Annotated in this window: 50 protein-coding genes (1 of these 50 running past the window's edge); 23 read left to right on the top strand and 27 right to left on the bottom strand. The window is 70.2% G+C overall.

All coding sequences use genetic code 11. The annotated features are described in order from the left end of the window. On the bottom strand, positions 1–515 hold the 5' portion of the coding sequence (locus FVE89_RS17980; RefSeq protein ID WP_160535324.1) for an acyltransferase. 604 nt of this gene lie to the left of the window's left edge; the window shows 515 of its 1119 coding nt (coding positions 1–515); its start codon is at positions 513–515; the stop codon falls past the left edge of the window. A gap of 223 nt (positions 516–738) precedes the next feature. On the opposite strand from FVE89_RS17980, the gene FVE89_RS17975 reads away from it, so the two are divergent. Together FVE89_RS17975 and FVE89_RS17970 are read left to right on the top strand one after the other, a co-directional pair. Beyond that, positions 739–2436, top strand: a complete 1698-nt coding sequence (locus FVE89_RS17975) for a L,D-transpeptidase family protein (protein WP_160535323.1) — start codon at positions 739–741, stop codon at positions 2434–2436. Positions 2437–2520: 84 nt separating this feature from the next. Beyond that, positions 2521–2841 carry a cupin domain-containing protein gene (locus tag FVE89_RS17970; protein ID WP_160535322.1) on the top strand — a complete coding sequence of 107 codons (321 nt, stop codon included), beginning with the start codon at positions 2521–2523 and terminating at the stop codon, positions 2839–2841. Positions 2842–2893: 52 nt separating this feature from the next. Here the strand turns inward: FVE89_RS17970 and FVE89_RS17965 are convergent, their stop codons facing one another. After that, entirely contained in the window at positions 2894–3559 is a 666-nt protein-coding gene (locus FVE89_RS17965; RefSeq protein WP_160535321.1) for a L,D-transpeptidase, read from the bottom strand. 211 nt (positions 3560–3770) lie between these two features. Continuing rightward, positions 3771–5801, bottom strand: coding sequence for a glucans biosynthesis glucosyltransferase MdoH (gene mdoH / locus FVE89_RS17960; RefSeq protein ID WP_160535320.1), 2031 nt, complete (start codon positions 5799–5801; stop codon positions 3771–3773). A gap of 295 nt (positions 5802–6096) precedes the next feature. Between mdoH and FVE89_RS17955 the strand changes: the two genes are divergently transcribed. Continuing rightward, complete coding sequence (locus FVE89_RS17955) at positions 6097–7611, top strand: glucan biosynthesis protein (RefSeq protein ID WP_160535319.1); 1515 nt, start codon at positions 6097–6099, stop codon at positions 7609–7611. Positions 7612–7737: 126 nt separating this feature from the next. On the opposite strand, the gene FVE89_RS17950 is transcribed toward FVE89_RS17955, so the two are convergent. From FVE89_RS17950 to moaA, 3 genes are all read right to left on the bottom strand, one after another. Beyond that, complete coding sequence (locus FVE89_RS17950) at positions 7738–7938, bottom strand: hypothetical protein (protein WP_160535318.1); 201 nt, start codon at positions 7936–7938, stop codon at positions 7738–7740. A 122-nt stretch (positions 7939–8060) separates the two neighbouring features. Further along, the gene (zwf, locus tag FVE89_RS17945; protein WP_160535317.1) at positions 8061–9533 is read right to left on the bottom strand and encodes a glucose-6-phosphate dehydrogenase; all 1473 of its coding nucleotides are present in this window, start codon (positions 9531–9533) and stop codon (positions 8061–8063) included. Between the two features lie 132 nt (positions 9534–9665). After that, complete coding sequence (moaA, locus tag FVE89_RS17940) at positions 9666–10718, bottom strand: GTP 3',8-cyclase MoaA (protein ID WP_160535316.1); 1053 nt, start codon at positions 10716–10718, stop codon at positions 9666–9668. Between the two features lie 81 nt (positions 10719–10799). On the opposite strand from moaA, the gene FVE89_RS17935 reads away from it, so the two are divergent. Further along, complete coding sequence (locus FVE89_RS17935) at positions 10800–11228, top strand: DUF971 domain-containing protein (RefSeq protein ID WP_160535315.1); 429 nt, start codon at positions 10800–10802, stop codon at positions 11226–11228. A gap of 84 nt (positions 11229–11312) precedes the next feature. Here the strand turns inward: FVE89_RS17935 and radA are convergent, their stop codons facing one another. After that, complete coding sequence (radA, locus tag FVE89_RS17930) at positions 11313–12749, bottom strand: DNA repair protein RadA (protein WP_160535314.1); 1437 nt, start codon at positions 12747–12749, stop codon at positions 11313–11315. A 45-nt stretch (positions 12750–12794) separates the two neighbouring features. Further along, positions 12795–13862 carry an alanine racemase gene (gene alr, locus FVE89_RS17925; protein WP_160535437.1) on the bottom strand — a complete coding sequence of 356 codons (1068 nt, stop codon included), beginning with the start codon at positions 13860–13862 and terminating at the stop codon, positions 12795–12797. A 304-nt stretch (positions 13863–14166) separates the two neighbouring features. On the opposite strand from alr, the gene FVE89_RS17920 reads away from it, so the two are divergent. The 5 genes from FVE89_RS17920 to FVE89_RS17900 all read left to right on the top strand — a co-directional run bounded on the left by FVE89_RS17920 (position 14167) and on the right by FVE89_RS17900 (position 18981). Further along, entirely contained in the window at positions 14167–14775 is a 609-nt protein-coding gene (locus FVE89_RS17920) for a CvpA family protein (RefSeq protein ID WP_160535313.1), read from the top strand. A gap of 131 nt (positions 14776–14906) precedes the next feature. Beyond that, the gene (gene purF / locus FVE89_RS17915) at positions 14907–16376 is read left to right on the top strand and encodes an amidophosphoribosyltransferase (protein ID WP_160535312.1); all 1470 of its coding nucleotides are present in this window, start codon (positions 14907–14909) and stop codon (positions 16374–16376) included. A gap of 153 nt (positions 16377–16529) precedes the next feature. Then, positions 16530–17279, top strand: coding sequence for an SDR family NAD(P)-dependent oxidoreductase (locus FVE89_RS17910; RefSeq protein WP_160535311.1), 750 nt, complete (start codon positions 16530–16532; stop codon positions 17277–17279). 115 nt (positions 17280–17394) lie between these two features. Beyond that, complete coding sequence (locus FVE89_RS17905) at positions 17395–17805, top strand: dihydrofolate reductase (protein WP_160535310.1); 411 nt, start codon at positions 17395–17397, stop codon at positions 17803–17805. A gap of 57 nt (positions 17806–17862) precedes the next feature. After that, entirely contained in the window at positions 17863–18981 is a 1119-nt protein-coding gene (locus tag FVE89_RS17900) for a carboxylate-amine ligase (RefSeq protein ID WP_160535309.1), read from the top strand. A gap of 16 nt (positions 18982–18997) precedes the next feature. Here the strand turns inward: FVE89_RS17900 and FVE89_RS17895 are convergent, their stop codons facing one another. From FVE89_RS17895 to FVE89_RS17880, 4 genes are all read right to left on the bottom strand, one after another. Further along, positions 18998–21232 (bottom strand): TonB-dependent siderophore receptor, encoded by a 2235-nt coding sequence (locus FVE89_RS17895; protein WP_246730972.1) that lies wholly within the window; start codon positions 21230–21232, stop codon positions 18998–19000. A 437-nt stretch (positions 21233–21669) separates the two neighbouring features. Next, complete coding sequence (gene der, locus FVE89_RS17890; protein WP_160535307.1) at positions 21670–23022, bottom strand: ribosome biogenesis GTPase Der; 1353 nt, start codon at positions 23020–23022, stop codon at positions 21670–21672. 29 nt (positions 23023–23051) lie between these two features. After that, entirely contained in the window at positions 23052–23762 is a 711-nt protein-coding gene (locus tag FVE89_RS17885) for a tetratricopeptide repeat protein (protein WP_160535306.1), read from the bottom strand. Positions 23763–23848: 86 nt separating this feature from the next. After that, entirely contained in the window at positions 23849–24457 is a 609-nt protein-coding gene (locus FVE89_RS17880) for an NnrU family protein (protein WP_160535305.1), read from the bottom strand. 422 nt (positions 24458–24879) lie between these two features. Between FVE89_RS17880 and FVE89_RS17875 the strand changes: the two genes are divergently transcribed. Both FVE89_RS17875 and FVE89_RS17870 read left to right on the top strand, forming a co-directional pair. After that, positions 24880–26037 carry a hypothetical protein gene (locus FVE89_RS17875; protein WP_160535304.1) on the top strand — a complete coding sequence of 386 codons (1158 nt, stop codon included), beginning with the start codon at positions 24880–24882 and terminating at the stop codon, positions 26035–26037. Between the two features lie 50 nt (positions 26038–26087). Continuing rightward, positions 26088–26720 carry a pyridoxamine 5'-phosphate oxidase family protein gene (locus FVE89_RS17870; RefSeq protein ID WP_160535303.1) on the top strand — a complete coding sequence of 211 codons (633 nt, stop codon included), beginning with the start codon at positions 26088–26090 and terminating at the stop codon, positions 26718–26720. Here the strand turns inward: FVE89_RS17870 and FVE89_RS30575 are convergent. Then, the gene (locus FVE89_RS30575; RefSeq protein WP_202130903.1) at positions 26714–26875 is read right to left on the bottom strand and encodes a hypothetical protein; all 162 of its coding nucleotides are present in this window, start codon (positions 26873–26875) and stop codon (positions 26714–26716) included. The genes FVE89_RS17870 and FVE89_RS30575 overlap by 7 nt on opposite strands. 124 nt (positions 26876–26999) lie before the next feature. Between FVE89_RS30575 and FVE89_RS31235 the strand changes: the two genes are divergently transcribed. Both FVE89_RS31235 and FVE89_RS17860 read left to right on the top strand, forming a co-directional pair. After that, positions 27000–27311 carry a hypothetical protein gene (locus FVE89_RS31235; protein WP_246730970.1) on the top strand — a complete coding sequence of 104 codons (312 nt, stop codon included), beginning with the start codon at positions 27000–27002 and terminating at the stop codon, positions 27309–27311. Next, positions 27311–27571, top strand: coding sequence for a hypothetical protein (locus FVE89_RS17860; protein ID WP_160535302.1), 261 nt, complete (start codon positions 27311–27313; stop codon positions 27569–27571). Before FVE89_RS31235 ends, FVE89_RS17860 begins: the two co-directional genes overlap by 1 nt. Positions 27572–27584: 13 nt before the next feature. Here FVE89_RS17860 and FVE89_RS17855 read toward each other — a convergent pair whose 3' ends face one another. From FVE89_RS17855 to FVE89_RS17845, 3 genes are all read right to left on the bottom strand, one after another. Further along, the gene (locus FVE89_RS17855; RefSeq protein WP_160535301.1) at positions 27585–28256 is read right to left on the bottom strand and encodes an SOS response-associated peptidase; all 672 of its coding nucleotides are present in this window, start codon (positions 28254–28256) and stop codon (positions 27585–27587) included. 97 nt (positions 28257–28353) lie between these two features. Further along, the gene (locus tag FVE89_RS17850) at positions 28354–29808 is read right to left on the bottom strand and encodes a PAS domain-containing methyl-accepting chemotaxis protein (protein WP_246730968.1); all 1455 of its coding nucleotides are present in this window, start codon (positions 29806–29808) and stop codon (positions 28354–28356) included. Between the two features lie 577 nt (positions 29809–30385). Next, positions 30386–31558 carry a zinc-dependent alcohol dehydrogenase gene (locus FVE89_RS17845; protein WP_160535299.1) on the bottom strand — a complete coding sequence of 391 codons (1173 nt, stop codon included), beginning with the start codon at positions 31556–31558 and terminating at the stop codon, positions 30386–30388. Between the two features lie 291 nt (positions 31559–31849). On the opposite strand from FVE89_RS17845, the gene FVE89_RS17840 reads away from it, so the two are divergent. Beyond that, positions 31850–32959 (top strand): alkene reductase, encoded by a 1110-nt coding sequence (locus FVE89_RS17840; RefSeq protein WP_160535298.1) that lies wholly within the window; start codon positions 31850–31852, stop codon positions 32957–32959. A gap of 289 nt (positions 32960–33248) precedes the next feature. Here FVE89_RS17840 and FVE89_RS17835 read toward each other — a convergent pair whose 3' ends face one another. From FVE89_RS17835 to FVE89_RS17825, 3 genes are all read right to left on the bottom strand, one after another. After that, a complete protein-coding gene (locus FVE89_RS17835; RefSeq protein WP_160535297.1) occupies positions 33249–33548 on the bottom strand; it encodes a hypothetical protein in 300 nt (99 codons plus the stop codon). Then, on the bottom strand, positions 33545–33856 hold the full coding sequence (locus FVE89_RS17830) for an EthD family reductase (RefSeq protein ID WP_160535296.1): 312 nt from the start codon (positions 33854–33856) through the stop codon (positions 33545–33547). Before FVE89_RS17830 ends, FVE89_RS17835 begins: the two co-directional genes overlap by 4 nt. Before the next feature lie 306 nt (positions 33857–34162). Then, positions 34163–35287, bottom strand: coding sequence for a hypothetical protein (locus FVE89_RS17825; RefSeq protein ID WP_246730966.1), 1125 nt, complete (start codon positions 35285–35287; stop codon positions 34163–34165). 571 nt (positions 35288–35858) lie between these two features. Here FVE89_RS17825 and FVE89_RS17820 point away from each other — a divergent pair. From FVE89_RS17820 to FVE89_RS17800, 5 genes are all read left to right on the top strand, one after another. Further along, complete coding sequence (locus FVE89_RS17820) at positions 35859–37247, top strand: deoxyribodipyrimidine photo-lyase (protein ID WP_160535295.1); 1389 nt, start codon at positions 35859–35861, stop codon at positions 37245–37247. 383 nt (positions 37248–37630) lie between these two features. Beyond that, complete coding sequence (locus FVE89_RS17815) at positions 37631–39307, top strand: cache domain-containing protein (protein WP_160535294.1); 1677 nt, start codon at positions 37631–37633, stop codon at positions 39305–39307. Between the two features lie 145 nt (positions 39308–39452). Continuing rightward, a complete protein-coding gene (locus FVE89_RS17810) occupies positions 39453–40802 on the top strand; it encodes a chloride channel protein (RefSeq protein WP_160535293.1) in 1350 nt (449 codons plus the stop codon). A 112-nt stretch (positions 40803–40914) separates the two neighbouring features. After that, positions 40915–41094, top strand: a complete 180-nt coding sequence (locus FVE89_RS17805) for a DUF1328 domain-containing protein (protein WP_160535292.1) — start codon at positions 40915–40917, stop codon at positions 41092–41094. Between the two features lie 23 nt (positions 41095–41117). Further along, a complete protein-coding gene (locus FVE89_RS17800) occupies positions 41118–41972 on the top strand; it encodes an SDR family oxidoreductase (RefSeq protein ID WP_160535291.1) in 855 nt (284 codons plus the stop codon). Positions 41973–42257: 285 nt separating this feature from the next. On the opposite strand, the gene FVE89_RS17795 is transcribed toward FVE89_RS17800, so the two are convergent. The 3 genes from FVE89_RS17795 to FVE89_RS17785 form a co-directional block, all read right to left on the bottom strand. Next, the gene (locus FVE89_RS17795) at positions 42258–43454 is read right to left on the bottom strand and encodes an acyl-CoA dehydrogenase family protein (protein WP_160535290.1); all 1197 of its coding nucleotides are present in this window, start codon (positions 43452–43454) and stop codon (positions 42258–42260) included. A gap of 47 nt (positions 43455–43501) precedes the next feature. Then, positions 43502–44392: a transporter gene (locus tag FVE89_RS17790; RefSeq protein ID WP_160535289.1), complete on the bottom strand. Its 891-nt coding sequence runs from the start codon at positions 44390–44392 to the stop codon at positions 43502–43504. Positions 44393–44937: 545 nt separating this feature from the next. After that, the gene (locus FVE89_RS17785) at positions 44938–45897 is read right to left on the bottom strand and encodes a cation diffusion facilitator family transporter (RefSeq protein ID WP_160535288.1); all 960 of its coding nucleotides are present in this window, start codon (positions 45895–45897) and stop codon (positions 44938–44940) included. Positions 45898–46027: 130 nt separating this feature from the next. Between FVE89_RS17785 and FVE89_RS17780 the strand changes: the two genes are divergently transcribed. After that, complete coding sequence (locus FVE89_RS17780; protein WP_160535287.1) at positions 46028–46465, top strand: HIT family protein; 438 nt, start codon at positions 46028–46030, stop codon at positions 46463–46465. Positions 46466–46469: 4 nt separating this feature from the next. On the opposite strand, the gene FVE89_RS17775 is transcribed toward FVE89_RS17780, so the two are convergent. From FVE89_RS17775 to FVE89_RS17760, 4 genes are all read right to left on the bottom strand, one after another. Beyond that, on the bottom strand, positions 46470–46874 hold the full coding sequence (locus FVE89_RS17775) for a PilZ domain-containing protein (RefSeq protein ID WP_160535286.1): 405 nt from the start codon (positions 46872–46874) through the stop codon (positions 46470–46472). Between the two features lie 256 nt (positions 46875–47130). Then, positions 47131–47361, bottom strand: coding sequence for a hypothetical protein (locus FVE89_RS17770; protein ID WP_160535285.1), 231 nt, complete (start codon positions 47359–47361; stop codon positions 47131–47133). A 115-nt stretch (positions 47362–47476) separates the two neighbouring features. Further along, complete coding sequence (locus FVE89_RS17765; RefSeq protein WP_160535284.1) at positions 47477–49576, bottom strand: NAD(+) synthase; 2100 nt, start codon at positions 49574–49576, stop codon at positions 47477–47479. 146 nt (positions 49577–49722) lie between these two features. Next, complete coding sequence (locus FVE89_RS17760) at positions 49723–49980, bottom strand: hypothetical protein (RefSeq protein WP_210254062.1); 258 nt, start codon at positions 49978–49980, stop codon at positions 49723–49725. Between the two features lie 410 nt (positions 49981–50390). On the opposite strand from FVE89_RS17760, the gene FVE89_RS17755 reads away from it, so the two are divergent. Continuing rightward, positions 50391–53705, top strand: coding sequence for a DNA translocase FtsK (locus tag FVE89_RS17755; protein ID WP_246730977.1), 3315 nt, complete (start codon positions 50391–50393; stop codon positions 53703–53705). A 211-nt stretch (positions 53706–53916) separates the two neighbouring features. Beyond that, positions 53917–54831 carry an outer-membrane lipoprotein carrier protein LolA gene (locus FVE89_RS17750; protein ID WP_160535281.1) on the top strand — a complete coding sequence of 305 codons (915 nt, stop codon included), beginning with the start codon at positions 53917–53919 and terminating at the stop codon, positions 54829–54831. A gap of 9 nt (positions 54832–54840) precedes the next feature. On the opposite strand, the gene FVE89_RS17745 is transcribed toward FVE89_RS17750, so the two are convergent. Continuing rightward, positions 54841–55572 carry a lysophospholipid acyltransferase family protein gene (locus FVE89_RS17745; protein WP_160535280.1) on the bottom strand — a complete coding sequence of 244 codons (732 nt, stop codon included), beginning with the start codon at positions 55570–55572 and terminating at the stop codon, positions 54841–54843. A 160-nt stretch (positions 55573–55732) separates the two neighbouring features. Here FVE89_RS17745 and xth point away from each other — a divergent pair, with 160 nt between their 5' ends. Further along, positions 55733–56542 (top strand): exodeoxyribonuclease III, encoded by an 810-nt coding sequence (xth, locus tag FVE89_RS17740; RefSeq protein ID WP_160535279.1) that lies wholly within the window; start codon positions 55733–55735, stop codon positions 56540–56542. Positions 56543–56855: the final 313 nt, after the last annotated feature.

Here is a 56855-nt window from a genome sequence, read left to right as displayed (position 1 = left end):
AGGCAGGCAAGTGCGGCCCGACGCGGTCGCAGGCGGCCCAGCCACAGGCTGAAGGCCAGGGGGAAGATCAGATAAAAATGCTCCTCGATGGCGAGGCTCCAGAGGGGCACGGGCAGCACCGCCTCGGTACCGAACAGGCCGGGATAGTTCGTCAGGAACGTCGCCTGCCCGAGGATCGCCGCCGGCTCGACCGGCATCCAGTCGAGCAGCCCCAGCGCGTAGAACCCGCCCGCGGCGAGCAGGGTCAGGTACATCGGCGGCAGGATGCGCAAGCTCCGCCGCAGGTAAAAGGCCGGGAGCGAAACCGCGCCGGTCCGCGCCCGCTCGATCCGCAGCAGGGTGGTGATCAGGTAGCCGCTCAGGAAGAAGAAGACCGTGACCCCGAAGCCCCCGGGGACGACGTGGCTGTAGCCGCAATGGGCCGCGAACACGATCAGGATGGCGAGCGCCCGCACCCCGTCGAGCTGCGGCAGGTAAGGCATCACCGCGGGGACCTGCTTCCCGGGATCCGGCATGACGAGGCCGCTTCTCCTGTCCGGCAGGGATGACCCTGAGCCGAGCACTAAGCGATATTTCCGGCGCCGCCGACATCCGTAGACGCCGCGGTGCTTGGAAGGACATCGCAGGATGGTGAATCTGCTCTTCGGGGCGCTCTCCGGACGGGAGGAGATTGGTAACCACGCCGGCCCATCATGCCGCCGATCCGCGCCGAGTCGGGCGCCGTCGGGAGTGTTGCGTATGGGCCCGGTCCGTTCCCGCCGTCATGCTCGCCCGGGGGCCGCGCTCGGCGCGGGCCTGTCGCTGCTGACGCTGCTCGGCGCCCCCGTCGATGCCCGGGCGCAGGGTGTCCCCGCGCCGGCCAGCCCGGCACCCGTTCCGCCAGCCGCTTCCCCGGCCATCGCGTTCCCGGTCGCACCGGACGGCGCGGCTGCGAAGGGGCAGGAGGTCAAGGCTTCGGAGCCCAAGTCAGCGGAGAAGTCAGCGGAGCCGAAGGCAGCCGACGCGAAGGCCGTCGAGCCCAAGCCCACTGCATCCGGATCCGACGATCCGAAACCCGTCGAGGCTGCGGCACCGGACATCAAGCCGGCTCCGGGCAAGCCGCAGGAGGCCGCCAAGCGGTCGCGCGAGCCGGCCCCCCTGGTCTACGCCAAGGTCTCGGCCGATCCGAGCCCGACGCTGACCCCACGCACCTTCCTCGATACGCTGCGGGCCGCCGAGCGCTACGCGGCCTTTGCGGAGGCCGGTGGCTGGGAGCGGCTGCCCGACGACCTCGCGCGCCTGAAGCCCGGCGAGCGCAGCCCCGCGATCCCGGCTCTGCGCCACCACCTGACCCTCACCGGCGACCTGCCGGCGGATGCGCCCCCGAGCGACCGCCTCGACCCGCCGCTGGTCGCGGCGATCGCGGCCTTCCAGGGCCGCCACGGCCTGCCCGACAGCGGCATCCTGGGCCGGCTCACCCTCAACGCGCTCAACGTCCCGGCGACCGTGCGCCAGAAGCAGCTCTCGGCTTCGGCGGCCCGGCTGATGGGCTCGAAATTCCCGTTCGGCGAGCGCTACGTCGTGGTCAACATCCCCTCGGCCGCCGTCGAGGCAGTGGAGAACGGCACGGTGGTGCGCCGCTACGTCGCCGTCGTCGGCTCGCCCGACAAGGCGACGCCCCCGGTGGAGACCCGGATCACCGACATCAACTTCAACCCGACCTGGACGGTGCCGGCCTCGGTGGTGAAGAACGAGATCATCCCGCAGATGCGCAGGAACCCGGGTTATCTCGCCAAGAACCACATCCGTATCCTGGGTCCGACCGGCGAGGTCGACCCGACCAAGATCGACTGGGCGGGCGAGAAGGCGGTCAACTACACGCTGCGCCAGGATTCCGGCTTCGACAATTCGCTCGGCCAGGTGCGGATCGACATGCCGAACCGCTTTGCCGTCTACATGCACGATACGCCGGCCAAATCGCTGTTCGCCGCGAGCGTGCGCTTCCACAGCCATGGCTGTGTCCGGGTCGGTCAGGTGAAGGAGCTGGTCGGCTGGCTGCTGCAGGGCACGGAGGGTCCGAACGGGCCGGGCAGCAGCTGGGGTCCGATCGAGATCGAGACCGGCATCGCCGACGGCGAGCGCCGGGACATCAAGCTGCCGAAGCCCGTGCCGGTGACCTTCGTGTACCTCACGGGCTACGCCACCCCGGACGGGAAGGCGCATTTCCGGGACGATATCTACAAGCTCGACACGCCGGCGCCCGAGCCCGCCGCCACGGGGGCGATCCCGCCGGCCGGCGCCGCGGCCACGCCGCCCGCGGTGAAGCCGGCGGCCGCCAATCCCCCCGCCCGGAAGGCCGCCGCGCCCGCCCTGGCGAAGCCGGTCCCGGCGGGCGAGCCTCAGCCGATCAGGAAGGTGGAGCGTCGGCCGCCGGAACAAGCGGCCCGCGTGGACTGACCCGGTCTCCGTCAGGCGGGCGGCCGAAGGCTTGCATCGCGGCGGCGCGGGCGTCATCCGCTTGCCCGTCATCCCGGAGCCGCCATGGCCTTTGCCTGCACCATCCCCGCCACGCCCACACTCCAGCAGGACGACGCCACCGTGCGCATCACCCGCTGGGACTTCCCCCCGGGTGCGGTGACCGGCTGGCACGAGCACGGCTGGCCGTATTTCGTGGTCATGCTGGTGGACGGGGTGCTCCGCGTCCACGACGGCGCGGCGGTCAGCGAGACGGCGCTCGCGGCGGGCCAATCCTACATGCGCCCGGCCGGCATCCGGCACGACGTGATGAACGGGTCCGAGCACCCGATCGCCTTCATCGAGATCGAGGTGAAGCGCCCGGACGCGCTGGTGACCCTGCCCTGAAACGCGAAAGGGCCGACCAGACGGCCGGCCCTCACGCGAAAGTCCGAAAACATCAGCGCTGGACGACGACCTTCGTGCCGACCTTGGCGCGGGTGTAGAGGTCCATCACGTCCTCGTTGGTCATGCGGATGCAGCCCGAGGAGACGGCGGTGCCGATGGTCTCCGGCTCGTTGGAGCCGTGGATCCGGTAGATCGAGCCGCCGAGATACATGGCGCGGGCGCCGAGGGGGTTCTCGATGCCGCCCTTCATGTAGCGCGGCAGGTCGGGGCGGCGGCGCAGCATGGTGGACGGCGGACGCCAATCCGGCCATTCGCGCTTCATCGTGATGGTCTGCACGCCGCCCCAGGTGAAGCCCGGCCGGCCGACGCCGACGCCGTAGCGCAGGGCCTGCCCGCCGCCCATCACGTAGTAGAGCCGCCGCTCGGCGGTGGAGACCACGATCGTACCGGCGCCGTACGGGCCGTTATACGCCACGATCTCGCGCGGGATCGCCGACATCTGCGGCACCGCCGCATCGGGGTTCATCGGGTCGGCGGGGTTGAGGGAGGCGTTGGCCACCGGCACCGCGACGGTCTCGACGGCCTGCGGGCGCACGCGCACGCTGAGCGCGTCGTTCAGCGGCTGGCGGGTCAGCGGGTCGATCTCGTAGGCGAGGGCCGGCGCGGCGCAGGCGGCCACGCCGAAAAACCCGATCAGGGCGGGAAGAAAACGACGCATCAAAGCCTCTCGGGGCAGGCGCGGACTTGGCGGGAACGCGGCGGATACCGCGGCACGATGCCGTGCCGATCCTCGCCAAGGGGTAAACGCTCACGCTCCAAAGCCAAGTCTGAAACCGGCTCAGCAGGCCGGTTCCGACCGCCCGTGACGCGATGGCAACACTGTGGCAGCTTGGCCGTGGCACCCGGGATGATGGGCGCCGCGTCGCCGTTCAGGCCTCGTCGGCGGCGAGCCAGATGGCGGGTTCCAGCGGCGCCGGGCGGACCGGGGCATGAACCGTCCCATGAACCGTCCCATGAACCGTCCCATGAACCGTTCCATGCGTCGGCAGGCCGCGGATCTGCGCCAACTCGGCGAGTTCCGGCGCCTGCGCGGTGTCGTCGGCGTTCAGGAACAGGCCGCGCGCCCGGGCGAGGCGGCCGAGATCGGCCCGGCTGGTCCAGACGCTCTGGGCCCGGCTGGTCCAGACGCTCTGGGCCGGGCTGGTGACGAGCGCCAGGGCCAGCGGCGCCAGCCAGAGGGCGAGCCACGCATCGCCGACGAGCCCCAGCGCGAAGGCGATCAGCGCACCGACCACCACGGCATCGGCCTGGAGCCGGAACGCCTCGCCCCAGGAGACCTGCCGGTCGTCGCGATCCTGCGTCTCCCAACGCACCACCCGGCCGAAGAAGGTCGCCACCACGGCCCCGGCGGTGAACAGGGTCAGGACCGGCCAGAGCACGACCCAGGCGGCCTGTTCCAGGGCGGCGCTGGCGAGCAGCGAGCGGGTCCCGCCGAAAGCGGCCCGGCGCTGCCGGGAGGCCAGGACATGGCCGAGGCTCAGGAGCTTCGGCAGGGCCAGCACGGCGATGCTGAGGGCGGCCAGCGCGTGGGCGGCGGCGCCGTGCCCGGTCAGCCCGTAGGCCAGGAGGCCGAGATCCCCGGTCCGGGCCGCCTGCCAGGCCGCGAGCCCGAGGAAGGCGACCCAGAGGGGCAGCACCCCGTAGGAGAGGATGCCGACCAGGAAATGCCAGCGGCTGGCGGCGCGGAGCCCCGCCCAGGGCAGCACCCGCAGGTGCTGGAGGTTGCCCTGGCACCAGCGGCGCTCGCGGCCGAGGAGGTCGACGAGGTTGGTGGGCATCTCCTCCCAGGTGCCGCCGAGCTCCGGCAGCAGCCGCACCTCCCAGCCGGCGCGCACCATCAGCGCGCCCTCGACGATGTCGTGGCACAGGATCTCGCCGCCGAGCGGCTCCCGGCCCGGCAGCCGCGGGAGCTGCGCGTTCTGCGCGAAGGCCTCGATCCGCAGGATGGCGTTGTGGCCCCAGTAGCTGCCCTCCGGCCCCTGCCAGGTCTCCAGGCAGCGCAGGGCCAGCGGCGCGTAGAGCCGCACCGCGAATTGCTGGATGCGGGCGAACAGCGTGTCCCGGCCCGCCGCGTACGAGACGGTCTGGATCAGGCCGGTACGGGGGCTCTCCTGCATCAGCCGCACGAGGCGGCCCATGGTGGCGCCGGTCATGAGACTGTCGGCGTCCAGCACGATCATGAAGGCGTACTCGCCGCCATAGGTGCGGCAGAACTCGCCGATATTGCCGGCCTTGCGGCCGACATTCTCGGTCCGGCGCCGGTAGCGGATCCGCGGCAGGGCCGGATCGCCCGAGGCCCAGGCCTGGATCCGGGCGTATTCGTGCTCCTCGACGGCGGCGATGGCGCCGTCGCGGGTGTCGGAGAGGACGAAGATGTCGATATCCCCGGTGCCCGCCTGGGCCAGCGAGCGGGCCATGACCCGCAGCCGGGCGAAGACCGCCACGGCGTCCTCGGCGTGGATCGCCATCACGGCGGCGGTGCGGCCCGCTCCGGCGGGGACGGCGCCGGCCATCTCGGAGCGGCGCTCCAGCGCCGACTTCGCCCGGTCCCCCAGCAGGGCGGCGACGAGCCCGTAGGCGTACTGGCAGGCCGTGAAGGCCTGCCACGCCATCACGAGGCTGAACAACCCGAGCACCGCCCAGGCGAGCGGGCTGACGCCGGCCGGGTAGGCAAGGGCGGCGAGCCACGCGATACCGCCTGCCGCGACGAGGCTCGGGACCGCCAGGGCGAGGCGCCGGGTGCGCAGCACCCGCCCGGGATTCCGGCCGCTCCAGACCTCACGGGCGGCGGACGTCCCGGAGGGATCGGGCATGGCCGGACATGCGTTCCGCTGCGATCGCTCGGCGGCGGCGTCGACGCGTGAGGCGGTGGCGCGAGGAGGTACGGCGCGTGACGACATGGCGCGAGGAACTCGACCGTGGAAGGCTGCCGGCCGCCCCGCCGCCTGAGGCCGGGAGCCGATGACCGTGGACACCGATGGGCGGGGCAACGACACGGAGCCGGCCCGGCCCGATGGGCGGCCGGAAGCCGAACGGATCAATCCCCCCTCCCGGCGCCGCGTTCTTCGAACCGTCCTGACCGCGGCTGCCGGCACGGTTCTACCTAGCGTAGCCGAGCTGAATGGGTCCAGAACGTGGGCCGGCCCGGCGCTTCCGTCGCAGGGCGTAAGCCAGGACACGGCGCAGGATGGCCGGATGACGTTCGAGGCGCTGGCCGAGGCGGCGGCAGGCCGGGCCGCTGCGCCCTACGCCGCCCCGCCCGAGGATCTGCCCCCCGCCCTCACGGGCCTCGACTACGATGCCTACAGGGCCATCACGTTCCGGGCCGCCGAAAGCCTGCGCCTCGGCCCGCTGTTCAGCGCGCAGTTCTTCCACCGCGGCTTCCTGCAGCGCAAGCGCGTGGCCCTCCACCTCCAGCCGCTCGACGGGCCGGCCCGCCCGATCCCCTACGACAGCCGGCTGTTCGATCTGGGCGCGCGGCTCGCCGGGCAGAGCTTCGCGCCGGATCTCGGCTTCGCCGGCTTCCGCCTGCACTACGCCTTCCCCGATACGCCCTCCTGGCGCCCGAAGGGCTTTCAGGAGGAGTTTTTGGTCTTTCTCGGCGCCTCGTATTTCCGGCTGCGCGCCGCCAACCAGGAATACGGGCTCTCCGCGCGGGGCCTCGCCATCGGCACGGGGGCGCCGGAGGGAGAAGAATTTCCCGATTTCGTCGCGCACTGGATCTGCGAGCCCGAGCCGGGCGCCCGCACCCTGACGGTGCTCTCGCTGCTCGACAGCCCGAGCGTGGCGGGCGCCTACCGGTTCGCGATCAGCCCCGGGGACCCGGCCCGGATCGCGGTCACGGCGACGCTCCATCCGCGGGTGCCGGTCGGCCGGTTGGGGCTCGCGCCGCTGACCAGCATGTTCCTGTACGGCGAGAACGGGCCCGGCGCCCGGGGCGCCAAGCCGTTCGACGATTTCCGCCCGCAGGTCCACGATTCCGACGGGCTCTGCGTCGCCTCGGGCGGCGATCCGGCCCGGCCCGACCGGCTCTGGCGTCCCCTGGTCAATGGCCGCCGGCAGCCGCAGATCTCGGCCTTCGCGGGCAAGCCGCTCGCGGGCTTCGGGCTGCTGCAGCGGGAGCGGAACTTTGCCGCCTATCTCGACGTGGAGGCGCGCCAGGAGGCACGGCCCGGCCTGTGGGTGAGCCCGGATCCGAGCGGGGGCGCCTTCGCGGCGGGCGCGGTGCAGCTCTACGAGATCCCCTCGGGCGAGGAGTACATGGACAACATCGTGGCGGCCTTCGTGCCGGATGCGGCGGCGCAGCCGGGGACGGCCCTGCACCTCGCCTACGGGTTGACCACGGTGGGGGCCGAGCCGGTGCCGGCGATCCCCGAAACGGCCTTGGCCCGCGTGACATCGACCCGGTTCGGTTCGGCGGAGCGCCTGCGCCCCCTGACGCCGCCGCGTCCCGAGCGGCGGCTCTGCGTGATCGATTTCGCGGGGCCGAGCCTGCCGGGCGGACCGGACGAGTCGGTGACCGCGGAGGTCTCGGCCAGCGCCGGCACGCTGCACGCGCCGGTCTCGAACTTCGTGCCGCAGACCGGCGGCTGGCGGATCTACGTGGAATGGCGCCCGCCGGAGCCGATGCCGACCGGCGACGTGGTGCTCCGGGCGCGCCTCGTTCGCGGCGGGGTGCCGCTCAGCGAGACCTGGGACGCTGCTGTCTAGAGTCAGGGTTTCGGAAGGGCGTGCCCTTTCGCTGGTTCAGGGCAGAGCCCTGGTGAAGCTCTCAGGGCTCTGCCCCGAGACCCCGCCAAAGGGCGAGCCCTTTGGAATCCCGGGTCAGAAAGGCCCTCAGGCCGTGCGCTGCTCCTGCTCCCGGCGCCGGGCGAGGCGGGTGGCGCCGTAGACCTCGCTCAGGCGGCGCCGGGCCGCGGAGACCGGCGGGGCCCGCCGCTCGTCATGGGCGGCCGCGATGATGCGCAGGGTGGCGGCGACCGAACGCTCCAGGCGGCGCTCGGCCAGGGCGACCGCGTCCCGATCGGTGTCGAGCATGGATGATCCCTCGGGCAAAGCCGTGTCCGCCCTCTGGCGGGGCGGTGTCCGGCAGCATCGGCAGAGTTCATCGCCCGCTTGACGGTATGATGGCAGCTTGGCCGTAAGCTGGGGACAGGGCCTCAGCGCAGCTCCTCGTGCCAGGTCCGGCCGTCGCGCTCGATCAGCGCGATGGCGGCGGTCGGGCCCCAGCTGCCGGCCGGGTAGGGCCGGGGCGCCTCGGGCCGGTCGGCCCAGGCCTTGAGCACGCCATCCGCCCAGGCCCAGGCGGCCTCGACCTCGTCGCGGCGCATGAACAGGGTGGCGTTGCCGCGGACCACGTCCATCAGCAGGCGCTCATAGGCGTCCGGGTAGCGCTGCTTGAAGGTCTCCTCGAAGGAGATGTCGAGGTCGGTCGGGCGCAGGCGCAGGCCGCCGGGGCCGGGATCCTTGGTCATCACCTCGAGCTTCATGCCCTCCTGCGGCTGCAGGCGGATCACGAGCCGGTTCGGCTCCCGGCCGAAGGCCTCCTCGGGGAAGATCGAGAACGGCGAGGCGCGGAACTGCACCACGATCTCCGAGAGCTTCTGGGGCAGCCGCTTGCCGGTGCGCAGGTAGAACGGCACCCCGGCCCAGCGGCCGGACTGGACCTCCACCTTCATGGCCACGAAGGTCTCGGTCCGGCTGTCATGGCCGAGCTCGGTGAGGTAGCCCTCCACGGGTTTCCCGTCGACGGCGCCCGCCACGTACTGGCCGCGCACGGTCACGGTCTGGATATCGTGGGCGGTGATCGGCTTCAGCGCGCGCAGCACCTTCAGCTTCTCGTCGCGAACCGAATTGGCTTCCAGGTTGAGCGGGCTCTCCATCGCGGTGAGGCAGAGGAGCTGCAGCATGTGGTTCTGCAGCATGTCGCGCATGGCGCCCGACGTGTCGTAATAGCCGGCCCGGCCCTCGACGCCGACGGTCTCGGCGACCGTGATCTGGACGTGGTCGATCACGTCCGCGGTCCAGAGCCGCTCGAAGATCGTGTTGGCGAAGCGCAGGGAGAGGAGGTTCTGGACCGTCTCCTTGCCGAGGTAGTGGTCGATCCGGAAGATCTGCGATTCGGGGAAGACCTCGCCGACCGCGTCGTTGATCGCCTTGGCGGATTTCAGATCCTTGCCGATCGGCTTCTCCAGCACGACCCGGGACTTCTCGCCGACCAGACCGTGGGCGGCGAGGTTGCGGCAGATCGAGCCGTAGAGGTCGGGGGAGGTGGCGAGGTAGTAGGGCCGCACCTGTCCGGGCCGCTCGTCGAGCTTGGCCACGAGGTCGTCCCAGCCGCTGTCGCCGGCGCCGTCCACCGCCACGTAATCGACGTGGTCGAGGAAGCGCCGCAGCATGTCCTCGGTCAGGTCGGAGGCCGGCACGAAGCGCTTGAGGGCGTCGCGGGCATGCTCGTGGAAGGCGTCCCGCGACAGCTCCGAGCGCGAGGCGCCGATGATCCGGCTGGTCTCCGGGATCTGCCCGTCCCGGAAGCGGTAGAACAGGGCCGGCAGAAGCTTTCGTGCGGTCAGATCGCCGGTCGCGCCGAAGACGACGCAGTCGAAGGAAGCGACGGGGATGATCGTGGCCAAGGGCGGCTCCCGGTTGTCGTGCGCTGATCCCGCGCGGCGCGTGCGCCGCACACACCTAACCTGGGAGCCCGCTCTTCGCCAGACGAGGGGCACCTTGGCGGGGTTCGGGCCGTCGGCGGGAACCGGGCGCGGTCAGCCCCCCGTGACGCTCATGTGCCGCGGCACGGCGGCCGGGCGCTGGCGCTCGATGACGAAGTCGTGCCCCTTGGGCTTGCGGGTGATCGCCTCGACCACGGCCGCCGCCAGAACGGCATCGTCCTGCGAGGCGCGCAGCACCGCCCGGAGATCGGCCGAATCCTCCTGGCCGAGGCACATGTAGAGCTGGCCGGTGCAGGTCAGGCGGACCCGGTTGCAGCTCTCGCAGAAATTATGCGTCAGCGGCGTGATGAAGCCGAGCTTCCCACCCGTCTCCTCGACCCGCACGTAGCGCGCCGGGCCGCCGGTCCGGTCGGGCAGGGGGGTGAGCGTGTAGCGGGTCTCCAGCCGCTGCCGGGCGACCGACAGGGGCAGGAACTGATCGGTCCGGTCCGCTTCGATCTCGCCGAGCGGCATCACCTCGATCAGCGTCATGTCCATGCCGAGGCCGTGGGCCCAGGCGATCATGTCGGGGATCTCGTCGGCGTTGAGGTCGCGCAGCGCCACCGCGTTGATCTTCACCTTCAGGCCGGCGGCCCGGGCCGCCGCGATGCCGTCCAGCACCACCTTGAGGTCGCCGCGCCGGGTGATCGCCCGGAATTTTTCGGGGTCGAGCGTGTCGAGCGAGACGTTGATCCGGCGCACGCCGAGGCTCGCCAGCTCGTCGGCGTAGCGGGTGAGCTGCGTGCCGTTGGTGGTCAGCGTCAGCTCCTCCAGCGCCCCCGAATCGAGATGGCGGGAGAGGCGGCGGAACAGGTGCATGATGTCCCGGCGCACCAGCGGCTCGCCGCCGGTGATCCGGAGCTTGCGCACGCCCCGGGCGATGAACACGCCGCAGAGCCGGTCGAGCTCCTCCAGGGTGAGCAGGTCGCGCTTGGGCAGGAACTGCATGTGCTCCGCCATGCAGTAGGCGCAGCGCAGGTCGCAGCGATCCGTCACCGAGATGCGCAGATAGGAGATCGCCCGCTGGAACGGGTCGATCAGGGGCGCCGGCCCGGCGGGCGCGCCGTCCGCGATGGTCTGCGGCGTCAGGGAGCTGTCATCGAGCATCGTCCGGCATATGATGCCCCAAATGGTTGCGGGCAAGCAGGCCCCCGGCCGCAGCCCCGGATTGCGTGAGGAGTGTGACCTGTGAGCGAGGATCTATGGCCGACCGAGATCCGCCTGTCGGCGGACCGGCGGAGTCTCAACGTGGCCTTCGAGGACGGGGCGCGCTACGCCCTGCCGGCCGAGTACCTGCGGGTCTCGAGCCCGTCCGCCGAGGTTCAGGGGCACTCGCCGCTGGAGCGCAAGGTGATCGGCGGCAAGCGCTCCGTGGCGATCCTGGCGGTGGAGCCGGTGGGCAACTACGCGGTGAAGCTCGGCTTCGACGACATGCACGATACCGGCATCTACGGCTGGGGCTATCTGCACACGCTGGGTCGCGAATACGAGACGCGGTGGAACACCTACCTCGCCGAACTCGCCGAGCGCGGCCTCGACCGCGACACGGTGCGCCATGCGCCCGCCAAGGGCAGTGGCGGCGGGGGCTGCGGCTCGGGCTCGTGCGGGTGCCATTGAGCCGAGGTTTTTCCGCGGGGGCGCAGGGGATCCCGGGGCCTTGTGCGTCGGAGGATGGGCGCGAACGGTTGAGGGCGAGGCGCCTCAGACCTCCTCGTCGGCGTAGCGCGACGGCGCCCGCCCGCGCTGCCCGGATCCCCTGCGCGGCGCCCCGGCGCTGATCCCCGCCACCAGATCGGCGATGTGGCGCAGCGTTTCGACGGACAGCGCCTTCTCGCCCTCGCCGCGGCCCTGCGGGATCAGCGCCTTCGCGAAGCCGAGTTTCTGGGCCTCCTTCAGCCGGGAGCCCGCCTGGGCGACCGGCCGGATCGCCCCCGACAGGCCGATCTCGCCGAAATAGACCGTCTCCGGCGGCAGCACGGCCCCCGACAGGGACGAGACCAGGGCGGCCGCAACCGCGAGGTCCGCCGCCGGCTCGGTGATGCGCAGGCCGCCGGCCACGTTCAGATAGACGTCGTGGCTGCCGAGCCGGATGCCGCCATGGGCCTCCAGCACGGCGAGCACCATCGACAGCCGGTTCGGATCCCAGCCCACCACCGCGCGGCGCGGCATGCCGAGCGAGGAGGGCGCCACCAGCGCCTGGATCTCGACGAGCAGCGGCCGGGTGCCCTCCATGCCGGCGAAGACCGCGGTGCCGGCCGCCTGCTGGTCGCGCCCCGCCAGGAACAGGGCCGAGGGGTTCGGCACCTCGCTCAGGCCCGCATCGGTCATCTCGAACACGCCGATCTCGTCGGTCGGCCCGAACCGGTTCTTCACGGCGCGCAGGATGCGGAAATGGTGGCCCTGGTCGCCCTCGAAGGAGGCGACCGCGTCGACCATGTGCTCGACCACCCGGGGGCCCGCGATCTGCCCGTCCTTGGTGACGTGGCCGACCAGGATCACCGCCGTTCCGGTGGTCTTGGCGAAGCGGATCAGCGCCTGCGCCGAGGAACGCACCTGCGTGACCGTGCCGGGGGCCGATTCCACCGTCTCGGTCCACATGGTCTGGATCGAGTCGATGATGGCGAGCGCTGGCGGGCGGCCCTGGCTCAGGGTCTCGACGATGTCCTCGACATTGGTCTCGGCGGCGAGCTGGACCGGGCGGTCGCTCAGGCCCAGCCGCTCGGCCCGCAGGCGCACCTGCCCCACCGCCTCCTCGCCCGAGATGTAGGCGACCCGCTCGCCCGTCCCCGCCATGGCGGCGGAGGACTGCATCAGCAGGGTCGACTTGCCGATCCCGGGATCGCCGCCGAGCAGGATCACCGAGCCGCGCACGAAGCCGCCGCCGGTCACCCGGTCGAGCTCGCCGATCCCCGAGGGGATGCGCGGCGCCTCCTTGGCCTCGCCGGTCAGGCCTTCGAGGGGAAACACCCGGCCGCGGTTGCGCGACGGCCGGGTGGCGGCCGGGCCGGACTGGCCGGAGGCGGAGGGCGCCTCCTCGACGATCGTGTTCCAGCCGTTGCAGGCCTCGCAGCGCCCGCGCCAGCGGTTGTAGACCGCCCCGCAGGACTGACAGACGAAGGTCTGATGGATCTTGGCCATGCGGGTCCGAGCGCCGGCCGGCCGGCGTTCCAGGGAAGAATCGGGTCAGTCTACATAGGTTCGAACATAACGAGAACCCAGCCCGGTCAGGATCTCGTAGCCGATCGTGCCGGCGGATCGCCCGACCCTATCGATGTCGAGGTCGTCGCCGATCAGGACCGCCGTAGCCCCCCGCCGGGCCGCTGGCGCGTCGGTCACATCGAGGATGATGAGATCCATCGAGACGAGGCCGAGAATCGGGCAGGGCACGCCGCCGACCAGCGCTTGGCCCCGTCCGCTGATCGCCCGGGGGAATCCGTCGGCGTAGCCGAGGGAGAGCGTGGCGAGCCGGCTCGGCCGGGGGGCGGTCCAGCGGCCGTTATAGCCCGCGGTCGCTCCGGCCTCGACGTCGCGCACCTGCGCGATCAGCGCCTCCAGCCGCACCACCGGGCGCATCGGGTTGGCGGCCCCCGGCGTCGGATTGCCGCCGAACAGGGCGTAGCCCGGCCGCAGGAGGTCGTGCCGGGCACCGTCGAGGAAGGCCCCCGACGAGTTCGCCAGCGAGGCCCGGATCCCGGGATAGGCCGCCCGGACGCGGGCGAAATCGGCGATCTGCCGCGCATTGACCGGATCCTCCGGCTTCTCGGCGCTGACGAAGTGGCTGAGGAGCAGGTCGATCCCGGCCGCGGCGATGCGCGCGTCGCCCGCGAGGTCCAACGCCTCCAGCACCGGCAGGCCCAGCCGGTTCATGCCGGTATCGACGTGGAGCGCCGCCGGCAGGCGGCCGGCCGAGAGCGCCGCCCATTCCGACAGCTCCTCGACGCTGCCGAGAACGGGGCGCAGCCCATGCGCCGCGAAGGCTTCGGCTGCGCCCGGGGGCAGGCCGTTCAGGATGTAGATCTCGGCCTCCGGCAGGGCGGCGCGGGCCGCGATTCCTTCGGACAAATGGGCGACGAAGAACGTCCGGCATCCGGCCGCCCAGAGGGCCGGGCCGACCTGGCCGATGCCGCAGCCATAGGCGTCGGCCTTCACCACGGCGGCGCAGGCGGATCCCGGGCCGCGGGCGGCGAGAGACCGCCAGTTCGCCGCGATCGCCCCGAGGTCGATCGTCAGCCGGGCGCCGTGGGCGCCCATCTCCGTCGCTGGTCTGGCCTCGGCCACGCAGACCGTCTCCGTCCGTTCGCCACCGGGCTTCCGGAAGCACAAGCCGGACCCATACACCGGGGCGGGTTCTTCGTGGAGCCAAGCCACCCGTGGGCTGGCTTGCATACCGGGTGGGGCAAGGCCGAAGCCCCCCGCTGATGCATGGACGGCACAGGGTTCGGCCGAGGACCGTGCGCCAGGGTGACGGCCGAGGTCGGGCTTGGTATAAATCCACCGCGGTCCGGGGGAGCCGCACGGGCAACGCGCCATCCCCTCGGGTACCAAAAGCATAACGATGCCGTTTACCGTCCTGGATCTCGTCGTGCTCGGCATCGTCGCGGTTTCCGCGTTGCTCGCGGCCGTGCGCGGCGTCACGCGCGAGGTGCTGGCGATCGTCGCCTGGGTGGCGGCGGCCGCGGTCGCCTGGACGCTCTATCCGATGCTCCTGCCCACCGTGAAGCAGCACGTGAACAGCGACACCGTGGCGCTGGTCGCCTCGATCGCGGCGATTTTCCTCGGCACGCTGATCGTCGTCTCGCTCATCACGGTGAAGATCTCGGACGTGGTGCTCGATTCGCGGATCGGCGCGGTGGATCGCTCCCTCGGCTTCCTGTTCGGGGCGGCCCGCGGCTTCCTGATCTGCGTGATCGGCTGGGTGTTCCTGTCCTGGCTGGTCCAGGGCAAGGTGCCGGACTGGGCCGCGCAGGCGCGCACGCGCCCGATGCTGGAAAAGTCCGGCGACGCCCTGGTGGCGCAGCTGCCCGAGAACCCGGAAGGCTTCCTGAAGCAGTTCAAGAAGCCGAAGGCCCTCACGCCGCCCAACGAGGCGGCCGACGCCCCCGCCGAGACCGACCCGGCGCCCCAGCGCCGCACCGAGACCGCGCCGAGCCCGACGCGACGCTGATCTGCGGTATTCGCCGTAGGCCGACGCGCGTGGAACGCCTAGATAACGGGTCCGGTAGCGAACGGATCGTATCCGCGACGACCGGCGCGCCGGCCCGTCGCCGCCGGGACTCGTGAGTGATCGACCGCCGCATGTCACACGCCACCAATCCCAGCGCCGATTTCGATCTCGACGGCGACACGCTCCGCGAGGAATGCGGCGTCTTCGGCATCTTCGGGCACCCGGAGGCCTCGGCCATCGTGGCGCTCGGCCTGCACGCCCTGCAGCACCGCGGCCAGGAGGCGGCCGGCATCGTCTCCTTCGACGGCTCGGTGTTCCATTCCGAGCGGCGCCCCGGCCTCGTGGGCGATTCCTTCTCGGACGGCGACACCATCGCCCGCCTCAAGGGCCGCGCCGCGATCGGCCACGTGCGCTACTCGACCACCGGCGGGACGATCCTGCGCAACGTGCAGCCGCTCTTCGCGGAACTCGCCAGCGGCGGGCTCGCGGTCGCCCATAACGGCAACCTCACCAACGCCCTGTCGATCCGCCGCGACCTCGTGCGCGACGGCGCGATCACGCAATCGACCTCCGACACCGAGGTGATCCTCCACCTCGCGGCCCGCTCGCGGAAGCCGCGGATCATCGAGCGATTCATCGACGCCCTGCAGGCGATCCAGGGCGCCTACGCGATCGTGGCGCTCACCAACAAGAAGCTGATCGGCGCCCGCGACCCGCTGGGCATCCGCCCGCTGGTGCTCGGCGAGCTCGACGGCCGCTACATGCTGGCCTCCGAGACCTGCGCGCTCGACATCATCGGCGCCCGGTTCGTGCGCGACATCGAGAACGGCGAGATCGTGGTGATCTCCGAGGAGGGGATCGAGTCGATCCGCTTCGCCGACGCCGCGCCGATGCGGCCCTGCATCTTCGAGTACATCTATTTCGCCCGGCCGGATTCCGTGGTGAACGGCAAGAGCGTCTACGGCGTGCGCAAGGCGATCGGCCGGGAACTCGCCCGCGAGGCGCCGGTCGCCGCCGACGTCGTGGTTCCGGTGCCGGATTCCGGCGTGCCGGCGGCGCTCGGCTTCGCGCAGGAGACCGGCCTGCCCTTCGAGATGGGGATCATCCGCAACCACTATGTCGGGCGGACCTTCATCCAGCCGACCCAGTCGGTGCGCGAACTCGGCGTGCGGATGAAGCACTCGGCCAACCGCGCGGCGATCGAGGGCAAGAGCATCGTCCTCGTCGATGACAGCTTGGTCCGCGGCACGACCTCGGTGAAGATCGTGCGCATGATGCGCGAGGCCGGCGCCGCGGAGGTGCATTTCCGGATCGCCTCGCCGCCGATCACCTACCCGGATTTCTACGGGATCGACACGCCGGAGCGGGAGAAGCTCCTCGCCGCGACCCACGACCTGGAAGGCATGCGCAAGTATATCGGGGCGGATTCGCTGGCGTTCCTGTCGATCCCGGGCCTCTACCGGGCGATGGGTGAGGACGAGCGGAATGCGGCCTGCCCGCAATACACCGACCATTGCTTCACGGGCGAGTACCCGACCGGCCTGACCGATCTCTCCATCGCCGGCCCGAAGCGCTTCGCCATGCTGGCCGAGGCGGACTGAGGTTTCGGGTTCCCAAAGGGCGAGCCCTTTGGCGGGGTCCAGGGGCAGCGCCCCTGGGTCCTTGCAGGGTTCCACCCTGCACCCGCAAAAGGTCCCGGACCTTTTGAAACCGATTCCTCGACCCTTCGGGTGAGAATGCGCTAGGTCCTGCGCATGGCTGAATCTCAGAGACCCTTGGAAGGCCGCGTCGCGGTCGTTACCGGCGCATCCCGCGGGATCGGGCGCGCCGCCGCGCTGGCGCTGGCCGGGGCCGGCGCGCATGTCATCGCGGTCGCCCGCACGGTCGGCGCCCTGGAGGAACTGGACGACGCGATCCGCGCCGCGGGCTCCAGCGCGACCCTCGTGCCCTTCGACCTCGCCGATTACGAGGCGATCGACCGCCTCGGCGCGGCGATCAACGAGCGGTGGAAGCGGCTCGACATCCTGATTGCCAATGCCGGCATCCTCGGCGCGCTCATGCCGATCGGCCACATCACCCCGAAGATCTGGGCGCAGGTGATGGACGTGAACGTCACCGCCAACTGGCGCCTGATCCGCTCGCTGGATCCGCTGCTGCGCATGTCGGATGCCGGACGGGCGATCTTCGTCTCCTCGGGGGCGGCCTCGAAGTGCCGGCCCTACTGGGGACCGTATTCGGTCTCCAAGGCCGCGCTGGAGGCCCTGGTGCGCACCTACGCGGCCGAGAACGAGAACACGGCCATCCGGGCGATGCTCGTCAACCCGGGTCCCCTGCGAACGGGCATGCGCCGCTCGGCGATGCCGGGCGAGGATCCCGAGACGCTGCGGACGCCGGAGGAGCTCGCGCCCCATTTCGTGCGCCTCGCAGGCCCGGACTGGACCGAGACCGGCGCGCTCTACGATTTCCCCACCGACCGGGTGCTGCGGTTCCGCGCACCCGAGTAAGAGCCTCTCACAAAACTCCCGCTGCGCTGTCGCGGCCAGAGGGAAATATCCGGTGCTCGGGAGTTTTGTGAGGAGCTCTAAAGGGGTCCGGGGCCCGCGGGGTTTGGGATTTACGATGATCGACGTCCGCTGCATCTGTGCGATCGGCCTGCGCGGCCAGCTCGGCCTGAACGGGCACCTGCCCTGGGAGGGCAACACCGACCCGCTGTTCGTGGAGGACGTGACGCGCTTCTTCGCGCTGACCATGGGCCACGTGCTGATCGCCGGGCCGAAGACCGTGGCCTCGGTCCCCGACTTCGCCTTCAAGGACCGCACCATCGACGTGATCCGCAGCCACGAGGACCCGGAGCAGGTGCTCAAGCGCTATCCGGGCCGGCGGATCTTCGTGGGCGGCGGGATCGCGGTGTGGAACGTCTACGCCAAGTACATCCAGAACTGGGACATCACGCGCCTGCCCTATGACGGCGAGGCGGATCGCTGGTTCGATCCGGCCTGGCTGGTGGGCGGGGCGCTGCGGGCGGGCTGAGGGCACCTTCGCCTGGGCCGGCGCGTTGCCGCACGCGTCGCGTTTGCGGAGATCACGATGAGCGCCCACAGCTACCGCTTCGGCATCGAGGAGGAATACTTCCTCGCCGATGCCGAGACCCGCGGGACGCCACGCGGCGACCTCGCGGCCTTCCATGCGCGGGTGAAGGCGGAGCTGCCCGAGACCGGGCGCGAGTTGGTGGCCGCGCAGGTCGAGGTCTGCACGCCGCCGCTCACCGAGGCCGCCGCGGCCCGGGAAAACCTCGGGGGCCAGCGGGCGCAGCTCGCCGGGATCGCGGCGGAGAACGGTCTGAGGCTGCTCGCCTGCGGCACCCATCCCCTGGCCCGCTGGTCGCGCCAGACCGCCACCGACGGGGAACGCTACCAGGGCATCCTGTCGGATGTCGGCATCGCGGCCCGGCGGGCGCTGATCTGCGGGATGCATGTCCATGTCGAGGTGCCGGATCCGGAGGCCCGCATCGACCTGATGAACCGGCTCCTGCCGTTCCAGCCGCTGCTGCTCGCCCTCTCGGCCTCCTCGCCGTTCTGGCAGGGGGAGGCGACCGGGCTGATGGCCTACCGGCTCAGCGTGTTCGGCGAATTGCCCCGCACCGGCCTGCCGGAGATTTTTTCGGACTCGGCCGCCCATGCGCGGTTCGTGGACATCATGACCCGCTCGGGCGCCATCGCCGATGCGAGCTTCCTGTGGTGGTCGCTGCGCCCCTCGATCAAGTTCCCGACCCTGGAACTGCGCATCGCCGATGCCTGCACGCGGCTCGACGATTCGCTCTGCATCGCCGCCCTGTTCCGCTGCCTCGTGCGGCTCTGCGTGCGCCGGCCGGACCTTCATGCCGGGCTCGACGGCGTCTCGCGGGCGCTGGCCTCGGAGAATCTGTGGCGCGCCCAGCATAGCGGCGTGCGGGCCACGCTGATCGACGAGGCGCGGGGCGAGGCGGTGCCGTTCCCCGAGGCGCTGGAGGCCGTTCTCGCCCTGGTGGAGGAGGATGCGGATGCCCTTGGGTGCGCTGCCGATGTCGCCCGTGCCAGGGCCATCGTTGCGGAGGGGACCAGCGCGGACGGGCAGATCACGGCCTACGAGGGAGCGCTCGCCGCAGGGCAGGACGAGCGGGCGGCGCTAGCGGCGGCCGTGGACTGGATCGTCGAGGCGGTCCGCTGACGGCGAGACCGTCAACTCACCAGCGATAGGTCAGCGTTCCGAAGACGCTTCGGCGGAACCCCTCGAACACGTAGCCGGTGTAGAAGCCCGCCGTGTGGTATCGCTGATCGAACAGGTTGGTGGCGTTCACCGACAGGGTCGCACCCTTCCAATCCGCATTGAGCCGGGCGAGATCGTAGCTGAGCGAGGCATCGACCAGCGCGTAGGACGGGATGAAGTCAGTGTTGGTCGCATCCGTACGGGCGCCAACATAGCGCACGCCCGCCCCGGCCTGGAATCCGCCCAGAGGCGAGGCGAGCGGGAACGCGTAGCCGGCAAATAACGAGACGGTGTCGTTTGGCGCATTGGCCAGCCGCTTGCCGACCAGGGACGGATCGGACGGGTTCTTGGTGACCCGCGCGTCGAGATGGGCATAGCCGAAGACGAGGTTGAAGCCCTCGAACAGGTTCGCCTTGCCTTCGAGTTCGAAACCCTTCGAGGCCGCCGCGCCGGTCTGGATCAGGAAGCCGGGATTCTGCGGATCCGCGACGGCGATGTTGGTCTGGTTGATCTCGAAATAGGAGGCGGTGAACAGCGCGTTGCTGCCGACCGGCTGCCACTTCACGCCGCCCTCGATCTGGTGCGCTTCCCGCGGATCCAGCACGCTGCCATTGGCGCGCTGCCCGCCGATCTGCGGATTGAAGGACGTGGAATAGGCCGCATAAGGCACCACACCCGCACCGAGTTCGTAGCCGAGGGCGGCCCGGTAGCTCAGGGCAGAGAGTTTCAGCTTGTCGTCCGTCGCGCGATTGACGGCCACGGCGGGGAGATTGAACGCCGAGCGGACGCTCTGGTCGACCCAGTCGTTGCGGACGCTCCCGGTCAGGATGAAGCCGTTCCAGGTCATCTGATCCTGACCATACAGGCCAATCTGCTGCAATGCTTCCCGCTGGGCCACATTCGGGCTCCGTGGGAAGGCGATCGTCAGATCGTAGACGGGGTTATAGAGATCGATCCGGCGGTAGGCGTGCCCGAGGGGATAGCCGTCCGGGAATGTCCGCGTGCCATGGGCATGATAATCCTGGATATCGAAGCCGAGGATCAGATCGTGCCGGATGCCGGCTGTATCCACTTGGCCGTTGATGTGGTTGTCGGCGAGCACGGCGTGGCTCGCTTGATCGCGGAGATACGGGGCGACCGAGACCGACAGAGCATCGTCCGGCGTGTCGGCCGGTGACGCGCCGACGACGTGGAACTTCGTCTCGGTCGCGTAGGCGCGGAACGCCGAGTGGAACAGCCAGCCGGGCGCCAGCGTCTGATCGAAGATGTATCCGGCCTCGGCGTTCCGGACGATCTCCGTGTTGAAGTTCGGCTGGCCGACGAAGATGTCCCGCGGGTAGAAGCCGCGTGAACTCGGGATGAGCGAGCCGACGATCGGCAGGCTCTGCTCCGAGCCGCCGCGGCGATACTCGGCGAACTTGGCCAGCAGGGTCAGGGATGTGTCGGCATCCGGCCGCCAGGTCACCGCCGGCGCGAAGAAGGTGCGGTCGTTCGGCGTGTATTTAACCTGGCTGTCGGCGTTGCGCGCGAGGCCGGTCAGGCGATAGGCGAACTGGGGGGCTCCTTCGACCGGGCCGGACAGGTCGAAACCGCCCTGGATCCGACTGTAATTGCCACCCTGGATGTAGATCTCGTTGACGGGCGTGAAGCTTGGCCGCTTCGAGACGAGATTGATGATGCCCCCCGGCTGTCCGGCGCCGTAAAGCACCGAGACTGGACCTTTGATGACGTCGATGCGCTCGTAGGCGTAGGGCTCGATGTTCTGGTCGTACGCGTTGAAGCCGTAGCGCAGGCCGTCCTGGTAGACGTTGTCGAAGCTGTAGGAATTGAAGCCCCGCAGGGTGAAGGACGGGCTGCCCTGACCGCCGGGATAGTCGATCGCCTGAACGTTGGGCGTGTAGGCCACGGCCGTCTCGATATCCTGGACGCCGCGCACGGTCAGTTCCTCGCGGGTGATGACGCTCACGGTCGCGGGCGTCTCGAGGATCGAGTCGTTCCCCTTCATACCCGCGGTGGAGCGCGTCGCCACGAACGCGTCGGTCCCATAGGTCGGGCTCTGCGCCGCCACGGAAAGCTCATCCAGCGTGACGGCCGCGCCGTCCGGTGCAGGCGCGGCGCTGCGCGTCTTCGCGGCTTGCGCCTGAACATGCGCCGGGATCACGAGGGCTGCAATGACAGCGCTTCCCACCATGATCCGCGCGCATGAAGTCATGGCGGAACGCTCGGTCGTGCAAGTCATGGCAGGCATTCGTCTCAAAAATAAAGACTATCGCGCGTGGATCTGCGCCGACGCGGCGAATCGGTCCGGCGCTTTGCTATCACGCGAAGTTAATGACTCCAAAACTTTCAGTATAAATTCATTATAAATCGAAAAACGATCTGCAGATTATTCCGTATTTGATCTAGCGATGACGATCAATTTGACCGCCTAAGCCTTGAAGATCCTCGGTGAGAGAAGTTGAGGCTTGCAAATAGTCAATGCAGAGAGATTCGGGACTCGGATTCGCATCGTGCCACGCGTGGCAAAGGCCGCAGTCTCATCGGACCGTGCGCGATCCCGGGCGCCGAGCCGCAGATGCGACGGCCCGCGCTTCGCGGATGGATCAATCGCTGTCTCGCGCCGCCGTCCGGGCCGGCGCCGTTCCGGGCTCAGCCCTTGTCGAACGGGTTCTGCGAGGTCCGCAAACTCAGCCGGATCGGCGTGCCCGGCAGGTCGAACGCCTCGCGCAGGCCGTTCACGAGGTAGCGGGTGTAGGATTTCGGCAGGGCGTTGAGCTGGTTGCCGAACAGCGCGAAATGCGGCGGCCGGCTCTTCACCTGCGTGGCGTAGCGGATCTTGATCCGCCGGCCCGACACCGCCGGGGGCGGGTTGCGGGAGGTCGCCTCGTTCAGCCAGTCGTTGATGCGCGACGTGGAGATGCGCCGGTCCCAGACCTCCGAGGCCTGGACCACCGCCTGCATCAGCTTGTCGATGCCGTCGCCGGCCAGCCCCGAGAGCGGCACCACCGCGACGCCGCGCACCTGCGGCAGCAGCCGGGTGCAATCCTCGCGCAACTGCTTCAGAAGGCCCGGCTGATCGGCCACGAGGTCCCACTTGTTGAGGCCGATCACCAAAGCGCGGCCCTCGCTCTCCACGAGGTCGACAATGGTGAGATCCTGCTTCTCGAACGGGATCGTGGCGTCGAGGAGCACCACCACCACCTCGGCGAAGCGCACGGCGCGCAACCCGTCCGAGACCGCGAGTTTTTCCAGCTTGTCGTCGATCCGGGCGCGGCGGCGCATGCCGGCGGTGTCGTGCAGCTTGATCCGCCGGCCGCGCCACTCCCAGTCCAAAGAGATCGAGTCGCGGGTGATGCCGGCCTCGGGGCCGACGAGCAACCGCTCCTCGCCGAGCATGCGGTTGATCAGGGTCGACTTGCCGGCATTCGGCCGGCCGACGATCGCGACCTTCAGGGCGCGGCCGCCGGGGGCGTCGGCCTCGTCGGCGTCGTCATCCTCGTCGGGCCGGGGGAGGGCGGCGACCAGGGCCTCGTGCAACTCGCCCAGTCCCTCGCCGTGCTCGGCCGAGAACGGGATCGGGTCGCCGAGTCCGAGGGTGAAGGCCTCGTAGGCCCCTGCGAGGCCGGTGCCGCCCTCGGCCTTGTTGGCGATCAGGATCACCGGGCAGCCGGCCCGGCGCACCAGCTCGGCGAAGGGCTGGTCGGCCGGCAGCACGCCGGCGCGGGCATCGATCACGAACAGCACCACGTCGGCGGCCAGGATCGCCGCCTCGGTCTGCATCCGCATCCGGCCGGTGAGGGTCTTCTCGTCCGCCTCCTCCAGCCCGGCGGTGTCGATCACCCGGAACCGGAGGCCGCCGAAGGTGACGTCGCCCTCGCGCCGGTCGCGGGTCACGCCCGGGCGGTCATCGACCAGCGCGAGCTTCTTGCCCACGAGGCGGTTGAACAGGGTCGACTTGCCGACGTTCGGCCGTCCGACGATCGCGACGGTCGGCATGTCCATGGTCGTTCTCTAAACGGTTCGTGCGTGGGTCAACGCGTGATCGGCGGGGGCGGTGCGGCGGGCTCGGGCTTGGCCTCGGTCACCGTGACGGGGCCGCCCGCCACGATCGCCGCGTAGACCTCGATCCGGTCGCGCAGGGCGCGCGGAGTCTCGGGATCGGCCACGATCTGGTCGAACCAGCGGCCGGCCTCCTCGTAATCGCCCTTCTTCAGGGCGGCCAGACCCAGCATCTCGCGGGCGGTGTGGCGGAACGGCGTGCCGGCGGCCAGACCCTGGAGGTTGGCAAGCGCCGGATCCGGGTTCGGCCCGTCGAGGCGCAGGAGCGCCGCGCGCAGGCGCGCGAGGTCGCGCAGGCCATCGCCGAGGCCGGTATCGTCGGCGAGCTTGTCGAACTCGGCCGCGCCGGCCGCCGCATCGCGCTTGCCGGTCTCGGCCGCCGCGCGGAAGCGGGCGAGCAGCCGGTAGCCGGCGGGAGCCTGCGCCTCCAGGGCGTCGAACGCCTTGTCGGCCTCCGCGCCCTTGCCGTCCTTGGCGAGGCGGTTGGCGTCGTCGAACTGGACGGAAGCCGCTTCGGCGGCGGCGCGCTGCTGGGCCTGCCAGTAGCGCCAGCCCGCGACCCCCGCCACGAGGAGCACGGCGAGCGCGATGATCACGCCGCTGTAGCGCTTCCAGATCTGGAGGATCCGGTCGCGGCGGTAATCCTCGTCGACTTCGCGGAGGAACTCGTTGTTCTCGGCCATTCAATCCCGGGCCGCCTAAGCCGGCGACCCACCTCGTACCTCGATCGGGCTCCGCGCCTAACACACGGGCGCCGGGTTGGCGACAGTCAGGCGGTTCCCGGCCAGACGGGAACGCCGATCACCGGGTAGTGCAGGTAGCGGGCGAACACGAACCACGCCGCCGTGCCGATCACCACCGCCAGGATGTCGTTGCGCCATCCATGGGGCGCGACGGCCGGGCCGGCATGCTGGGCCGCCACCGCGCCGGGGGCCAGGGCCCGGCGCTTGGCGCTGATCCGGGCGGTGACCGCCCAGGCCAGGAAGCCGCCGAACAGCAGGATCGAGCCGAGATCGCCGTTGGCGAGGAGATGCGCCGTCGCCCAGATCTTCACGGCGAGCAGCATCGGGTGCTTGGCCTTGGCGCGGATATGGCCCGGCAGGTAGGCCGCGGCGAGGCAGATGAAGGCCAGCCACACCAGGGTCAGCGCGAGGTGGCGCGTCCAGACCGGCGGATCCCAGACCGGGATGTAGCCATTCAGCCGGTAATCGTGGAAGCCGACCGCGATCAGCACGAGGCCCAGCAGGGAGAGGGCGGTGTAGCCGAGCTTGTAGCGGCCCTCGCCGATCCGGCCGACGATTGCGGCGCGCCGGGCGCGGGCCATCGAGAAGGCGTGCGTGCCGAGGAACAGCACGAGCCCGAGGATCAGGAGAAGCATGTGGGACTTCCGGACAGGGAGCGGAGCGGCAAGCACTCCGTAATGGTTCTCAAGCGAATTTGGCCCTGTTTGTCCAGGCGCGGCCAGGACATAGCCGGATGGCGGTGGTGAACTGGACAATCAGGATTGCCGGGCGGAGCGACGGACGCAGGGCCGCGACATCCATTGAATCTGAAGGAACAGCGCCGCGGGATCTCCCGCCCCCCTCTGCGGGGGAGGGTGGCCCCCGAAGCGGGTCGGGTCGGGACGAAGTCCCGCAAGGAGGGAGCGACGGTGCAGGAAAAGGCCGTGGCCTTCATGCAGGTCGCGTGCTCTCCGGACGCCGCGCTCCCCTCTCCCGACCCCTGCTGACGCAGAGGGCGCCCATCGGGCCACCCTCCCCCGCAGAGGGGGGAGGGAGGGCGTCGCGCTTCACTGCCGCGGTGGTGCTTCTGGTCCTAACCCTGATTCCTGTTCCAGCTACCGCCGCGTCCGATCCCCCGCTCTCGGCCCTGACCCTGGTCGGCCCGCCGTCGATCGTCTTCAAGGCGGGCCGCGACGCCTGCGACGGGGCCGACGTGCCGGACGCCCCGGCCCGCGCCTTCCGCGACGCGTCGGGCGCGGTGGCGCTCTACGGGATGCATTACCGCAACCGGGCGCTCCGGGGGCCGGATCTCGGCCATCTGAAGCTCGACTGCACGGTCGTGCTGGATTCCGGCGAGAAGTCGGACCCGGCCACCTACGACGACCGCTCCTGGATCACCGCCACCTGGACCGAGGACGGCACCCGCGTCGCGGCGCTCCTGCACCACGAGTATCAGGCCAACGCGCATCCCGGCCGCTGCCCGGCGGGGACCTACATGGCCTGCTGGTACAACACGATCACGGCCGCCGCCTCCGCGGACGGCGGCCGCAGCTTCACGCGAAGAAGCCCGCCCGTCGTGGTGGCCGGCGCCCCGTTCCGCCAGGAGATCGACCAGGGTCGCCACCGGGGCTTCTTCAACCCGTCGAACATCGTGGCCGACGGGCGCTGGCGCTATTTTCTCGCCTCGACCACCGGCTGGACCCGCCCGGGACGCGACCAGGAGGCCGGCGTGTGCCTGTTCCGCAGCGGCGATCCCGCCGACCCGACAAGCTGGCGGGCCTGGACCGGCGCGGGCTTCACCGCCGCCTTCCCCGACCCCTACCGGCGGCCCGCCCCGCAACCCGCCACCTGCCGGCCGGTCGGGCCGTTCCCGGGGCCGGTCGGCGCCGTGGTCCGGCACCGGGGCTCGGGCGCCTGGATCGCGGTGTTCATGGCCAAGGCCGGCGACGGGTTTTCGCGCTCGGGCTTCTATTGGACCAGCTCCCGCGACCTGATTACCTGGGACCAGCCCCGCCTGCTCCTCGAAGGCGCGACCCTCTACGACGATCCCTGCAGGGCGACGGGACCGCTGATCGCCTACCCGTCGCTGCTCGATCCGGACGCGCAGGGGCGCAACTTCGACGATGTCGGCGACCGCGCACTCCTGACCTATGCCAGCCTGCGGACCGAGGGCTGCACCGTCACCTCCGACCGGGACCTGCTGCGCCGCCCGGTGGCGATCCGGGTCTGGCCTTGACGCGGTCGCGGCCGCCGCGCGAATTCGGGGGCCTGCGCGACGAGGTATCGATGGACGCCGAAACGCCCGCTTCCGCCGCGGCCTGTGATGAAGCGGACCTGCGCGCGCAGTTCGGCCCGGTCAAACCCCTGGCCGCCCTCAAGGTGCTGGACCATCTCGACGCCTATGCCCGGCGGTTCATCGCCCTCTCGCCCTTCCTGGTGGTGGCGAGCACGGATGCGGCCGGCAACGTCGATGCCAGCCCCCGCGGCGACGCCCCCGGCTTCGTGGCCGTCCCGGACGAGCGCACCCTCGTGATCCCCGACCGGCGCGGCAACAACCGGATCGACACGTTCGTCAACCTGCTCGAAAACCCCGGGCTCGGGCTGATCTTCCTCGTGCCGGGGATCAACGAGACCCTGCGGGTGAACGGCACGGCCGCGATGACGCGGGATCCGGCCCTGCTCGAACCCCTGGCGGCCGAGGGCAAGGTCCCGGCGGCCGCGCTCGTGGTGCGGGTGCGGGAGGCCTTCTTCCACTGCGGCAAGGCGATGATCCGCGCGCAGCTGTGGGATCCGGCGCGGCACGTCGATCGCAGCACCTTCCCGAGCCTGGGCCGTATCCTGGCCGAGCAGACCGCGAGCGCGACCGTCGCGGAGGCCGATGCCGCGATCGCCGAGGGTTACCGGACCCGACTCTACTGACCGATCCGCTGGCAGAGCACGGTGCCCAGCGTCACGCTCAGCATCAGGGCGGTGGCCGAGAGCAGCATCGTGGTGGCGCGGGCATAGGCGCGGCCCGCATGGATCAGCAGGCAGCCGCAGGCGAAGATCGCGAGGGGCTGGAACAGGTGCGACACGGGCGGCGTCCTCTCGGGCCAAGCGGATGCGCGGTCGAAGAGCTGCCAGCGTCGGCCGGACCGCGTGAAAACCCGGTTAACGTCGGCTATACGGACCCTTCGACCGAGCGCGAGAGGAGCCCGCATGCGCGCATCCAGGATGCCCGAGGGGACGCGTGAGGAGAGGCGCGGGCAGGCGGCCGCGCCTCTCGCCGGAGACGCGGTGGTGCGCGGGACGGGCGCCGTCGGGGCCGGGGCGATGGGCGCTTCGGCGCTGGGTGCGCTCGCGCTCGGGGTCGCGGCCTTCGGGGCGGTGGCGATCGGGGCCTTCGCGATCGGCCGCCTGTCGGTGGGCCGCGCCCGCGTGGGGTCGCTGGAGGTCGGGTCGCTGGAGATCGACACGCTGACGGTCCGGTCGCTGCGCCTGCCGGACCGGGATGACGGGGGAGAGCCCTGATGACCGATGCAAAACCCCCTTTCCGACCCGCGGACGCCGTGGACGTCCTCGGCGAGGCGGAGGGCGATTTCGTGCTGCCGCTCTGCCTGCCGAAGCCCAGCCTGCTGATCGGCGAGGATCTCGCCATGGTCGTGCTCGACACGATCCACGGCCAGCGGGTCGGCCTGCCGCTCAGCCCGCAGGGCGCGGCCGATCTCCATGCGGTCCTGGCCGAGGCGATCCGCCTGCTCCAGGCGCGCGACGGCGGCCCGGTTCAGTAAGCGCAGCCGGATTTCAGGTCCCGTCCGCGTCCGGTTCGTGGCCGTCCGAGCGCGGGCCGCGGGCGACCTCCCGCATCGCCGAATCCGGCAGCGGACGCTGGAGACGAAGCGCCTCCGCGGTCGGGGCTTCCAGCCAGGTCGCCCATTCCTCCGGCTTCGTGAGCAGGACCGGCATCGCCTTCGGGTGAACCGGGCCGACGACGCCGTTGGCCTCCGTGGTCAGGAAGGCGAACAGTCTGTGCTCGGCCTCGATGCGGTCCGGGTTCTCGCGCTTCGTTCCGCGCACGCCGGTCCAGGGCCGCCAGATCCCCGCGAAGGCGAAGAGCGGCCGGTCCTCCCCCAGGGCGAACCAGACCGGGGTCTTGCGCGGCTTCGTGTCGGCGTATTCGCTGAACGCGGTGGCGGGCACGAGGCAGCGATGGGCGACCCCGAGCCAGGGGCGCCAGTGCGGGCTCGCGACGTTGCGCACGTTGGTGATGGGCTGCTCGCCGAAGGCCTTCGGGCCGGGCAGGCCCCAGCGCAGCATCGCGAGCTCCCGACCGTCCACGCCGTTGCGCACGACCGGGGCCATCTGGTCGGGGAAGATCGCCGGCAGGGGCGGCAGGTTGCCGGTGCGGTCGTCCGCGATCCCGAAGGCACGGCGCAGAGCCGCCGGGCCGGTGCGCAGGCTGTAGAGGTTGCACATCGCGCGGCCTCGCCCGTCCCGGTTTCACAGCCGGGACCCCGCGCCTTCTCGGCGCGGGCGGTAAGGCCGTCAACACCGGCGGTTGCGCGGCTTGCGGTTACGTGAGGCTCTGGGCGGCGGCGCGCAGCTTCTGCGTGGCTTGGTCCGTCTCCGCGGCCGATTGGGCGATGAGGCCGAGGCCGCTGGTGATCGCGCCGACCCCCTGCGCGGCCGTCTGCATGTTCGCCGACATCTCGCGCGTGACGGCGGATTGCTGCTCCACGGCCGTGGAGATCGTACTGGCGACCTCGTTGAGCCGTACGATCGTGGCCTGGATCGCGCCGATTGCCCCCACGGCCTCCCGGGTGGCCTCCTGGGTTCCGGAGATGTGCGCGCCGATCTGCTCGGTCGCCCGGGCGGTCTGGTTGGCCAGTTCCTTCACCTCGGCGGCGACCACCGCGAAGCCGCGGCCCGCCTCACCGGCCCGGGCCGCCTCGATGGTGGCGTTGAGCGCGAGCAGGTTCGTCTGCGCCGCGATGCTCTGGATCAGCGCCACGACCTCGCCGATCTGCGTGGCCGCCTCGCTGAGGCCGCCGATGATCGTCTGTGTCGTCTTCGCCTGATCGACCGCCTGCCCGGAGATCTCCGACGCCTGCAGCACCTGCCCGCTGATCTCCGCGACCGAGGCGGCGAGCTCCTCGGCCCCGGAGGCGACCGCCTGGATCTCGCTGGAGACCCGCGTCGAGGAATCGGCTGCCTGTCCGGCCTGCTGCGAGACGTTCGACGAGGCGTCCGCGATGGCGTTCAGGTCGCGGACGATCGCGCCCTGCAGCTCTGCGCGGCGCTCGCGGTCGCGCGCCAGGGCGGTGACGTCGGTGGCGAACTTGACGATCTTCAGGAGGCGGCCGTCGCGGTCGAAGACCGGGTTGTAGGATCCTTGGATGTGGACGATATGGCCGTCCTTGGCGACGCGCCGGAATTCGGCCAACTCGTACTGGCCGCCGGCCAGGCGGCTCCAGAAGGTTCGGTACTCGGCCCCGTCGCGCGCTGCGGCCTCGATGAACAGGCTGTGGTGCCGGCCCACGATCTCCTCCAGCCGGTAGCCCATCACGGTGAGGAAGTTCTCGTTGGCGGTGAGGATCGTCCCGTCGAGTCCGAACTCGATCACGGCCTGCGAGCGGTTGATGGCCTTGATCTGGCCTTCATAGGCGATCGTGCGCTGCACCTGCGCGGTGACGTCGCTGGCGAACTTGACGACCCGGAACGGCTTGCCGTCGCGGCCGAGGATCGGGTTGTAGGTGGCCTGAAGCCAGATCTCGCTTCCGTCCTTGCCGATGCGCTTGAACTCGCCTGCCTGGAACGTGCCGGTCCGCAGGGCCGCCCAGAACGCCCGGTAGGCGTCGCTGTCGCGATAGGCCGGATCGACGAGTTGGGCGTGCGACTTGCCGCGGATCTCGTCGAGCCGATAGCCGATCGCGTCGCAGAAATTCTGGTTGGCCGTGAGGATCGTGCCGTCGAGGTTGAACTCGATGACGGCTTGGGAGCGGTCCAAAGCCTGGAGCTTGGCTGTCATGCTCCGATCAAACACCATGGCCATTCTAATTCGTCCTCCCCTCGGCGGCGCTGGCTCAGTCGAGGATCGCGTCAGATCCTCGCGGCGAGGATTACCGTACAAGATCGGGATCTGAGTTTTAGATCACATTCTGAGGAGGGTGGTATTATAAGACTAGAAATGGTGCCAAATTGATTTGGATCAATTTGTGATCTGCTTATGCCGTCCGAAGATATTCAAGAAAACTAGATATTTTTTAAATTTCAATGATTCTAAATTAAATTTGAGATTGTTCTTTCAATTACAGCCTGCATGCATTCCTAGTCGATACACGCTATGAGAGAACGAAAGGCAGCCATGCACCAGACGCTTGTCGCTTCCGTGAGCTAGAATCGCGCCGCTGGAGGAACCGCCGCTTCTGTTTGTCGACCGATTCGGTCCAGCTTTCCGCAGCAGGCGGCACGCGCACCGGAGGCGTTCCAGTCGGGGGATCACGGAAATCCGATCTGGGTTAGACGGCGACAGGGACATCCGGGCGGTTCATCGCCGCCCGGACTGCGCAACGGTTCCTCGCTGGAGCGAAGCCGTTTCTGTCGGCTCAGAGGTGGAACACCACCTTCACGCAGCCATCCTTCTTGTCGCGGAAGGCCTTGTAGAGGTCCGGCCCCTCCGCAAGGTTCTGCGAGCGGTGGGTGATCAGGGAGGTCGTGTCGATCTTGCCCTCCTGGATCAGCTTGGTCAGCGGCTCCAGGTAGCGCTTCACGTGGGTCTGGCCGCTCTTCAGGGTCAGACCCTTCTGCACGATCGAGCCCATGTTGACCGGGACCGGGCCGCCGTAGACGCCGGGCACCGAGACGATCCCGCACGGGCGCACCGCCTTGATGGCCTCGGCGAGCGCGTAGGGCCGCTCCGTGGCGGTGAGCTTCTCCTGCACCGTGGAGAGCACGCCGGTGATGCCGCCATGGCCGGCGCTCGCCTCCATGCCGACGCAGTCGATGACGCCGTCGGCGCCGAGGCCCTTGGTGATCTCCTTGATGCGCTCGAACACGTCCTCGTTCATGAAGTCGATGACGTCGGTGGCGCCCGCCTTCCTGGCGAGCGCGATGCGCTCGGGCACCGTCTCGATGGCGATGATGCGCTCCGCCCCCATGATCTTGGCCGACTGGATGGCGAAGATGCCGACCGGCCCCGCACCCCAGATCGCGATGGTCTCGCCGCCCTGGATCTCGCAATGCTCGGCGCCCTGCCAGCCCGTGGGCAGGATGTCGGTGAGGAACAGGACCGACTCGTCGTCCATCCCGTCCGGCACCTTCATGGGCGCGACGTCGGCCATGGGCACGCGCACGTACTCGGCCTGGCCGCCCGCGTAGCCGCCGGTGAGGTGCGAGTAACCGAACAGCCCCGCCGTCGTGTAGCCGAACTGCGCCGCCGCCATCTCGGCGTTCCGGTTCGAGCGCTCGCAGACCGAGTAGTTGCCGAGCTTGCATTGCCGGCATTCGCCACAGTTGATGTTGAAGGGCACGATGATCCGATCGCCCTTCTTGAACTTGGTGAAGCCCTGCCCGACCTCGACGACCTCGCCCATGAACTCGTGGCCGAGCACGTCGCCGCTCTCCATGGTGGGCATCAGCCCGTCCATCAGGTGGAGGTCCGAGCCGCAGATCGCGCAGCTCGTCACCTTGATGATCACATCGCGCGAATCCTCGATCTTCGGATCCGGGACCGTGTCGCAGCGGATGTCGTTTCGGCCGTGCCAGCACAGTGCCTTCATGGCAGAGGATCTCCGAAGATTGGCTGATTTTGAGGGCCGAGCGCCGCGGTCCCTGGGATTTAAACCCTGCGCGACAGGGCGAAGTTCCGCCTGACACCGGCCGGGATCGGTCGGGCATGGCTGCTACGCTCTGGACGCATCCGGGGCGGAACCCACGCCCGGGCCTGCGCGGTTGTCGGCCTGCGCGGTTGTCGGCTTGCCGGGCGGCCTCGGCGCCGCGAGCCGCAGGCTGCCCTATATGATGTGGCGCCGCGACCCTGGTCGCCCTTTCTTCCAGCCCCGTGAGTCCCCATGCCGATGAGCCCGATCCTTCAGCCCGTCACGATCGGCGGCCTGAACCTCAAGAATCGCGTCGTGATGGCGCCGCTCACCCGCAGCCGTTCGAACAATGACGGTGTGCCGCCGGATTTCGCGGCGGACTATTACGGCCAGCGGGCGAGCGCCGGCCTGATCATCGCGGAGGCGACCAACATCTCGCCCCAGGCGGTGGGCTACGCCTACACGCCGGGGATCTGGTCCGACGCGCAGGTGGAGAGCTGGTCGCGGATCGTCCGGACCGTCCACGCCAATGACGGGCTGATCGTCCTTCAGCTCTGGCACACGGGCCGGATCTCGCATCCCGACCTCCAGCCGGGCGGGGCGCTGCCGGTCTCGGCCTCGGCGATCAAGCCGGAGGGCACCGCCTTCACCCGCGAGGGCATGAAGCCCCATGTGACGCCCCGCGCCCTTGAGACGGATGAGATCCCCGGCATCGTGGCCGATTACCGGCGCGCGGCGGAGAATGCCAAGCGTGCCGGGTTCGATGGGGTCGAGATCCACTCGGCCAACAACTACCTGCTGGAGCAGTTCGTCCGCGATTCCACCAACCGGCGGACCGATCGCTATGGCGGCTCCATCGAGAACCGCCTGCGCTTCCCGCTGGAGGTGGTCCAGGCGGTCACGGAGGTCTGGGGCGGCGGCCGGGTCGGCATCCGGATCTCGCCCGCCACGACTCAGCCCGGCGAGACGCCGCTGGATTCGGACCCGAACGCCACCTACGGCGCCTATGTGGACGCGCTCAACGGGTTCGGGCTTCTCTATGTCCATGCGATCGAGGGGGTGACGCAGCAGACCCGCGACGCGCCGGAGGGCGTCGATCTCGCCGCGCTGCGCCATCGCTTCAAGGGCGCCTATATCGGCAATAACGGGCTGACCCTCGAGCTGGCCGAGACGGAACTGGCCGAGGGCCGGGCCGATCTCTTCAGCTTCGGCCGCCCCTATCTCGCCAATCCCGATCTCGTGGAGCGGTTCGCCACCGGCGCGCCCCTGGCCGAGGCACCGAAGGCTTACTGGTACGGCGGCGGCGCCAACGGCTACTCCGACTGGCCGGGCATGAACGGACCGGTTCCCGTGCACCGATGAACGGGTGTCGACCCGTAAGAACGGGATGCGGAATTCGGTTTAGAAATGTTTCACGTGAAACATCGGGCTTAACCGAGGCTTCACGATTGAGCGGGAGCACCTGGCGGGCCGCTGCGCTGGCCTGTCTATCGGTTGGCAGCCGCGGCGTTCGTCGGCGGACCGATGGCGACAATCCAGCACCCGGATACCAGACCGGGTGCTTCTGCTCGGCCCGCCGGCCCTTCACCGCGGAATCGCGTGGAGGGCCGGCGGGCGCAAACGCCGCGAACACGCCGGCGGCGCGTGTTCGTCACGCCTCGTCCGGCAAGGGATCGCCGGTCCAGGTCGTCGCGAAGGCGGCAAGCTCCCGCGCCTGCGCGAAGGCCATGACGCTCACCGCCCGCTCGGCCGGCTCCGCGCCCGGATGGGGCGCGAGGCGGATCCTCACCCGCGCGAGGCGACCGCCGGGGGCATGGTCCGACAGCCAGGCCTGCGCCTCCGGGGTCAGGTGCTCCGGCCCCTCCAGAGCCCGCGAGTCGCCCCGCAGCACGATGACGTAGGTACCGAGGCTCGGGTCGGCCTCCTGCACCGCCTTGACGATATCGATCACGGGCTCTCCGCGAAGTCGTTGATCTGAACCTGCGCCTGGGCCTGGGTGAAGTTCGGGATGTCGGCGAAGATCTCGTTGCCGTGGGCGGCCACAGCCTTCTGAAAGGCCTCCGCGGACGCGAAGGTCAGCAGCGCCATGACCTGGAACGGCGCTGTGCCGCCGTCCGGTGTCCCGGTGCCCTTCACCACCTTGGCGTCGTGCAGGCCGAGCGCCGACCAGCGCTCCCGCACCAACGGCATGTGATGGCCGAGATAATAGCCCATGTCGAAGCTCGGGCCGGCCGGGTACATCACGCTGATCAGGATCATGGCGTTCCTTCTCCCTGAGCGGGTTTCGGTCTGCCCATCATGCGGCAGGCCGAGGGTCTTCACAAAGCGTCCCGGCGGCCGCGCGGCCGGGACGGAGCGCCCCGGTCGCTATCCGGAAGGCTCGGTTGCGTCGATCGCGCAGCGGCCCGGATCTAGGGCAACGCCGCCGGGAAGCGAGGGTTTGCCGGGCGCCATGATCGGGGCCGTCCGGGCCTGTCACCCGGGAGCGGATATCCCGTGACGGGAACGTCCGGTCCTCGGCCGTTCCGCCCAGCGGGCCCCATCCGCAGCGCCGGCTATGCCCATCTACGGGGCGCGCCGGGGCAGGCCGACATCCCCCACCGGGACGAATTTCTGCGCCCGCTTGCCGGTATCGACCTCGGTGGTGAAGACATCCCCGTGCGAATCGACCGCGAGGTTGTGGATCCAGTGGAACTGGCCGGCCATGCGCCCGTTCCGGCCGAAGGCGCCCACCACCGCGCCGGTGGCGCGTTCGAGGGTGCGGACCTCGTTGTTGGCCCCGTCGGCATTCAACAGGTAGGTCTGGTCCGCGTCCGGCCACAGGGCCAGCTCCCAGACCGAGCCGTTGGCCCGCGTGTTCTTCTCCACGAAGAACTCCGTGACGAAGCTCCCGTCCTTCCTGAATACCTGGACGCGATCGTTGGTCCGGTCGCAGACATAGACCAGCCCGTCCTTGGCGATGCGCACGCAGTGGACCGGATTGGCGAATTGCCGGGCCGGGGCGGCTGCCGGATCGTAGGGGCCGAGCTTGTCGTCGGTGGGCGGCTTGCCGTAGGCGCCCCACATCCGCTTGAACGCGCCGGTGTCCCGGTCGAACACGATGATGCGATGGTTGTAGTAGCCGTCCGCCACGTAGACTTCGTTCGCCGCCATGTCGAAATCGACATTGGCGGGTTTGCCGAGACGGCTGGTGTCGCGGCTGTCGGTCTGAGGTCCGGCCTTGCCGATCTGCAGCACGAACTTGCCCGCGGGCGTGAATTTCAGGAGCTGCCCGTCCGTGTCGCCGTTGCCGGCGATCCAGACGAAGCCCTGGCCGTCGATCTGGATGCCATGCTCGTTGGTCGGCCAGTCATAGCCGGTGCCGGGGCCGCCCCAGCTCCGCAGCAGGTTGCCGGCCTGGTCGAATTCCAGAACCGGCGGCGCCGGCTTGCAGCATTTGGTCCGGGGCGGATCGAGGCTCGCGGCCTTCTCGTCGTCGGTGAGGGTGCGGGGCCGCTGGATCACCCAGACATGGTCCTGCGCGTCCACCGCGACACCCGCGGCCTGACCCAGGATCCAGTCGTTCGGCAGCGGCTTCGGCCAGGATGGATCGACCTGGAAGCGCGGCGGCTCCGCGGCCGGCGCGGGGTGGGCGAGGGCGAGCAGGCAGGCGAGCGCCGGCAGCGCGGCAGAGATCCGGGTCGCGATCATCGGGGCGTGTCCTCCCGCGCCTGTTCCGGCGCTCGGCGCCAGCATGGCGCCGCGATCCGCCGGGATCCAGCCGCTCGGGGCAGGCTTCGGTGACAGAGGCGGGTCGGCCAAGGGGCCGGACAGAAAAAAGGCCACCCCACGAGGGGGCGGCCCGAAGTCTAGGGAGGAAACGCCCAAGAAGGGCTGCGGGACCGCGACGCCATCGCCATCCCGCGCTGCACAATCTGCGCGTCGGGCTGAAATTTTCAAGGCCATCAGGACAGCACCCCTGTCCTTTTATGCGGCCGCACACGTATCTCCGGGGATCTGTGTTGAAAATGCCGCAGGCGCCTGAGGGACGGTCGAAGTCAGATTAGCCGGCTCCGAAAGGCGTCGATCGATGCGTAAGTCGCTGACCTGATGCACGTTTGGGTCGCTGATCCCGGTCGCATCCCTGCGGTTCGACTATCGCTGCGCGTGTTTGCACCGCGGAGAGACGAAGACGCAATCCGCTCTAGCTCTCCGGCCAAGTCTTCGGCGCGCGGCGCAAAGAGTCTTCGGCGCGCGGCGCAAAGCGGGAATCAGGGTCAGCATGGCGATCCAGGGCGAGCGGATTCGGGTTCTCAACGATGTCGCGCCGCGTGAAGACGGGGCCTACGTCCTCTATCTGCTGCAGCAGGCCAACCGGGCGACGTTCAACCCGGCCCTCGAACTCGCCATCGAGGAGGCGAACCGCCTGAACCTGCCGGTGGTCGCCTGCTTCGGCCTGCTCGACGGCGCGAGCGGCTTTCCCGAGGCCAACGCCCGGCACTACGCCTTCCTGCTCCAGGGTCTCGCGGATGCGAAGGCGGGCCTGGAGGCGCGCGGAATCGGCTTCGTCATGCGCAAGGCCTCACCCGCGCAGGTCGCGATCGATCTCGCCGAGGAGGCGGCGCTCCTCGTCCTCGACCGCGGCTACCTCGCCATCCAGAAGGGCTGGTACGCGGAGATCGCCAAAGCGGTGAAGACCCGGATCGTCCAGGTCGAGGGCGACGTGGTGGTGCCGGTCGAGACCGCCTCGAAGAAGCACGAATTCGCCGCCCGCACCCTCCGGCCGAAGCTGAACCGGCTGTGGGACCCGTTCATCGCCGAATTGAAGCCGCGCAAGCCCAAGCACGCCGCCGGCCCGCTCAAGCTCGAGAGCGCGATCGACGTCTCGGATCCCGAGGCGGTGCTCGCCGGGATGACCCTCGACCGGGTGGTGGGGCCGGTGAATCGCTTCACCGGCGGCGAGACCCAGGCCCGCAGGCGCCTGAAGGCTTTCCTGAAGGACGGGTTCGCGGGCTACGGCGCGGACCGCAACATGCCGGAGGCGGCCGCCGCCTCGCATATGAGTCCCTACCTGCATTTCGGGCAGATCTCACCCGTGGAGATCGCCCTGGCGGTGCGCGCGGCCAGGACGGGCGACGATGACGACCGCGGCGCCTATCTGGAGGAGCTGATCGTCCGGCGCGAGCTCGCGATGAACCACGTCTTCTACACGCAGGGCTACGATTCCTACGAGAAAGCCGTGCCGGACTGGGCGCGCAAGACGCTCGCCGAGCACGCGGAGGACGAGCGTCCGCACGCCTATTCGGAGGAAGAGCTGGCGGCCGGCGAGACCCACGACCGCTACTGGAACGCCGCGATGCGGGAGATGCGCGAGACCGGCTACATGCACAATCAGCTGCGCATGTACTGGGGCAAGAAGATCCTCGAATGGTCCCCCTCGCCCGAGGAGGGGTTCGCCCGCACGCTCCGGCTGAACAACCGCTACTTCCTGGACGGGCGCGACCCGAATTCCTTCACCAACGTCGCCTGGGTCTACGGCCTGCACGACCGCCCCTGGCAGAAGCGCAAGGTCTTCGGCACCGTCCGCTATCAGAGCGAGAACTCGCTGAAGAAGTTCGACGCGAAGGCCTATGTGAAGGCGGTGGAGAAGCTTTGCGCCGCGGAGGGGTGAGGGAGGCGCGCCGAGCGCGGTGGGGTCCGGTTTCCGGGTCCGAACCTGCCGCACCCCGCGCGCGATGCACCCGTTCGGCTTGGCTGGAGCGGGGGCAGGGCCGGCCGTGCCGTGCCCTTCGGAAAGGCGGACGAACCGCACGCTTGCCGACCGGATATGCAACCTGTGAATGTAATCGCTCAACGCATGATGTTTATCGTTTAAGCTCCGGATAATATCTTATATTCGATCCGGTTCAACGTTTCTTAAGTCCCGACAATACATCACGACTAGGGGTATTCATGCTCCCTGGCTGGGCTCAGCCGCAGCCGCGGTGGCATGGCCCGCCCCGCTTCCCGCGATGCCTGCGCGCCCTCTTCCGGGGCGAAGGATGACAGCCCTCCATGACCGTCCGCATCGGCGCCCGCATCCAGGGCATCACCCTCGTCGCGCTTCTCGGCATGGCGGCCCTGATCGGCTTGGCGGTCTGGGGCCTGTCGCAGGCCGTCACCGAGGCGCGGGAGCTGCAGACGCGCAACCTCGTCGAGACCGCCCACGGCGTGCTCGGCTATTTCGAGGGCGAGGAACGGGCCGGCCGCATGAGCCGCGATGCCGCCCAGCAGGCCGCGATCGCCGCCGTGCGAAGACTTCACTACGCGGGCAACGAGTATTTCTGGATCCAGGACATGCAGCCGCGCATGGTGCTGCACCCGAAGGCGGAGCTGATCGGCAAGGACATCGCCGGGATCACCGACGCCAACGGCAAGCACCTCTTCACCGACGTGGTCGAGCAGGTGAAGCGGTCCGGCGGCGGCCTCGTCCCCTACCAGTGGCCGAAGCCCGGCGTCGATGCGCCCGCCGCCAAGATCTCCTACGTCCAGGGCTTCGCGCCGTGGGGCTGGATCATCGGAACCGGCATCTATGCCGACGACACCGCTGCCCAGCTGCGTCCCACCCTGGTGACGCTCCTCGCCGGCGCCGTCGTCGCGGTGGCCGCCATCGCCCTGCTGGCGATGCTGGTCGGCCGCGGCGTCGCGCGCCCGATCCGGGGGCTGACCGAGGCCATGACGGGCCTCGCGGCGGGCGATCTCGACCGGGTCGTGCCGAAGGCGGCGCGGGCCGACGAGATCGGCCGCATGACCGACGCCGTGCATGTCTTCAAGGACAGCCTGCTGCGCACGCGGGCGCTGGAGAGCGAGACCGTCCAGGCGCGGCTCGCCGCGCAGGAGCAGCGCCGGATCGGGATGCGCCAGATGGCCGACGGCTTCGAGGGTGCGGTCGGCACCATCGTCGGGCTCGTCTCCGCCTCGGCCACGGCGCTGCAGGCCACCGCCCAGAAGATGACGCTCACGGCCACCGCGACGGCGAGCCAATCCACGATGGTCGCTGCCGCCGCCGAGGAGGCCGCCTCCAACGTCGGCACCGTGGCGGCGGCCGCCGAGGAACTGGGCTCTTCGGTCCAGGAGATCGGGCGGCAGGTGCAGAACTCGGCCAGTCTCGCGCATCGCGCCGTCCGCGAGGCCGACGAGACCGGCGCCCAGGTTGAGGAACTCAGCGCCGCCGTGTCCCGGATCGGCGACGTGGTCGGGCTGATCTCGAAGATCGCCGGGCAGACCAACCTCCTCGCCCTGAACGCCACCATCGAGGCCGCCCGTGCGGGGGCGGCGGGGAAGGGCTTCGCGGTCGTGGCCTCCGAGGTCAAGGAACTCGCCGAGCAGACCGCCAGGGCCACCCACGAGATCTCGGGGCAGATCACGGGGATCCAGGCCTCGACGGAGCAGGCGGTCACGGCGATTGCGTGCATCACCGGGCGCATCCGCGAGATCAGCGACGTGGCGACCTCGATCGCCGCCGCCGTCGAGGAGCAGGGCGCGGCCACGCAGGAGATCGTCCGGAACGTGAGCCAAGCCGCTTCGGGCACCGGCGCCGTGACCGGCAACATCGCGGGCGTCGCCGGCGCCGCGGAGGAGACCGGGGCGGCGGCGGGCGCGGTGCTGGGTGCCGCCGCGGAACTGTCCCACCAGTCCGAGCGCCTCACGGCGGAGGTCGGGCACTTCCTCGCCACCGTCCGCGCGGCCTGATCCCGACCGGGGCCGCGGTTGCCGCCGAGACGGTCGCCTGCGCGCCGCGACCTGGGCCATTCCTCGCGTGTTGCGCTATACGTCCCTTCCGGCAGCGCGGGTGCAGTGCTCAATCATGGTGGAAATGCGCGACGACGTGCGGGATATGACCGGCTCCCCCCGCCCGCGGCGCTCCCGCTATCGCCGCTCGATCATGCGCCTGCGTTCCGCCTCGCTGGAGGCCTACCCGCTCTGGCGCGGGCGTCTGCTGTTCCTGGCGGGGGGCATCTGCGTCGGCCTCGCCGCCGTGCTGATGGCCAAGGGGGCCGATCTCGCGCAGGAGGGGTTCCGGCGGCTCCTCGCGATCTCCCCGCTGATCGCCCTGGTGCTGACCCCCGCGGGCTTCGCGCTCGCCGCGCTGCTCGCCCGCACGGTGTTTCCGAACTCGCAAGGGTCGGGCATCCCGCAGGTGATCGCCGCCCGGCATGCCCGGGACGCGCGCTTCCGCTATTCGCTGATCTCCCCCCGGGTGGCCCTCGGCAAGGTGCTGGTGCTGTTCCTCGGCCTGTTCTGCGGCGCCTCCGCGGGCCGTGAGGGGCCGACCGTGCAGGTCGGCGCCGCCATCATGGCGGCCTTCGGCCGGTTGACGCCGGACCGCCTGCCGGGCCTGCTGCTGGCGGGCGGCGCGGCCGGCGTCGCGGCGGCTTTCAACACCCCGCTCGCCGGCATCGTGTTCGGCATCGAGGAGCTGGGCCGGGCCTACGAGGCGCGCTCCTCCGGGCTGATCGTGGCCGGCATCGTGGCGGCGGGCCTGACCTCCCTGTGGCTCCTGGGCAATTACACCTATTTCGGCACCACCCAGGCCGAGCTGCCGCTCGATGCGAGCTGGGTCGTGCTGCTGATCGCCGTCACCGGCGGACTCGCCGGCGGCCTGTTCAGCCGGATCGTGATCCTGTTCGCCCGGGGGCTGCCCGGGCGGGCGGGCCGCTTCGTCCGGACGCGGCCGATCGTGTTCGCGGCCGCCTGCGGCCTGTGCGTCGCCCTGTGCGGCCTCGCCTCCGGCGGGACGGCCTACGGCACCGGCTACGAGGAGGCCCGGAACATCCTCCACGGCGAAACGGCGGCCGGCTTGTCCTATGCACCGCTCAAATTCGCCGCCACGGTGCTGAGCTCGATCAGCGGCATCCCGGGCGGGCTGTTCGCGCCCTCGCTCGCGGTCGGCGCCGGCCTCGGCGGCACGGTCCATGGCCTCCTGCCGGCCATGCCGGTCGGCGCCCTCGTGCTGATCGGCATGGTGGCCTACCTCACGGGCGTGCTCCAGGCGCCGATCACCAGCTTCGTCATCGTCACCGAGATGACCCAGAACCACGCCATGATGATCCCGCTGATGATCGCGGCGCTCCTCGCCGACGCCGCCTCGAAGGCGGTCTGCCGGGGCGGGCTCTATCACACGCTCGCCGAGATCATGCTGGAGCGCGCCGACGTGCCGGCGCAGCCGGTCGCGAAAACCGCCTGACCGGGCTTGAGAAAATAAGCGGCTCGGGCGGGAATCGGCGGAACGGTCTCGCTTGGCGCCGGTTGAGGCAACGAAACGCGGCCCGCTCGTCGGGCGCCTGTGGAGCGACGCCATGACCCTCCTGAAATGGGCCCTCATCTGCTTCGTGATCTCGCTGATCGCCGGTGGCCTCGGCTTTACCGGCATCGCCTCGGGCGCAGGGTCGCTCGCCCGGATCCTGTTCGGCCTGTTCCTGCTGATCGCCATCGTGATCGTGGTCATCGCCTTCGCGGTCGGCCAGGTGGTGTTCTAAGGCGGTCTTCGGAGGACAGCGTGATGCGCGGCAAGGTCTGCCTCGTCACTGGGGCGACCAACGGCATCGGCTACGAGACCGCGCTCGACCTCGCGCGCCTGGGTGCGCGGGTCGGCCTCGTCGGGCGCGATCCCGGGAAGACCCGGGCCAGCGCCGAACGGATCCGCGCCGCGGTCCCGGGGGCGGCGGTCGATCCGCACGTCGCCGACCTGTCGGCCCAGGCCGAGATCCGGCGGCTCGCCGGGACCCTGCGTGCGGCCTATCCGCGGCTCGACGTGTTGGTGAACAATGCCGGCGCGATCTTCGACCGCCGGACGCTCACCGTCGATGGAATCGAGCGCACCTGGGCGCTCGACCATCTGGGCTATGTACTGCTGACGCTCGAACTCCTCGACACCCTCAAGGCCTCGGCGGCGGCCGGCGGCAAGCCGCGCATCGTCAACGTCGCCTCCGCGGCCCATTACCGGGGGCATGTCGATTTCGACGATATCGAGGGCGCCCGGCGCTACGGGGCCATGCGGGCCTACGCGCAGGCCAAGCTCGGCAACGTGCTGTTCACCTACGCGCTCGCCCGGCGGCTGCGGGGCGAGGGCATCACCGTGAACGCCCTGCATCCGGGGGTGATCAACACGGGCTTCGCCCGGAACACCGGCGGCCTGTTCGGCACGGCGTGGTCGCTGATGCGGCCGTTCCTGACCACGCCGGAGAAGGGCGCGCAGACCTCGCTCCATGTGGCGAGCGCCCCGGAACTCGACGGCGTGACCGGCCGCTACTTCTCCCATTCAAGGCCGAAGACCTCCTCGGCGGAGAGCCGCGACGAGGCGGTGCAGGAGCGGGTCTGGACGCTGAGCCTGAAGCAGGTCGGGCGGAGTGCGTAGGTCAAGCCGGCGTCGCGGGGGCCGACCCGTGTTGGTCGCCGGCGGCCTGACACCGGCGCGTCCATGAGCGCGGGCAGGATCGCGTACCGCGCCTGCCCGCGCGGCCTCGCCGGAACGGGACGGGGGCGCAGGGCGACGATTCCGGGACGACACGGCTTCCGCCTCCGGTCGGGCGCATCACCGCACGCGAAGATTCCGCCGGCCCCGATCCGCGACGGCCTCCACGAACCTGCCGCAACCCGGCCGCCGGCTTCGCGGACGCGCACCGCCGATCCTCTCGAGGCGCTATTCCCCGCCCTCGTAGAACAATTCCAGGGGCTGCCCGAAGACGGACTTGCCGATCCAATCCCGGGCGATGACGTTCGACGGACCCATGGCGATGGCCGCCCGGGCATCGCGGAAGGCCCGCTCGATCGGGCCGCTGCTGTAGCCATAGCCGCCCGTGACCGTCAGGGCCGCGGCCGCGGCCGTGTTGGCGACCTCGGCCGCGTGAACCTTGAACTCCGTCAAGGCGATGAGGAGCTCGCTCTGCGGTTTGCCGGCCGCCCAGAGAGCATCGAGCTGGGTGGCCAGATGCCTGCGCCAGGGTCCCAGGGATTCGGCCAGCACCTTGGCCTTGGCGATTTCCTGGCGGATCGCCTGATACTCGGACAGGCTCCTGTTCTTGTCCTTGTGGACGAAACCCTGCGTGTGGGTGATCGCCCTGTCGAGCACGCCCCGTGCCACGCCTTCCCAGACCGCGCCGAGGCCGATGAGATAGACGGGCGAGAGGCCGTTGTAGATGATCTCCTTCCCCTGGTTCTCCGCGCCAAGGCGGTCGCGGGCCTGAACCTTGACGCCGTCGTAGCGCAATGCCCCGGAGTGGTTGGCCCGCACGCCGAGCGCCGACCAGGGACCCGGCACGATGCCGGGCGCCTTGCCATCGACGATGAAGAACGTGATATCGCCCTGATCCCGCGCCTCCGGTGAACGGGTCTGCAGAATGTAGAAGTCGGCGTGGCCGGCGCTGGTGGTGAACGACTTCTCGGCATTGATCAGATAGTCGGCGCCGTCACGCGCGGCCTGCGAGAAGTTGAACCACCAATGACCGCCGGTGGCCCGCTCGCTGCACGAGTAGGTTCCGAGCGCCGCGCCGCGGGTGTCGCGCAGCCAGCGTTCCTTCTGATCCTCCGTGCCGTAGAGGTTGATCGTCTGTGCGGCCCCGACATGCATGACGTAGATCAGGCCCGTCGAGGCGTCGGCCTGACCGATGCGATAGGACGCCTCGGCGAAATCGACGAGTCCGAGCCCAAGTCCCCCGTGGTGGGCCGCGTTGAGAACGCCGGTCCAACCGGATTCCGCCAGTGCCGCGATCGACTCGGTCGGGAAGCGGCTCTCGCGGTCGTTGCGGTCCGCGTGGACGCGTACGGCGCTGTCGATGGCAAACTGAAGGCGGTCGTCATCATTCACGCCGCTTACGCGCGCGAGGGCCGTGCCCGTCATGGCTTTCTCCGGATCGGTCGAGGGGGGCGAGATGGGATAGAGCGAGATCAGTACCGGGCCTTGAGGACGGGCGCCGGCGCGGGCGGTGCGGGGTTCCAGAGCGGGAGCGTGATCCGGCCGTAGACGCGCGTGTCGTAGCCGCCGGCGACCTGATTGACCGCGACCACGCTGCGCGTTGCCAGCAACTCCACGTTGACGGGGCCGAACTGATAGCCGACGAGCCCACCCAGGGAGACCTGCCTGGAGCGGGCCGCACCGTACCGGTTGCGCGCGGTGTCGGTGAGGTCGGTCGTCGCGCTGCCGACGAGGCCGACCTCGAATCGATCGATGTGCCTCACGATCGCGAAATCGACATCCGCCGTGTCAGGCTGCAGCTGAATGCCCGTCGATCGGTCCGCTCCGCTGTGAAGGTAGATGAAGTTCGCGTTCAGGCTCCAGTCCCCGTTGTTGAAGGCGAGCGCTGCGATGTCCGCGAAAGTGAAGAAGTTGCCGCCGAGGCCGATGTTGTTGCCGATATCCGTGCTGACCGGGAAGAAGCCTCCCGCCCAGTTGGCGAAGGACCAACCGGATCCGAGCGGCCAAGCCAGACCGACGAGGGCGGCCGGATTGTAGACGCTGACATGGGACGATGACGTGCCGCTGCCGGCGCCGGGGTTGATGCCGAGCCCAAGCGCGGGGGCGAAACCCACCGCTTCGAGATGGCCGCCGAGAATGTCGACCGGCGTCGACCAGAGGAGCACCGGGATATTCACGAAGGCGTCGACCTCCCGGATCCCGGGGGCGAGATGCGGTCCGGTGCGCGCGACGAAATACGGCTCGTCGACGAAATAGAGGCCCTCGGGAAGGGGCAGTCCGAGCGGCAGATTCGAGGTCCACCCCGCCGGGCTGACCGGGTCGGCTATGGCGGGGGTGCCGTAGCCGATCGAAAAGACCGCCATGACGCTCATAAGGCGAAGAAGTGACGTGACGCGCATCGTTGCGGAAATTCCAATATTATACTGAATGAATTCGATGATTGACCTCGCGGTCGACAGGTTTCAGGATGGCACGACGTTCCTGCAAAGAACAGCGAAGCATCTTTCCTTTTGGTTTGACTTGGGAGATGCATGATTTGCGGATTGGGCCGAGAGGCTCACAATTGTATTCCCGCTGTCCGGCAGCTTTCGCGGCGGCGTCTGGACCGGGCATGATCTCGCGGATCGAGGCCGCCTCCGGCGCGACTCGACGAAGGGTCGCCGTGTGGGTCTGGCGGCCTGCTCGGGGTGCTTCGGATCACGTCGGGCGGGGCGTCGTCCGGAACGGCGGTTGCCGGCTTCGAAAACAGGAGGAGGCGTGATCGAAGATCCGGCCCGCCCTCGTCCCATCTGCGATCACCGTGGAGGCGCCGCGGCCCCGGGGCGGCAGCCTGCGTCTGGGCCGCCGGCGGGGATCATCGCGCCGGGTTCAGCGGATCGCGGGGCGGCCTCGTCGCGGCGTCCCGGGTTCAGGCCGCCCGCCGCACCACGTGATCCCCCTGCTGCTGGATCTCGATGAACACCCGGGTCACGTCCGGATTGCGTTCCTTGAGCGCCCGGTCGAGGCGGGTCACGAGGCCCTCGACCTCGCCCGCGCTCAGATCATCGGTCATGTCGATGCTGAGATTGACCAGGATGTCGGCGGGGCCGAGATGCTGCGTCAGCACCTCGTTGACGTGGAGCACCCCGGGCTCGGCCCGGGCGCGTTCCGAGATCGCCGCGACGACCTCGGGATCGGCGGCCTCGCCGATCAGGAGGCCGTGGGTCTCGACCATCAGGAACACCGCCATCCCGACCAGCACGAGACCGATGCCGACCGAGGCCCAGCCGTCGAGACTCGGCATGTCCAGGAGATGGCCGAGCCCGACCCCCGCGAGCGCGATCAGGAGGCCGATCAGCGCGGCGGTATCCTCGGCCAGCACCGTGAACAGGGTCGGGTCCTTGCTGCGCCGGATCGCCCGCACGGCGGAATGCTTGCCCTTCTCGGCCCAGAACTGCCGCATCGCCACGAAGAACGAGGTGCCCTCGGCCGCGATGGCGAAACCGAGGATCGCGACGTTCACCCAGATCCCGGGCAGCCGGTAGCCGAAGAGCTCGGCGTCGACGTCGGGCTCGGGATGGCGGACCCGCGCGATGCCCTCGTAGATCGCGAAGACGCCGCCGCCGAGGAAGATCATCAGCGCGACCACGAAGGCGTAGAAGTAGATCTCGCGGCCGTAGCCGAACGGGTGGCGGTCGTCGGCCGGCCGCTCGGACCGCTTCATGCCGACGAGCAGCAGCACTTGGTTGGCGGTGTCGACCAGCGAATGCACGCCCTCGGCGAGCATCGCGGTCGAACCGGTCAGCGCCCCGCCAAAGAACTTCGCTGCCGCGATGGCGAGGTTGGCGCCCGCCGCCGCGTAGATCGCCCCCGTGCTCTCATGCGCCATCCGGTAACCTCTGCACGCCATCCGCTCCGACCGCGGCGGTGCAAGCGTTCCCGGGCGCGGCGGGTTCCCATGTGGACGCGGCCGGGCGGCCCGTGCAACCTGTCGCCGCCCAAGGTTTTCCGGAGGCGGCATGGCCGACGCGCACTACGACCCCGACAACGTCTTCGCCAAGATCCTGCGCGGCGAGATCCCCTGTCACCGCGTCTATGAGGACGCGCAGACGCTGGCCTTCATGGACGTGATGCCCCAGGGCGAGGGCCATACCCTGGTGATCCCGAAGGCGCCGGCCCGGGGCCTGCTCGACGCCGAGCCCGAATCGCTCGCGGCCCTGATGGCGAGCGTGCAGCGCGTCGCCCGGGCGGTGAAGGCGGCGTTCCAGGCGGACGGGCTGACCCTGTTCCAGTTCAACGAGCCGGCCGGCGGCCAGACCGTGTTCCACCTGCATGTCCACGTCATCCCGCGGCGCGAGGGCGTGCCGCTGAAGCGCCACGAGGGCGGCATGGCCGACAACGCGGTCCTGGCCGAGCACGCGGCGCGCATCCGCGCGGCGCTCGACGCGCAGGGGTGAACGATCAGGCCGCGCTCGCCGAATCGCCCTGGGCCATGCTGGCGAGCAGCCGGCGCAGGGCGGCGTTCTCGGTTTCCAACTCGCTCACGCGCCGCAGCAGCATGGTCACGGAGGCCTCGGTCGCCGCCGGATCGGGCGCCGCCCCGGCCGGGGCGCGGGCGGGCTCCTCGAAGGTGACGCCGATCCCGTCCTCCCGCCGCCAGCGCAGGGTCGACCGGTAGGTGCGGTCCTTCTGCGGGATGTAGAGGTCGAACACCTCCGGCAGCGTCGTGGCGTCGCTCATGACGAGGCGCGCGCCGGACGAGGACATGTCGCGCACGAGGCAGTCGAAGCTGGACGATCCGTTGTTGAAGACGATGCGGCCCTTGAGGAAGACCCTCTGGCGCGTCTCTCGGCGGTGCTCCGACATCGGGCGGCTCCGGAAGAATAGCGATCCGGGAAGGTCTGCACGCCAGCCCTTAAGGAATCTTCGCCGGGATACCGGACTCGGGGCCTAAGTCGCGGGTGGATACCGGTCGAGAGGGACGGGGAGACAGGTTCATGCCCGAGGGCTGCTGGGGCAGTTAACGGCTCCGCACGTCTCCCTCCCCCGCAGAGGGGGGAGGGGGAGCTACGGAAGCGACTGCTCCCGTTCTCGAACGATGATCTGCGAACACGCAGCCCGCTCACGCCACGAAGCGTCGGTCCACCGTCTGGAACAGGTAGAAGCCGTTGAACCGCACCGCCGTGTCGGCGGCCCGGTCGTCGAAGCCGAGGGGCTGGCGACTGCCGTCGCAGAGCTTGCCGCCGAAGGTCCAGCGGCCCGCGCCGATGAAGGGCGGCACCGTGCTCGCCTCCGGAACCGCGCAGCAGAGGCCCTCCTCGCCCTTGAGCTGGAACAGGTTGTAGCTTCGCATACGAAGTCCTCCGCCTGGCCGCCCGCGAAGCCGATTTTCCAGTCCAAAAAACTTGCACTGCGAAGAATCGGCTTGACCGTGCTTATAATGGCACAATCCGTCGAGTTTGTGACGGTCAAGTTTCGGGGACGTTTCGGGCGAGTTCGTCGAGCCAGATCCGCGCCGACCCGTCGGACGGCGCGCGCCAGTCGCCCCGCGGCGAGAGCGAGCCGCCGGCCGAGACCTTCGGGCCGTTCGGCAGCGCCGAGCGCTTGAACTGGCTGAAGCCGAAATAGCGGCTCAGGAAGACCCCGAGCCAGCGGCGGATCTCGGGGAGGTCGTAGGCGACCCGCTTGGCCTCGGGGAAGTCCGGCGCCCAGAAGCCGCGTTCCTTGTCGCCCCAGGCATGCAGCGCCAGGAAGGCGATCTTCGAGGGCCGGAACCCGTGGCGCAGCGTGTAGAACAGGTTGAAATCCTGCAGCGCGTAGGGGCCGATCGTCCCTTCCGTGCTCTGCGGGCTGTCGTCCTGGTCCATCGGCACCAGCTCGGGGGAGATCTCGGTATCGAGGATCGCCTGGAGGGTGCGGGCCTCCTCGGGGCCGACCTCGCCGTTGCCGATCACCCAGCGGATCAGGTGCTGGATCAGGGTCTTGGGCACGCCGGCATTGACCGCGTAATGGCTCATCTGGTCGCCGACGCCGTAGGTGCACCAGCCGAGCGCCAGCTCCGAGAGGTCACCGGTGCCGACCACGAGGCCGCCCGCATGGTTGGCGAGGCGGAACAGGTAATCGGTGCGCAGGCCCGCCTGCACGTTCTCGAAGGTCACGTCGTAGACCGCCTCGCCCTTGGCGAAGGGGTGGTCCATGTCGGCGAGCATCTGCTTGGCGGCCGGGCGGATGTCGATCTCGGCGGCCGTGCAGCCGAGCGCCTTCATGAGGGCGTGGGCGTTGGTCTTGGTGGCGTTCGAGGTGGCGAAGCCCGGCAGCGTGTAGGCCAGGATGTCCGAGCGCGGGTAGCCGAGGCGGTCGAAGGCCTTGGCGATCACGATCAGCGCGTGGGTCGAATCGAGGCCGCCCGAGACGCCGATGATGGCCTTTCGGGTGCCGGTGGCCTCCAGCCGCTGGGCGAGCCCGGCCACCTGGATGTTGTAGGCCTCGTAGCAATCCTGCGCGAGGCGCGTCGGGTCGGCCGGGACGAAGGGGAAGCGCTCGATCCGGCGGATCAGCCCGAGATCCGCCTCCGGCGGGTCCAGCCGGAAGGGGACGCGGCGATAGGCGAGGGCGTGGCGGCGCGCGTCGTCGTCGAAGCTGCCGGCCTGGAGGCGCTCCTGGGCGATCAGGTCGAGGTCGATATCGGCCATCGTGGCGACCGGACCCTCGGGGAAGCGCTCGCCCTCGGCGAGGCGCACGCCGAGCTCGTCGATGCTGGTCTGGCCGTCCCAGGACAGATCGGTGGTCGATTCGCCCTGGCCCGCGGCGGCGTAGACATACGCGCAGGCGCCGCGCATCGAAGCGGCCCGCGACAGGAGCGCCCGCGACTCGGCCCGGCCGACCGTGATCGGGCTGCCCGAGAGATTCGCCAGCACCGTGGCGCCGGCCAGGGCCGCGCGCATGCCGGGGGGCTCGGGCACCCACAGGTCCTCGCAGATCTCGACGCCGACCACGAGGCCCGGCAGGTCCTCGGCCGGGAACAGCAGGTCGGTGCCGAAGGGCGCCTCGTGGATGGTGCCTTGGCCCGCGACCCGGATGGTCTCGCCCACGATCCCGGCGCCGGAGGCGAAATGGCGCTTCTCGTAGAACTCCCGGTAATTCGGCAGGAAGGTTTTGGGCACCACGCCGAGCAGGCGGCCGCCCTGGATGGCCAGCGCGCAGTTGTAGATCCGGTGGCGCCAGCGCAGCGGCGCGCCGACGAGCAGCAGCGGGCGCAACGACGCCGATTCGGCGATCACCCGGGCGGCTTCCGCCTCGACGGCATCAAGCAGGGTCTGCTGCAGCAGCAGGTCCTCGATCGCGTAGGCCGAGAGGCCGAGTTCGGTGAAGACCGCCAGCGCCGCGCCCGCATCGTGACAGGTCTGGGCGAGGGCGAGCACCGCGTCGGCGTTGCGCGCGGGCTCGGCCGGATGGCTGCGGCCCGTGCAGGCCGCGACCCGGGCGAAGCCGTGGCGATAGAGGGAGCGGAAGCCGGCCGGTCCGAGACCCCGGGGATCGGCGGGAGAGGGGGGAGGCGGCTGGGTCACGGGCACCTGTCCGGGCGAGGGGGCGTCGCGTTTATATGGCGTTCGGGGGCGGGACACGACATGGCCGTCCGGGAATAACCCCGCGCGTGGCGCACCCATGTTCTCCAAGACCTTGCGGCCCGGGAAGCGGCGCCCGGCGGTGTGCGTCAGGGCCGGTCGAACCGCCGCGCCGAGCGGGCGTCGCGTTGGGCGTTCACGCGGGCGTTCTCGTCGCGCCAAGCCCGCTCGCTGTCGCGCTGGGCCTGCCGGCGCAGGATCTCGGTCTGCTGTCGCTGGCTGGCCGCAATATCGTTCAGCGCGTTGAGTTCGCGTTGCCGGGCGAAGTTTTGGGCGAACTCTTGGGCGAGGGCCGGGGCGGAGGCCAGAATGCCGACGGTGAGAGCGATGGCGGTGAGCGCGCGCATGATCGATCCGGCTTGCCGATGCGGAATCATCCTCAGCACAGACGTCATGAACGCAGGCAGCATGACGGCGCAGGAGATGCGGATGTCATAGGGACTCGTCCCGAAGCGGTCTGATTGAGCGGGGCGCGGCGGCTTTCCCGCAGGGCGAGAATCCCGTTCCGGAAGCCCCCCGTCGCGCCAACGAAAGCCCATAGGGTTGCCGCCAGATCGGCCCGCGGCAAGCCTCCATTAACGACGAATGGCCTAACTCAGGGCAGCCCGCCGCGCACCGGCGGATCCCTGTTTCGAGTATCGTTCGAGAACCCATGCGCGCATCGGGACGGCCTCCGTACTCCCACCGTGACCCCGCCCGCCCGGTGCGCGGCGGCGACCGCTCGGGCCTCTCTCTGGGAGCCCTGGCGCACCGGCTGATGGCGCTCCGCGCGAGCCTCACCCGCCGTCTCTCCGGGTCGACCGCCGGGCTACCGGTGCGGCCCGCCTATGGTGCCCTCGCGCGCCGGGCGGAGCCGAGCTGGCTGACCGCGCCGGCCGCGATGGTCGGGCGCGACATGCCGGAGCGCTCGACGCGTCCGCGCACCGCCCCGCCCGAGCACGTCTGGCCGGACGCGGTCTTCGACGACCGGGCGAGCCTCGATGCCCCGGAGGCCCCGGTGTTCGAGAGCCGGATCGACCGCAGTGCCTCCACGCCGGGCGTGCTGGTGCGCCAGCCGCGCCGGCCCGCCGCCATCGCGCCCGACCACGCCCCGGAAGCCGCTCCGACGAGGGCCCCCATCGCCGCGCCGCTTCCGGCCATGACGCCCTCGGCGGTGCGCTACACCCGCACGCCCGATTCGGTGCTGCAGGAGCGCCGCCAGCGCGCCCTTGAGGCCGAGCGCGTCGCCCTGGAGCGGGCCCGCGCCGAGGCGCAGGCCGCAGCGCTCGCCCTGGAGACCGAGCGGGCCGCCCGCGAGCAGGCGGAGCAGGAACAGGCCGAACGCGCACGGATCGCCGAAGCGCAGGCCGAGCAGGCCGCCGCCACGGACGTCCTGTCCGGCCCCGCGCCCGACGCCGAGGTGGTGCCCCTGTGGCGCCAGCCCTTCGTCGCCCCGCCGGGAGTCCGCTTCTTCCGCACGCCGGATCGTCGGCCGGTCCGGCCCGCCGTCGAGCTGTCCGCCTCGACGGCCGCGATCGCCCCGGTCGCCGTCGACTCCGTCGCTCTTGAGCCGGCTATTCAGGAGGCCGTCGCCCAAGCGGTCGAAGCTCAAGCGGCCGGAGCAGAGGCGGCCCAGCCGAACGGGCTCGCGGCTTCCGCCGAGGTTCCGGCCCAGGACTGGTCCGACCTGCCGGATTGGTCGGAGGTCCAGCCCTGGTTCGGCGGCGGCGACTGGTCGTCCGTCGAGGCCTGGGCGGCGCTGGAGCCGCAGGCATCCGAGGCCGCTCCGGCGCCGGTCGCCCCCGAGGCCGCCGAACTGCCGCCGCGCCCGGTCTACGTCCTCGACCGGCTCGTGCGGTTCGACCAGCCGCCGCGCCCCGCCGACGGGCAGGATAACGGCCGGACGCAGGCGCCCGAACCCGCCCGGAGCGAGGCCGCGGACGCGGCGATCCGCAGCGCCTTCCTGCCGGCCGCCCCGGTGTCGGCTCCCGCGCCGGCCGGCCTGTCGCTGGTCTTCGGCCCGGGCAGCGCCGCGGCCGAGCCTCCGGCCGCCCCTGCGCCCGAAACGCCGCGCCGTGCGCCGATGCTCAACGCCATGGCGGCCCGGGCGGCGATCCGCGCGGCCGGCCAGCCGACCCCCGCGCCGGCCGCTGCGCCGGTCCAGCCCGTGGCTGCGCCCGCACCGGTCGCGTCCGGCCCCGCGCGCGCCGAGGCCGAGCGGGTGGTGATCCCGATGACCCCGCGCCCGGTCCTGCTCCGGGGCAAGCTGGCGCCCCAGCCCGAGCCGGCCCCGGTCGAGATCGAAGCCGAGGCCGAGATCGAGGCCGAGGTCGAAGCCGCGCCGATCCCGTCGGCGATCGAGCCGGTCGCTCCCGAGCCAGTCGCCGTTCCGGCCGCGCTCCCCGTGGTCGCGCCCCGGGCGCACCTGATCCCGGCCGGCCGCCATCTTGAGATCGCGCCGATCGAGAACGCCGATTACGAACTGCCCTCCCTCGAACTGCTCGCGCTGCCGGCGCCGGGCGGCAGCGAGGAGGTCGATGCCGACGTGCTGGAGCAGAACGCCCTCAACCTGCAGCAGACGGTCCAGGATTTCGGCGTGCGCGGCGACATCCTGGCGGTGCGGCCCGGCCCGGTCGTCACCCTGTACGAGCTGGAGCCGGCGCCCGGCACCAAGTCGAGCCGCGTGATCGGCCTGTCGGACGACATCGCCCGCTCCATGTCGGCGGTCTCCGCCCGTGTCGCGGTCGTGCCCGGCCGGAACGTCATCGGCATCGAATTGCCGAACGAAACCCGCGAGACCGTCTACCTGCGCGAACTCCTCGCCTCGGCCGACTTCGCCGAGAGCAAGCACAAGCTGGCTTTGTGCTTAGGAAAAAACATCGGCGGCGAGCCGATCATCGCCGACCTCGCGCGCATGCCGCACCTGCTCGTTGCCGGCACCACCGGCTCGGGCAAGTCGGTCGCCATCAACACCATGATCCTGTCGCTGCTCTACCGGCTCAAGCCCGAGGAGTGCCGCCTGATCATGGTCGATCCCAAGATGCTGGAGCTGTCGGTCTACGACGGCATCCCGCACCTGCTCTCCCCGGTCGTCATCGATCCCAAGAAGGCGGTCATCGCCCTCAAATGGGCCGTGCGCGAGATGGAGGAGCGCTACAAGAAGATGGCCAAGATCGCGGTCCGCAACATCGACGGCTACAACGCCCGGGTCGCCGAGGCGGCCGAGCGCGGCGAGGTGCTGACCCGGACCGTCCAGACGGGCTTCGACCGCCATACCGGTGAGGCGATCTACGAGGACGAGGCGATGGACCTCGCGCCTCTGCCGTACATCGTGATCGTGGTGGACGAGATGGCCGACCTGATGATGGTGGCCGGCAAGGACATCGAGGGCGCGATCCAGCGTCTGGCCCAGATGGCGCGGGCGGCGGGCATCCACCTGATCATGGCGACGCAGCGCCCGTCGGTGGACGTGATCACCGGCACGATCAAGGCGAACTTCCCGACCCGGATCAGCTTCCAGGTCACGAGCAAGATCGACTCGCGCACGATCCTCGGCGAGATGGGCGCGGAGCAGCTGCTCGGCCAGGGCGACATGCTGTTCATGGCCGGCGGCGGGCGCACGACCCGCGTCCACGGGCCGTTCTGCTCGGACAGCGAGGTCGAGACCGTCGTGGCGCATCTCAAGCGCCAGGGCCGCCCCAGCTACCTCGACGCCGTCACGGCCGACGATGCGCCCGAGGAGCCCGTGAAGGAGAGCGGCCGGGGCCGGGGCAAGGCCGCCGCCGACAAGGCCGAGCGGTCCGACGAGCCCGCCGAGGAGGCTCCCGTGTTCGATATCGGCGCTTTCGCGGCGGCGACCGGCGGCGAGTCGGACGACCTCTACAAGCAGGCCATCGAGGTGGTGCTGCGCGACGAGAAGGCCTCGACCAGCTACATCCAGCGCCGCCTTCAGATCGGCTACAACCGCGCGGCCTCGATCATGGAGCGGATGGAGATCGAGGGGATCGTCGGCCCGGCCAACCACGCCGGCAAGCGCGAGATCCTGGTCGCCGGCGTGCCGCACAGCTCGGCCGGGATGTACGACGACGAGTGAGTCGCTGCCCGGGCCGCTTCCCGCAAGGCGGCCCGGGCGTCGCATCTTCGCCACAGGGCGGGGTTCTAAGAGCCTGTCACAAAACTCCCGCTGTGCCGTTGCGGTCAGCGGGAAAACTCCCGGTGCCCGGGCGTTTTGTGAGGAGCCTAAGCCTCGTCCCGCCCTCGTTTGCCGTCGGAGCCCGCCTGCGGGCACCCAGGAGACTTTGCCGATGATCGGCCGCCGCATCCGCACAGCCGGCTCCGTGTTCGCCGCCGGGCTGTGGCTCGCGACCGCCAACCCGGCCGAGGCGCAGGTCGGCGCCTTCATCGACAGCCTGTTCGGCCACAAGGAGGAGCCGGCCCAGCAGCCGGAGGCCGCACCGGCTCCCGCGCCCGCCAAGAAGGCCGCGCCCAAGAAGGACGCCGCCAAGGACGCCGCCAAGGACGCGAAGGCCGGGGCCAAATCCGCGAAGACCGCCGAGAAGGCCGAGCACAAGGCGCCCGAGTCGAAAACGGCCGAGTCCAAGGTCGCGGCCGTGGGTGCGCCCGCTTCGGTCGCCCCCGCCGAGCCCGCGGATGCCGCCACCCTGCTGGCCCAGGCCAACGCCTACTTCAACGGCATCAACACCCTGACGGGCAACTTCATGCAGATCGGTGCCGACGGGCGCCGGATCGGCGGCAAGCTGACGCTCGCCAAGCCCGGGCGCCTGCGCTTCGATTACGACCAGCCCTCGCCGCTGGAGGTGGTGGCCGACGGCACCTCGGTGGCGGTGCGCGACCGCAAGCTCAACACCCAGGACCTGTACTTCATCGCCCAGACGCCGCTGAAATTCCTGCTGCGCGAGAAGATCGACCTCGCGCGCGACCTCACTGTCACCGACGTCGCGAACGACCCGACCGGCGTGCGCTTCGACCTGGAGGATCGCGCGACGCTGGGCGGCACCTCGAAGATCCAGCTGTTCTTCGATCCCGATGTGAAGACCCTGTCGCAGTGGCGGATCACCGATCCGCAGGGCTACATCACCACGGTGACGCTCTCGAACCTGCAGAAGGGCAAGAGCGTCGACGGCAGCCTGTTCTTCATCAATTACGGACGGGCCGAGGACAAGGCGATGCAGCAGCAGATCCAGCAATCGCAGCAGTAGCGGGCGTCGTCACGCCGCCGTGGCGTCGAGGCCGGCGCCGCGCCAGCGGTCGAGTTCCCGGTCGATCGCCCCCTCGGTGCCGCGCAGGAACTCCGCGGCCGGCAGGCCCGGCGCGACGGCGGCGAGGTAGCTCACCACCACGGTCCCGGCCCGGGTCGCCGCGCCGCCCGGCCAGAACAGCCCGGAATTCAGCGCCACCGGCACCACCGGCAGGCCGAGCCGCCCGTAGAGCAGCTCGACGCCGCGCTTGAAGCGCAGCGGCGCCGCGATGCCGCCGCGGGTGCCCTCGGGGAAGATCAGCACCGACCGCCCGGCCGCCACGGCGGCGCGGCCCTCGTCGATCATGGTGCGCAGGGCCTGGGTGCCGTTGCCGCGGTCGATGACGATCATCGGCGAGCGCCGCAGGAACCAGCCGACCACCGGGATCGCCAGGAGCTCCCGCTTGGCGACGATCGCCACATCCGGCACCAGGACCAGGAAAGCCAGCGTCTCCCAGGTCGATTGATGGTTGGCGACGATCAGGCAGGGCTCGGCGGGCAGGTGCTGGCGGCCCTCCTCGACGTAGCGCAGCCCGACGATGCGCCGAAGCCCGGCCAGGATCCCGCGCGCCCAGAGCCGCGTGGCGCCGCGGATCGGCCGTTCGGGGGATCCGCTTAGGAGGAAGATCACCAGGGGGATGAGGAACAGGGTCGTCCAGGCAGCCCAGTAGGCAGCGAACAGGAACGAGCGGGCATGGGCCATGGCAGGGCCTCCACGAGGGGCCCGGGACAGGGCAGGGGCCGGGCATAGCGCGTGCCCGCCGGGCGCGCACGGCCTTTTGCCCCATCCACGGCGAGCGGACTGTCGCGGCCTGCGAAATCCGCTATCGGATCTGGACCCGATCCGAACCCCGGCGCCGCCCGTGCAGCTCACCGTCACCACCTGGAACATCAACTCGGTGCGCCTGCGCATCGATCTCGTGCTGCGCTTCCTCGCCGAGCAGAAGCCGGATGTGCTCTGCCTGCAGGAGACCAAGTGCCCGGACGACGCCTTCCCGCTGAAGGCCCTGCGCGGCTCCGGCTACGAGCACGTGATGTTCGCCGGCCAGAAGGGCTACAACGGCGTCGCGATCCTCTCGCGCTTCCCCCTGCACAGCCGCGCCGTGATGGGCTTCTGCGAGCGGCAGGACGCCCGCCATATCTCGGCGGTGCTGGGGCCGGAGGCGGGGGCCGCCGCCGGGATCGTGCTGCACGATTTCTACGTGCCGGCCGGCGGCGACGTGCCGGACCGCGATCTCAATCCGAAATTCGGCCACAAGCTCGACTTCCTGTCCGAGCTGCGCGCCTGGGGCGGCAAGCGCGTCTCGGGCCCGGCGATCCTCGTGGGCGACCTCAACGTCGCGCCGCTCGAACACGACGTCTGGTCGCACAAGCAGCTCCTCGACGTGGTGAGCCACACGCCCGTGGAGACCGAGGCGCTGGAGATCCTGCGCGGCGAGGCCGGCTGGATCGACACGGCGCGCCACCTCACCCCGGAGCCGGAGAAGATCTATACGTGGTGGAGCTACCGCTCCCCCGACTGGGCGGCGGCCAACAAGGGCCGGCGCCTCGATCACCTCTGGGTCTCGCCCGACCTCGCCGGCACGGTCCGCAAGGTCGAGGTGTTCCGCGACGCCCGCGGCTGGGAGCGCCCCTCCGACCACGCGCCGGTCACATTGACGCTGGCGCTCTGATCCCGAACCCGCAGCGGAACCGCGGCTTGGGCCGGGCATTGCCCGCTCACGATGCCGTGACGCGAGGTGACCCGATGCGCAAGATCCTGATCGCCTTCCTCCTTCCCCGAGTCGTTTCGTTCCTCCGCGATCGCTACGGCAAGCCGCACGCGGCCCGCGGACGGGCTTTCTAAGCTGGCAAACGGCCTGCGCGCGGCTGTGACGGCCGGGCGCAGGCGGTGCGTCCGGTCCTGGCCCTAGGGTGTGAACCGAACCAAGCTATTGCAAGGTTTGTGGTTTTGTGATTCCAGGCGGCCGTTTTGCGGCCTGGAGG

This window comes from Methylobacterium sp. 2A, from assembly GCF_009806555.1.
GTDB lineage: Bacteria > Pseudomonadota > Alphaproteobacteria > Rhizobiales > Beijerinckiaceae > Methylobacterium.
This window is presented reverse-complemented; position numbering and strand designations above follow the sequence as displayed.

Coding starts and splice junctions, on each gene's coding strand:
- FVE89_RS17975 (WP_160535323.1), top strand. CDS start 739: ATGGGCCCGGTCCGTTCCCGCCGTCATGCTCGCCCGGGGGCCGCGCTC.
- FVE89_RS17970 (WP_160535322.1), top strand. CDS start 2,521: ATGGCCTTTGCCTGCACCATCCCCGCCACGCCCACACTCCAGCAGGAC.
- FVE89_RS17965 (WP_160535321.1), bottom strand. CDS start 3,559: ATGCGTCGTTTTCTTCCCGCCCTGATCGGGTTTTTCGGCGTGGCCGCC.
- mdoH (WP_160535320.1), bottom strand. CDS start 5,801: ATGTCGTCACGCGCCGTACCTCCTCGCGCCACCGCCTCACGCGTCGAC.
- FVE89_RS17955 (WP_160535319.1), top strand. CDS start 6,097: ATGACGTTCGAGGCGCTGGCCGAGGCGGCGGCAGGCCGGGCCGCTGCG.
- FVE89_RS17950 (WP_160535318.1), bottom strand. CDS start 7,938: ATGCTCGACACCGATCGGGACGCGGTCGCCCTGGCCGAGCGCCGCCTG.
- moaA (WP_160535316.1), bottom strand. CDS start 10,718: ATGCTCGATGACAGCTCCCTGACGCCGCAGACCATCGCGGACGGCGCG.
- radA (WP_160535314.1), bottom strand. CDS start 12,749: ATGGCCAAGATCCATCAGACCTTCGTCTGTCAGTCCTGCGGGGCGGTC.
- alr (WP_160535437.1), bottom strand. CDS start 13,862: ATGGGCGCCCACGGCGCCCGGCTGACGATCGACCTCGGGGCGATCGCG.
- FVE89_RS17920 (WP_160535313.1), top strand. CDS start 14,167: ATGCCGTTTACCGTCCTGGATCTCGTCGTGCTCGGCATCGTCGCGGTT.
- purF (WP_160535312.1), top strand. CDS start 14,907: ATGTCACACGCCACCAATCCCAGCGCCGATTTCGATCTCGACGGCGAC.
- FVE89_RS17910 (WP_160535311.1), top strand. CDS start 16,530: ATGGCTGAATCTCAGAGACCCTTGGAAGGCCGCGTCGCGGTCGTTACC.
- FVE89_RS17905 (WP_160535310.1), top strand. CDS start 17,395: ATGATCGACGTCCGCTGCATCTGTGCGATCGGCCTGCGCGGCCAGCTC.
- FVE89_RS17900 (WP_160535309.1), top strand. CDS start 17,863: ATGAGCGCCCACAGCTACCGCTTCGGCATCGAGGAGGAATACTTCCTC.
- FVE89_RS17895 (WP_246730972.1), bottom strand. CDS start 21,232: ATGACTTCATGCGCGCGGATCATGGTGGGAAGCGCTGTCATTGCAGCC.
- der (WP_160535307.1), bottom strand. CDS start 23,022: ATGGACATGCCGACCGTCGCGATCGTCGGACGGCCGAACGTCGGCAAG.
- FVE89_RS17885 (WP_160535306.1), bottom strand. CDS start 23,762: ATGGCCGAGAACAACGAGTTCCTCCGCGAAGTCGACGAGGATTACCGC.
- FVE89_RS17880 (WP_160535305.1), bottom strand. CDS start 24,457: ATGCTTCTCCTGATCCTCGGGCTCGTGCTGTTCCTCGGCACGCACGCC.
- FVE89_RS17870 (WP_160535303.1), top strand. CDS start 26,088: ATGGACGCCGAAACGCCCGCTTCCGCCGCGGCCTGTGATGAAGCGGAC.
- FVE89_RS31235 (WP_246730970.1), top strand. CDS start 27,000: ATGCGCGCATCCAGGATGCCCGAGGGGACGCGTGAGGAGAGGCGCGGG.
- FVE89_RS17860 (WP_160535302.1), top strand. CDS start 27,311: ATGACCGATGCAAAACCCCCTTTCCGACCCGCGGACGCCGTGGACGTC.
- FVE89_RS17855 (WP_160535301.1), bottom strand. CDS start 28,256: ATGTGCAACCTCTACAGCCTGCGCACCGGCCCGGCGGCTCTGCGCCGT.
- FVE89_RS17850 (WP_246730968.1), bottom strand. CDS start 29,808: ATGACAGCCAAGCTCCAGGCTTTGGACCGCTCCCAAGCCGTCATCGAG.
- FVE89_RS17845 (WP_160535299.1), bottom strand. CDS start 31,558: ATGAAGGCACTGTGCTGGCACGGCCGAAACGACATCCGCTGCGACACG.
- FVE89_RS17840 (WP_160535298.1), top strand. CDS start 31,850: ATGCCGATGAGCCCGATCCTTCAGCCCGTCACGATCGGCGGCCTGAAC.
- FVE89_RS17830 (WP_160535296.1), bottom strand. CDS start 33,856: ATGATCCTGATCAGCGTGATGTACCCGGCCGGCCCGAGCTTCGACATG.
- FVE89_RS17825 (WP_246730966.1), bottom strand. CDS start 35,287: ATGATCGCGACCCGGATCTCTGCCGCGCTGCCGGCGCTCGCCTGCCTG.
- FVE89_RS17820 (WP_160535295.1), top strand. CDS start 35,859: ATGGCGATCCAGGGCGAGCGGATTCGGGTTCTCAACGATGTCGCGCCG.
- FVE89_RS17815 (WP_160535294.1), top strand. CDS start 37,631: ATGACCGTCCGCATCGGCGCCCGCATCCAGGGCATCACCCTCGTCGCG.
- FVE89_RS17810 (WP_160535293.1), top strand. CDS start 39,453: ATGACCGGCTCCCCCCGCCCGCGGCGCTCCCGCTATCGCCGCTCGATC.
- FVE89_RS17805 (WP_160535292.1), top strand. CDS start 40,915: ATGACCCTCCTGAAATGGGCCCTCATCTGCTTCGTGATCTCGCTGATC.
- FVE89_RS17800 (WP_160535291.1), top strand. CDS start 41,118: ATGCGCGGCAAGGTCTGCCTCGTCACTGGGGCGACCAACGGCATCGGC.
- FVE89_RS17795 (WP_160535290.1), bottom strand. CDS start 43,454: ATGACGGGCACGGCCCTCGCGCGCGTAAGCGGCGTGAATGATGACGAC.
- FVE89_RS17790 (WP_160535289.1), bottom strand. CDS start 44,392: ATGGCGGTCTTTTCGATCGGCTACGGCACCCCCGCCATAGCCGACCCG.
- FVE89_RS17785 (WP_160535288.1), bottom strand. CDS start 45,897: ATGGCGCATGAGAGCACGGGGGCGATCTACGCGGCGGCGGGCGCCAAC.
- FVE89_RS17780 (WP_160535287.1), top strand. CDS start 46,028: ATGGCCGACGCGCACTACGACCCCGACAACGTCTTCGCCAAGATCCTG.
- FVE89_RS17775 (WP_160535286.1), bottom strand. CDS start 46,874: ATGTCGGAGCACCGCCGAGAGACGCGCCAGAGGGTCTTCCTCAAGGGC.
- FVE89_RS17770 (WP_160535285.1), bottom strand. CDS start 47,361: ATGCGAAGCTACAACCTGTTCCAGCTCAAGGGCGAGGAGGGCCTCTGC.
- FVE89_RS17760 (WP_210254062.1), bottom strand. CDS start 49,980: ATGCGCGCGCTCACCGCCATCGCTCTCACCGTCGGCATTCTGGCCTCC.
- FVE89_RS17755 (WP_246730977.1), top strand. CDS start 50,391: ATGGCGCTCCGCGCGAGCCTCACCCGCCGTCTCTCCGGGTCGACCGCC.
- FVE89_RS17750 (WP_160535281.1), top strand. CDS start 53,917: ATGATCGGCCGCCGCATCCGCACAGCCGGCTCCGTGTTCGCCGCCGGG.
- FVE89_RS17745 (WP_160535280.1), bottom strand. CDS start 55,572: ATGGCCCATGCCCGCTCGTTCCTGTTCGCTGCCTACTGGGCTGCCTGG.